Raw genomic sequence first — 57,671 nt, 5'->3', positions numbered from 1 at the left:
AAATACTTTTTCTTTTTCTGATTATCTATGAGAATACTTATATTTAAACGTTTATTGCATGTGTTTCTGACATTGAGACGACTTCATCGGCAGTTACTTCTCTACCCAAGCGATCAGATAGATAAATTCCTTCGCTAATTAATATCGTTTGAAGGGCTATTTCAGCAGTTGGCAATAATTCTACTCTGCCTTGAAGTGCAGCAATCCAATGATGCTGGGAAGAATCAAAAGCATCTGCATTTTCACCTAGCTGATGCCAGCGGTAATCAGCGGCACCTAAATCAAATGTACTGTTCATATCCATGTCACATACAGATGTATGATAGCTGAAAGGTACCTTCACTCCATTAGAATGACTTGGAAATCTAATGCCCCCTTGGTTACCAACAATACTGCTTCCTTCAAATTCGTTTAGATGAATGGCCCATGATTCAATAATATCCAGGGTTAGTCCTGCCTCGAACCTGACGAAACCTACACCAAGCTCTTCTACATCAAAACCGCTTATTTGTCTGCGTTTTTCATCCATATCCAGCTCTTGATATGTCTTTCCTGTGATTGTTTTGACTTCTGGCATGTTCATTAAGTAGAGCAGCTGAGAAATACGATACACTCCCATATCAAAGAGCGCACCTCCGGAAGCAATTTTCTTTTGGTTAAAGTCTTTAGTTCCATATCCATCAACAAAGGGACGCCCCCGCCTCCTATATCCAGTGGAGCGAGCGTGATATAATTCCCCTAATTTCCCCTCATCAATTAAGAGTTTGGCTGCTTTGGTTTCTAAAGAGTACAGAAAGCTAAGCTGTACATGTAAATGCTTTCCGCATTCTACCGCCATATCTGCCATTCTCTTACCATCTTTATAAGAACCAGCAATTGGCTTTTCACAATATACATGTTTGCCCGCTTTTAAGGCTTCAATTGTAATCTCAGCGTGAAGATTATTATGAAGACATACATCGATTGCATCAAGATCATCACGATTTAACATTTCACGAAAATTCGTGTACGTATAAGGGATATTGTATTTTTCAGCAACTAGTTTTAGCTCGCTTTCATTTAAGTCGCAAGCTGCAACTACCTCTGCCCCTTCTAATTTCGCATAATTATCCAAGTGGACTTTACCAATGATTCCTACACCAATGATTCCAATTCTAATTTTTCTCATAGAACTACAGACCCCATCTCACTGCGAGCTTTCATAGTATTCCAAGTGTTTCTAGCAGTTGCTAGCTGCCATTCTACTTGACTATACTCATTTTTACTAGAATGATGTTCAATTCCCAGATGTCCTTTATAACCAACATCTTTTAGGATTTGAAGTTTCTCTTCACAAGATGGTATAACCCATGCTGCCAGATGGGTATGGAACGCATATTTTGCACAAAGTTTATCTCCATTTTCTTTATCAACGTCCCAGTTATCAAAGTGCAAAAGAATACCAAAGGATGGGTGATCTACCGCCTCATAAACTTTCCTTATATTCTCCGGCACTCTAGATGCACCCCAATGGTTTTCAGGTCCAACCATAAATCCACAATTATAGGCAATGTCCGCATATTCTCTATAGCGCTTGACTGTATACTCAAACTGCTCTTCTGTCATGTCTAAATCTCTGCCGCCCATATCAATTCGAACAGTTTTAGCACCTAGTATTTCAGCTGCTCTTAAATTTTTAAGCCCATTTTCATACCACTTTTTCCTTGCTTCTGGATTGGGATCCCATACTTCTGCACAATCCACACACAGATTTGCTAGATACAAGTCTTTTTCATCCATTGCTTCTTTCACTTTCCTCAGATAATCATCATCAAAACTTTCCAGCATCATATTCCAAATGTCTGCATTGTTAAGATGATAGCGATACTTAACAGTTTCAAGATATCCAAATAAGTCCATCTTACCTTCATTAAACAATCCATGAAAAGAATACGAAGCAATTGAATATTTCATTTTCCAGCCTCCATTTTTTAATGATTAGTAAACTATTTTTTTCCTGTTTTTATTATATTTGTTGAACCAGAATGATAAAATTAACAAAAACAAGCTATTTGAATATTTCATCAATTATTTTTTTAAAGGAGTGGCGAACCTTTGATCGATATTAAAGGGATATATCATGATGTTGATCCGAAATGGAATATTGGAAAAAGCCGGGGCTGTGACACAATTGTTTTTGTTACAGAGGGAAAACTCCATTACTGGATTGGTGATCATAAGTTTGAGGTACAAAAGGGTGAAGTACTACATATTCCATTTTATTTAGATCGTGCATGGAAAAGCCATCCAGATAACTCACATCAAAAGTATACTGCGGTATTCTCACATACTTCGAATGAAAACGATCTCCCATTTTTAACTCCAAATAAAATCACTCGAATGAAACTACGGAATGCTGCTTATTATGAACAACGTTTTGCCTTCTTGTTTATTCAATGGTTAGGAAAAAGACCTTATTATGAGCAAATGTCACGGTATATTTTATTTGAACTTTTGACTCTAATCGCACAAGAGCTTGCCGAGAGGAAGTCATCTCCTGCAAAGGAACAAATTGCAAGGAAAATTCAAGGTTACATTCTTCAAAACTTCACCAAGAATCTTACAATTGAAGAACTTGCTGAATTAGCGGGATACTCGCCTAATTATGTTACTGTTGTGTTTAAAGAGGTAATTGGCAGCACACCTATTCAATATTTGCATCAAACACGAATTAACACTGCAGTAAATTTGCTTGAAAATACTGATATGACAATAGGGGAAATGGCAGAATATCTTGGGTATTGTGATCAAGCTTACTTTAATCGCACCTTCAAAAAGTGGATGGGGGCTGCTCCGACGAAAATAAGATTATGACATTAAGGGAAACAAGAGCGTCTTACTACAAAGTTTCAGTTCTGGTGTAAATATGAAATTACCTGAAAAAAGACTAACAAAAAATATATCTAACAAAAAGGCATCCGAATATGGCCATTCGGATGCCTTTTGTCAAAATATCTATGAAATGAATAAACTTTAGCTATGTAAGGGTCTGTTGCCTTGGAGCATATGATTAGGATTGGTATATTTCCCTCTTTTTAAATCTTTTCCAAATGAATTTATATGTTTAGAAAATTTAAAATTCTTATTGAAAACGTTTTCTCATGGATTTATAATTAGTTCGAAACGTTTCGATTAGTATAAAATATTCTATTTTTTTAAAGGGGAGAAGTATTTATGAAAAAACTTTTATCAATTTTTGCAGTGTTTACCCTTCTTTTCTCTCTAGCAGCTTGTAACAGTGCTAAAGAAACTAGCGGTGAAAAGTCTAAAGAGAAAGATAGTAAACAAGAAGAAGTGACCCTTTCTTATGCAAACTGGAATTTGGGTACTGAAGAGGAGCAAAATTTAGAAAGGCTAATGATTAAAGCGTTTGAAGAGCAATACCCACATATCAAAATTGAGATTAATGAAACAGTTACAACCAAGGATTGGAATGGGACATTAGCTACTGCAGCAAGCAGCGGCACAATGCCGGATTTATTTGCATTACCGCAAATTCCACTAGCGTTAGCTAACGATTGGTTATTAGATATTACTGAACTGGCATCAAAGGATAAGGATTTTGCAAATATTTCACAAGTAGTTCGAGATTCTGCTGCTTATAATGGTAAAACGTTCGCAGTTCCTTTTGGCCAGCTGTTTCTCGGTTATTTTGTAAACAAGGATCTTTTTAACGAAGCAAATTTAGATTATCCCGAATTTGGAACATCTGTTGAAGATTTTGTTTCTGGAGTTAAAGAAGTGACAAATCTAAGCAAAGGGATTGTAGGTATTAACAATCCAGCAGGAATCGTTGATTGGTATCCTGCCGCAGTGAATTCAGACATGGGATGGTACACATTAAAAGACGGGCAATATGCTTTAGACAGTAAAGAATATATTAATGGAGTAAATTTAGCAAAAGAATTAAGTACAAATGGTTATGCTTACGATACTTTAACAGATGAGCAAAAAGCGAATATTAAGGGTAAGGATGGAAATGAAGTGTTCCTTCAAGGTGGACTTGCGGTTAAGTCGGATGGAACATGGACAGTTCCAGACCTTATTGAAAAGGCAACATTTGATTGGGACTTTATCGGTTTTCCTGGAGGAGTAACAGCTTTAGCAATTGACTATGCAGGGATCTCTAAAACAACTAAACATCCTGAAGAAGCATTTTTATTTGCTAAATGGATGTCATATGGGAAAGCAGGCTCAATGAAACGTATGGAAATTGCTGAAAAAGAAGGAAAAACATTAAGCACACTACCAATTAACACGGACCAAGAAATTCTCGATGAATATTTTTCAAGCCTAGATGTACCTGGAATTCGCACCGCATATGAAAATTTAGATAAGGCAATTATTGAACCTGTAAAAATGGTACCTGGATATATTGATGCAAGATGGCAGGCACTTACTGGTGTTAAAGCCGGTGATAAGGCAAACGCCAATACAGGAGAATTAGTGAATAGCTTTATTAAAGGCGAACTTAAAGTTGAAGACTACGCAAAACAGCTTGATCAATTGGCAGACCAAAAAAGTGCTGAGGCACAAGAGGCATTAAAAAATAAGTAATTCAAACATTAGTTCTTGAAGAAGGAAACAAGAGTTTGAGTTAAGTAGACAAAATAATCCATGGAAGAGGAGAATAACCGTATATGATTCGTGTTGCTATTCTAAGCTTCTGGCACGTACATGCCCATGATTATGCCAATGAAGTACTAAATCACCCAGATACGGAGATTGCTGCTGTGTGGGACGAGATCCCGTTACGCGGCAGAGAGGCGGCAAATAAGCTAGGGGTTCCATTTATAGAAGATTTGGATGAACTGTTGGAGAATCCCAACATTGATGCAGTCACTGTGACAACACCAACCAATATGCATCATGAAATCATCACTAGGGCTGCTAAAGCGGGTAAGCACATATTTACCGAGAAAGTTTTAGCTCCTACATTAAAGGAAGTAAATCAAATCGTTACTGCCGTTCAGGAAACTGGAGTTAAATTAACTGTTTCTTTACCAAGACTCAATGACAGTTATACGCTGGCAATTCAAAATGTGATAGCTGAGGGTTTGCTAGGTGAACTAACACTTGTGCGTGTTCGTTTAGCGCATAATGGTGCAACTTCCGGCTGGCTGCCTGATCACTTCTACCATTTAGATCAATGCGGTGGAGGAGCGCTTATCGATCTAGGCTGTCATCCGGTATATCTCAATCGATTATTCCTCGGCATGCCGGAAAGTGTAAACGCTAACTACGGCTACATTACTGGTAAAGAAGTAGAGGACAATGCCGTATCTGTTTTCCGCTATTCGAATGGATCGATCGGGATCGCTGAGACTAGCTTTGTCAACAGTAACTCCCCTTTTACTGTGGAAGTTCATGGGACGGAGGGCACTTTAATCTATGGTACGCCCGAAGAAAAATTGCTTCTGCGGAGTACCAAAAAGAATTTGTCCGATTGGGAAGAAATCTCACTGCCACAACCAAGAGAATCTGCATTCTGTCAATGGGTAGGCCACATTCAGAATGGGACGGAGGCGAAGGAGAATATCGAATTGGCTATCGATTTGACGAAGCTGATGGAGGCCTCCAACCTGTCCGCGAATGAAAATCGTTCCATCTATATTAAAGAATTAATAACCGCTTCAATTAGGTAGATATGGAAATTAACATGAAAGCAAATTAATGTTAGGATAGGTGAAAAAAATGAGAGTTAGCCCGGAAGAATTAATTAATAATAGATTATCTCCTGAAACGGTTAAATTAGCCGTTGATTTGATTAATGTGAATGGTTACGTACTATTTGAAGAAGTGCTGCCTCGGTCACAAGTAGAAAGCTTGAATAAAAAGTTTAGTGAAATATTAGAGAATTATATGGAGAGGAATCAGTTGGATCCTAATATTGGATTTCATGATGACACAAACCATGTAGGGCTACATTTGCCATTCGTAAAACCATTCATTGATGAAGCAATTATTGCACATCCTTTCGTAACAAATATAGTGGAACAAATTTTAGGAGTCGACTGTTTGCTAACCTATTTTGCTTCTAATACTTCCGTACCAGGAGGAAAAGAACCTCAGGAAGTGCATTCTGACACGGGGGCGCGGTTCGGCGACAGATATGAGGCGAATATACCGATTACAGAGTTGGTTGTTAATTTCCCGCTCGTTGATGTGACGGAAGAGAACGGACCCATGGAAGTATGGCCGGGCGGGACGCATTTGCACCCTGACCGGTGGTACGGGCCGAATGGGCATGATAAATCCAAGTTAGCCGAACATATGCATTCCTTCAAAGCCTATATGCCTGCGGGTTCCATCATGATCAGGGACCTCCGGATGTGGCACCGGGGCACGCCGAACTCTTCCGGACAATCTAGAACGAATTTGGCGCTGATCTATACGGCCGCAGCCGTTGCGCGTCATGAAGGGAGCATTCAAATACCTCAAGAAACGTATGACCAGCTATCCGATAAAGCGAAACGCTTGCTTCGAAATGAAAAAATTGGCTTCCCTGTAAGAGAAATCGAGTAAGAATAGAAAAAACCGAGCGCTCAATTTATGTAGAGAGTGCTCGGTTTTTTCTTTAAATTAGTTTAGGCATGGGCATGTAAAAGTTTGAACAACTTCAATCCAAATCTGCGTCAAAAAGATAGGGCCCAAAATAATGTACTTATAATAAAGAAATTTTATTCTTCAAATCTTCTCTCTCGATTGTGGAATCATGGCGAATATAGTGACACACATAAGATCTGCGCCATCTGTCATCCGTACGATTTTTGTTAGAGGAATGTATCAGTAAGTTATGAAAGAAAACGATATCTCCGCTTTTCATTACAACGGGTATTTGTTTCGACAAATCTGCGCCTATAGTTTCATCTGTCCATGCTTCATGCTCACTGACATCCTTTACTCTTCCATGAGGCAGTAATCCATCCTTGTGGCTTCCGGGAATAACCCATAAACAACCATTCTCTTCATCAACATCTTCCATCGCAATCCATGCAGCTGTTAACGTATTTGGCTTGTTATCAATATAATAATAATCTTGGTGGGCCGCTTGTCCCGGGGAGCCTGGAGATTTATAGAAGTACATACTTTGAATACCTGCCGCTTCATCACCTAATAGCTGCCGTAATGTATCACGAATTATTGGCAATTTCATCATTTGTAATGAAAAACCATCGTGTAAATGTGGGTTAAATAAACGCACCGAGAAACGATCTTTGTCACTAATTTCATGCCCTTTTCGCGGATGTGCCCAATCTGGAAGTTTTTCAGCTGAACGAATGGTGTAAATATGAGAATTAAATGCTTCTATCAAATCATTGCTGCAGCCATTCCTAACAACTAAATAGCCTTCTTCCTCATATTGTTTTACTTGTTCTGGACTTAATGGCAATGTACGTTTAATAGTTACAGATTCAAACATAATAATACTTCACCCTCTTTTCAAAAATTCACTTTTTCACTAATATCACAATAGAATAAACATTGCTAATTTGATTTCAGCTTACAATATGAGAATTGCAATGAACATAGATTAAATAATTGGAATATCTCTTATTTAGCTATTTTTATATTTTCAAAAAAATGGATGGTGTTGCCCCGAGCAAAATAAAGGTAGTGATGTGTAAAAATATCATAGAAGGAAAAGATTCATTTACAAAACAAAAAAGCAGAAACAGGGAGTTCCCCATTTCTGCTTATTCCGAATTTGCTATTAAATGCGATAGACTCTAGCCTCATATGGCCGTAATGCAAACGCTGCTTCTTGCTCTTTCACATCATAGTTACTTAAGAGCATATTGTGATGTTTTACGTTAATATCTTTAACCTTAGCAGGATTGACTGAAAGGTTAGCGATGACAAGTACCTTTTCCTGATTTAATGTCCTCGTATAGGCATAAATCTGAGAATCTTCTTCTAACAGCAAATCATACGTACCATACGTAAACACTTCATGCTTCTTTTTTAATTGAATCATATTTTTGTAAAAATTCAGGATCGAATTCTCATCTGTTTTCTGCATTTCAACATTGATATTTTTATAATTTGGGTTAACTTTAATCCAAGGGCTGCCCGTTGTGAACCCAGCATTTAGATCAGTTGACCACTGCATAGGAGTACGGGAATTATCCCTTCCGGAAGCCCAAATCACTTCCATAATTTGTTCATGGGATACGCCTTCAGCTCTCTCCAAACGGTACATATTTTTTGCGGAAACATCATTATAATCATCAATCGAGTCAAATTGCACATTTGTCATGCCAATTTCTTGGCCTTGATAAATAAAAGGTGTTCCCTGCATCAAGAAATATATAGCAGCAAACGCGGTTGCACTTTCGCGCCAGTATTCCTTGTCATTTCCCCAAGTGGAAACAACACGTGCTTTGTCATGATTCTCAATGAACAATGCATTCCAGCCTTTACCTTCAAGCCCCTTCTGCCAGCGGCTTAAAACATCCTTCAGTTCAATTATATTAAGCTCTTTTTTCACTTCAGCATCCCAGAGATTAAGGTGCTCAAATTGAAAAACCATATTGAACTTTCCGTGCTTTTCTCCAACCCACTGATCAACATCCTCTGCATCGTCAACGGTTACTCCATTCGCCTCGCCTACAGTCATGATGTCATACTTAGAAAAAGTCTCTTGCTTTAACTCTTCTAAAAACGTATGAATACCCTCAACATTCATCATTTTATCAAAGCAGGAAACATACTTTAATCCTTTAGGATTTGGCATGTCCTCTAGTCCATCTTCTTTTTTGATATGGCTGATCGCATCAACACGGAATCCGTCAATTCCTTTATCAAGCCACCAATTTACCATGCTATAGAGAGATTGTCTAACCTCTTTGTTTTCCCAATTAAGGTCAGGCTGCTTTTTCGAAAAAATATGCAAAAAGTATTGGCCGGTTTCTTTATCATACTCCCAGGCAGAACCGCCAAAAATACTCTCCCAATTATTCGGCTCTTTCCCATCTTTACCGTCTCTCCAAATATACCAGTCTCGCTTTGGATTTTCCTTTCCAGAACGAGATTCGATAAACCATTGGTGCTCATCACTTGTATGATTGATTACCAAATCTAGAATCAGTTTCATGCCGCGTTGGTGCGTTTCATGTAACAACTGGTCAAAATCAGCCATAGTTCCAAATTCACTCATAATCTCTTGATAATCACTTATGTCATATCCATTATCATCATTTGGAGATTGATACATTGGACAAATCCAAATAACATCGACTCCAAGATCTTGTAAATAGTCTAACTTTGATATAATTCCCTGAATATCACCTATTCCGTCCCCATTAGAATCCATAAAACTGCGGGGATAAATTTGATAGGCAACTGCTTCTTTCCACCATACTTTTTTCATGTAAAATCCTTTCCAATCCAAACTGGATTTGGCTTACTGCATGATAATCGTTCAATGATTTGATGAGAAATGATTAACCGTTTAGTAGGCTCATTGTTATTTTCCACCATTACAATTAAGTTCTTCGATGCCTGATAGCCAAGTTCAAAGATATTGATATCTACTGAAGTTAATGGCGGCCTGGCCATTTCAGCCAGCAGCACATTATTAAAGCTAACAATAGATAAGTCATCCGGTACTTTGATTCCGAGTTCATCCAGTTTATTAAGCACACCCAAAGCCATAAAATCATCTGCTACAACCAGGGCTGTAGGCGGGTGCTCGAGAGCCATTAATTCATGAACAGCCCCTTGACCGCCTTCTCTTAAAAACTCTTGATGGATGATATAATCGCTGGTAACAGTCAGACCAGCATCTTTCAACGCTTGTTGATAGCCCGATATTCGATCAACTGTTACCATAAGCTCTGCACTTCCGCCGATAAAAGCTATTTTCTCGTGCCCATAGCCGATTAAATACTCTGTTGCTTCTTTTGCGGCACGGACATTATCATTATCAACATGGGTAATTTCCTCAATATCTTTATAAGGCTTTCCAATTAAAACAAAAGGAAAATTCTGTTCCTTTAAATAAGATATAACCTGGTCATCGATATTAGAATAAAGAAGGATCACTCCATCTACTCTTTTTCCCTGTACCATCTGTATCACAGCATCAAAAACTTCTTTATCTGACTTTCCTGTAGACATATGCAAGGCGTAATTTTTCTCTTGCGCTCCTTCGCTGATTCCCTGCAATACCGTAGGGAAGAAGGGATTTTGAAATCCAACATCCTTCGAACTCGGCATAACAAGACCTAACACGTGAGTGGACTGGCTTGCCAGATTCCGTGCATTATAATTCGGATGGTAGCCTAGCTGCTCCATCGCTTTCTTTACTTTGCGCTTGGTTTCTTCACTTATTCTTGGACTGTCAGCGATGACTCGTGAAACCGTTGACGGAGCAACGTTTGCAAGTGCCGCAACATCCTTTATAGTAACTGCCATTTCCTTTACCCCTCTCAAAGGGTGTTTTTGAATCTATTATAAAGTTGAGGAGTATTATTTACTACCTCGAACATTACCCTTTTGTTCCTCCTGCGGTTAATCCAGACACGAAGAAGCGCTGGAATGATAAGAATAGTATCGCTATTGGAACAGCAATTAATACGGCACCTGCAGCAAATGTGGTAAATTCTGCACCAAACTGCTTAGCTACAAGCTCATAAAGACCCACTGCAAGGGTGTAATTTTTTTCTGTTCTAAGCAAAATACTTGCGATAATGAAATCTGCAAATGGCGCAATGAAGGAAAAAAGTGCAACGACCGCAAGAATCGGGGTCGCAAGCGGCATGACAATTTGAAAAAAGATTCGTAAATGTCCCGCTCCATCAATTTTCGCTGATTCATCAAGTTCCTTTGGAATGGTATCTAAATACCCCTTCATTAACCATGTGTTCATCGGGATCTGTCCGCCGACATACACAAGGATTAAACCTAGATGCGTATCAATTAATTTCGTTAGTGTCGCTAAGATGTAAATAGCAATCAAAGCAGCAAAGTTTGGAATCATTTGCAGGATTAAAAATGTCATCAGCCCATTTTTACGACCCACAAATCGATAACGCGAGAATGAATAAGCTGTAAAACTTACTAGAATAACTGTTAACAGCATCGTTAGGATACTAACTTTTAATGAATTCATATACCAAAACACATAATTACTCTTATCGGTATCAAATAACTCTTTGTAGTGGGCTAATGTTGCATTTTTAGGAATGATACTAGACCCTGATAAGCTTTGACCCGGGTTAAAAGATGAACCGATAATCCATGCAAGCGGGTAAAGAATAACCACAAACATGATTAGGACAACTAAATACGTTAATGTGAGTCTTACAAGATTTTGTTTTTTCATATTACATCATATCCTCTTCTTGGAATGATTTTGTTCTTCTAAACTGCCAAATGGCAACGGTTATAACAATAATCGATAATAGCATCGTTAACGTTGCAGCCTTCGAGTATTGTGCTGAAGTCATTGTCAGGCGGTAAATCCAAGAAATTAAGATATCTGTTCCGCCGGCGTTCTGGCCGGTTATTGCTGGTCCGCCGCCATTAAATAAGTAAATGATATTAAAGTTATTAAAATTGAATGTGTACTGTGTTATTAACACAGGTGCGATTGCGTATAATACAAGCGGCAGTGTAATGTTTTTGAACTTTTGAAAATTAGATGCACCGTCAACAGTAGCGGCTTCGTAAAGATCCTGTGAAATAGACTGCAAGACACCTGTTGTCATTGCGAAAATGAACGGGAAGCCGAGCCAGGTTTGGATGAAGATCAATGCAATTCTTGTGAAAATAGGCTCTGTCATCCACGGAAGGCCTTCAATACCCAAAAATCCGAGAATATCTCTGTTTATCGCACCAAAGGATTCGTTGAACATTCCTGCGAATACAAGAATAGACACAAATGCTGGTACTGCCCATGGAAGAATAAATACAGTCCGGATGATTGCTTTTCCTTTAATGTCCTTTTGATTAACAATAATTGCTAGGAAAATTCCCAATGCGACTTGGAAGGTAGTGGCAACGAATGTCCAAACCAAGGTCCAAGATAATACGGAGAAGAAGGTTTGACGCCACATATCAACCTTAAAGATATCAACGAAGTTTTTAAAAAATACCCAATCCACAAGCTTAGCAGGCGGCGAGTGATAAAGGTCGTAATTGGTGAATGCCAATAATAAAACGAATAAAATCGGAAAAACAACAACGAAAACGAGCAATAGAAATCCAGGAGACATGATTAAGTAAGGGAAGCCATTATCGATAAGATTTCGATATTGTTCCTTTACGGTACTAATAGGTTCATGAGTATCACGTTTTGTCCCTACCTTAAAGGCATCCCTCAGGTTAAACAAATAAAACCCAATCCCAAATACTAAAACAATAAGGGCAAGAATTCCATAGACTAATAAGAAAATAGAATGGTCTGTAAATGGTATTTCTCCCAATGTAACTAATCCCCATAATCCTATGTTTAATAAATCCTTAAAAACAAAGAAAAATGCAGCCGTCATGATCAGGAAAAAAGCTCCCTTTAAGTACTGCTTGTTATATAGCTGACCTAACCCAGGGATTATGGACAGAATCAACGCCTTTTTGCGGTGACTGGTTGAATAGGACAATTCTTTTGACATCCTAAACTCCCCTTTCTAATGTCTTTTATAAGCTTCAATGCTTGATCAAGGAAAAGATTTGTTTTTCCTTCATAAAGCAGCAAAACTAATTATAATTATTCGGCAGTACCCCTTTTAAAAGAGAGGTACTGCCGCTAAAACTAGTAAACTATTATTTTGTAGAAGCAATATTTGCTTTAATTTGTTCAACTGCAGAATCAAGAGCTGCTTTTGGTTCTGTTTTACCCGTTACAACAGTTTGAAGTGATTTCGCCATTGGATCCCAAACTTGACCCATTTCTGGAATGTTTGGCATTGGAAGAGCATATTGTGATTGTTCCGCAACAGCCTTTGCTCCTTCATTTTCCTTGATTGCAGGATCGTCCACTAATGCTGTATTTGTTGGAACCTCAGCTGTTTGCTCGAATCGGTATTTTGCATTTTCATCATTGGTAATAAATTCTAAGAATTTCTGAGCCCATTCTTGATTTTTAGAATAAGCAGATACATGCCATCCCTTAACACCCATGAATGTTTTCACATGGTCGCCGTTTGGAAGAGTCGGAAGTGCTGCAACGCCGATATTAATACCAGCATCTTTGTATGGCTGGAATGACCATGGTCCGTTCATAACTGCAGCTACTTTACCTTCTGTGAAAAGTCCATCCATTGCTGATCCGCCATTTTCACCGATGATGCCATTAGGGAATAGCCCTTCTGTGTACCACTTTTGGATGTAAGCCGTTCCATCAACTGCACCTTTACTATTTAAGCCGATGTCTTCTGGATCTAGAGTTCCATTGTTGTTATTGAAAACATATCCGCCCATACCGCCGATGATGCCATAAGCGAAATAGAAGTTATCCCAAAGCGCTAAGAAACCAAACTTTCCATCTTTCGTGAAATCCTTAGAGAAAGTGTAAAGCTCGTCCATTGTCTTTGGAGCTTCTGCCATTAAATCTTTGTTGTAAACCAATACTGGTGTTTCAGATGACTTTGGAAGTCCGTAAACTTTACCATCATACGTTTGTGCATCAATTGAAGACTTCGAGAATTTATCCGTAACTTCTTTATCAAGTTTAAGTTCAGCAAGAAGTCCTTCAGTTACTACTTGGCCAATTTGATCGTGAGGTAATGTTACGATATCCGGGCCAGTTCCTGCAGGTCCGTCAAGACGAAGCTGATCGCGCATTTTTGTCGCCATTTCAACTTCTTTATACTCAATTTTAATTCCATATTCTTTTTCGAAATCTGCTGCTACCTTTTCAAGCCAGCCAGATTTATCTTTATCTTCCCAAACTACTAACTTTTCTGGTTTTGCTGTTTCTTCTTTTTTCCCAGTGTCGTTTGTGCCAGCTGTTTCTCTTTTAGGTCCGCAAGCTGATAGAACGCCTAACACTAAAATAACCATCATGAAAATCGAAAGTGCTTTTTTCATCTTGTCTCCTCCTGTAATTTGAATAGGAATGATTTCACATTGCACAAACAACAGTCAGCGCTTTCATTTGCGAAAACGTTTGCGCAACATACTCTAATTATATGCCCATTTTTTTATTTTACAACTACTTTTTTATAAACTTGTTCAAAAATTTTAGACCTCCAATAATCCCCCATGATGTAACTTCTTATTTTTTATGCTATTGACAAGCTTTTACGGGTACAATAACCTTTAAATTAAAGAAACTAGAAGGAGCTGGCGCAAATGTTTAAGGAAGCGATATATCACCGACCTAAAGATAATTATGCATACGTTTGCACAAACAATGAACTACACATCACCATCCGCACCAAAAAAAATGACCTTAGAAAGGTCACTCTTGTTCATGGAGATCCCTATGATTGGAAGGAAAACAGCTGGCAAACGACAACCACTCCTATGGAAAAAAGTGGATCAGACCAGTTATTTGATTATTGGTTTGCAAGCGTAACCCCTCCGTTCAGACGTCTCCGCTATGGATTTATTTTGGATGACGGTACAGAAACACTTTGTTTTACAGAGAAGGGTTATTATTCAGAGCCGCCATTAGATGATACTGCTTACTATTTCTGTTTTCCTTATATAAACAATGCAGATATCTTTAAGGCACCTTCCTGGGTAAAGGATACTGTCTGGTATCAGATTTTCCCTGAAAGATTTGCAAACGGGAATAAGAAATATGATCCTAAAGGTGTGCTGGCTTGGGGAAGTGAAGAACCCTCACCTACGAATTTTTTCGGAGGCGATCTAGAAGGGGTTATTCAAAATATTCCTTACTTAAAAGAACTAGGCATTACAGGGATATACTTTACTCCTATCTTCAAAGCTTATTCCAATCATAAATACGATACGATTGACTATATGGAGATTGACCCACAGTTTGGAACAAAGGAAACCTTTAAGGAACTAGTGAAGGTATGTCACCAAAATGGAATTAAAATTATGCTGGATGCGGTTTTCAACCATAGCGGGTTTTACTTCCCTCCTTTTCAAGACGTCTTGGAAAAAGGAGAGGATTCCGTATATAAGGATTGGTTTCATATCCATGAATTTCCGGTTACGACAGAACCAAAAGCGAACTATGATACGTTTGCCTTTACCCCCTTTATGCCTAAGCTGAATACTGAGAATCCAGAGGTAAAGGAATATTTGTTAGAAGTTGGACGTTATTGGGTGAGAGAGTTTGATATTGACGGCTGGAGACTTGATGTCGCAAATGAAGTGGACCACGCCTTTTGGCGAGAGTTCCGAAAAGAGGTAAAGGCTATTAAACCGGAGCTCTATATACTGGGAGAAATTTGGCATGACTCGATTCCATGGCTCCGAGGAGACCAATTCGATGCAGTCATGAATTATCCTTTTACAACGAATATTCTTAAGCTGTTCGCAAAACAAAGCATTACCACAAAAGAATTTGCTGAGAGTATGACCGGTGTGAATCATATGTACACAAGAAATATTAACGAAGTGGCGTTTAATCTAGTCGGCAGTCATGATACTCCTAGAATCTTGACAGAATGCGGGGAGAATCTAGCCAGGGTGAAGCAAGTGTTTACTTTGATGTTAACCTATATCGGAACTCCTTGTATTTATTATGGCGATGAAGTAGGAATGAGCGGCCCTCAGGACCCTGGCTGCCGGAAATGTATGGAATGGGATAAAGAGAAGCAGAATGTTGATTTATTTAACCATATTAAAAAACTGCTCCAGCTTAGAAAGGCGTATCCTTTACTCAGGAATGCCGGCGTCCTATCCTTTATTGACCCTGAACAGTATGATAATTGTCTGGCTTATACGAAATCTAATGATGATAAGACAATTTTAGTTATTCTTAATACGAGTGAGAAGCCTGTGGAATATCCACTTCCAGATCAGGTGCGAGGAAAAATAGTTAAAAACCTTTGGGAAGATGAGATAGTTGATCTGCTAAATGGTACTATTCAGCTTAAGGGTAATGGATTTGTAATTTTGGAGTATAAGTAAGGAAATGAGAGCCGGTTATCTTATTAACAGGGACGATTCGGGCTCTCACTGGAGTGATGAGTGACCGCGGACCTTTAAATAGTGCTGGCGCGGGCTCTCATTTGACCGATGAGTGACCGTGGACCTTCAAAAATAGCGGACGCGGGCTCTCATTGGAGCGATGAGTGACCGTGGACCTTCAAAAATAGCGGACGCGGGCTCTCATTTAACTGATGAGTGACCGCGGACCTTCAAAAATAGCGGACGCGGGCTCTCATCAGACCGATAAGTGAACGTGAACCTTCAAAAATTGCAGAAGCAGGCTCTCATCAGACCGATGAGTGACCGTGAATCCTCAAAAATTGCAGACGCGGGCTCTCACCAGACGGATAAGTGACCGTAAACCTTCAAAAATAGTGGAAGCGGGCTCTCAAATAAGTAATTGCAGTGGTATCGGTAAAGTTTTATTGACTATGTCGTTTTTCAACAGAAAAGGGCTGCATGAATGCAGCCCTTTTACTTTTATACTTTTAGTACAACCGTTTCATAAGGTCGTAAACTACTCTTAGTATCAGGTTCATAATTGGATATAACTAGTTGGTAATCCTGCATTTTCCTAAGCAGCTCATCATCACCAATGGCAACTTCACCAGAACTGAAATTACACAGTACAAGAAGCTGTTCATCCTTCCAATTGCGCTCATAAGCAAATATTTCGCAACTATCTTCTAACAGAAGCTTAAAATCCCCTTCAACGATAATATCCATTTCTTTACGAAGCGCAATTAATTTTTGATAGAAATAAAAAATCGATTGCGGATCCTCTAAAGCTGCCTTGACATTGATTTCATCGTATCTTGGATTTACCTTTATCCAAGGAGTGCCGGTTGTAAAGCCGCCATTCACACTTGGATCCCACTGCATCGGTGTTCGGGCATTATCCCTGCCTTTTACATAAATAGACTTCATGATTTCCTCATGGCTATAGCCTAAAGCGATTCTCTCTTTATACATATTCATCGTCTCTATATCACGATAATCTTCAAGGGCATCAAATTTCACGTTCGTCATTCCAATTTCTTCACCTTGATAAATATAGGGCGTTCCCTGCATGAAATGAAGACAGGCCGCGAGCATTTTCGCCGATTCCACTCGGTAGTTTTGATCATCCCCGAACCGTGATACAATCCGCGGCTGATCATGGTTGTTCCAATACAAGCTATTCCAGCCTTTATTATGCAAAGCAGTTTGCCACTTCGCCAGGTTTTCTTTTAAATCTGGCAAATGAAGAGGCTTTAAATTCCATTTTCCTCCTGGTGCACTATCTAAATCCATGTGCTCAAAAGTGAAAATCATGTTTACTTCTTTTCGGTCCGGATCGGTATAAGAAATCGCATCATCTGGTGAAGCCCCAGGCATTTCACCAACAGTCATCGCCGGATAGCGGGATAAAACTTCTTGATTCATTTCATGCAAAAATTCATGAATCCTTGGCCCATTCATAAAGTATGGACTGCCATCCCCAAATGCTTGTCCCTCGCCTTTTGCACCATCCGGTAAATCTGGATGTTTGGAAATAAAATTAATTACATCCATTCGAAAACCATCGATTCCTTTGTCGAGCCAAAATCTCATCATTTGATAGACTTCTTCTCTAAGCTTAGGGTTTTCCCAATTTAAATCTGGCTGTTTCTTTGAAAATAAATGAAGATAATATTCTTTTGTATTTTCATCATACTCCCATGCAGACCCGCTAAAAACGGAGCCCCAATTATTCGGTTTTTCACGCCAAATATAATAGTCTCGATAGGGATTGTCCTTCGATTTTTTTGATTCTTCAAACCATTGGTGTTCATCCGACGTATGGTTAACCACCAAATCCATAATGAGCTTCATATCTCTTTTATGTATTTCACGAAGAAGCTGGTCAAATTCATCCATCGTTCCAAACTCTTTCATGATTGCTTGATAGTTTCGGATATCATACCCATTATCATCATTAGGTGAATCGTAAACAGGGCTCAGCCAAATCACATCTACACCTAATAGCTTCAAGTAATCGAGTTTTTGGACAATCCCCTTTAGATCACCGATTCCATCTCCATTTGAATCCATAAAACTCCGAGGATAAATTTGATACACGACACTCTTCTTCCACCATTGCTCATTCATTTCCATTCTTTGATCCTCCCGCCAAACTAATAAAAAATACTATAACATAAAAAAGCTCCTTACCCCAATTGGCGGCTTAGGAGTTATCTCTCGATAATATTTGACTACACCTTACCAGCTTTTACAGCAATTAAACATATATGATTTAATCAAAACAATTACTATTTTACTTTTTTCATTAAGGAGAGAGGAAACGACTTAAAATACTAGAAAAAGAGGGAGTAAAGCCTTCCCTCTTTTCGTAATAGTTTGTCCTATTTTCTAGGATCTACATAATCAGGATAATCCGTAATAATTCCATCTACGTCCATTTCTAAAAGGAAATCCGCTGCCTCTTGGCTTCGAACTGTCCAAGATTGAATTTTCATTCCAAGTGAGTGGACTTGATCAACCAATTCTTTAGTTACGATTCCGTAGCTTGGGTTAAAGTAATCGGCATACGTTGCAAATTCCTTCAAAGCGTGTTCCGTTGTGTGGGCTCTATTGGATGTAAGGACACCAATTGGCACCTTTGGAAGCAGGCTGTTTGTAATTTTCATAGATTCAAAATTAAACGACTGAATAATAATTTTTTCATTCTGTGGTTTATCGAGGTTTCGCTCTTTTAGTTCCTCGGCAACTTGTGCTTCAATTCCAGGATAAAGCTCAGGTGCCTTTAATTCTATTAAAATACCAACTTTTCCATGATAACGGTCAAGAATTTCATCGAAGGTAGGAATTTGTTCCCCTTTGAATTCTTCCCCTTTCCAGCTGCCAGCATCGAGACTTCTAAGTTGTTCGAAGGTTAAATCCTTCACATTGCCTGTCCCATCGGTTGTTCTGTCAACAGTTGTATCATGAATAATGACCAATTCCCCATCCTTACTTCTTTGGACATCAATTTCAATGTAATCAGCTTTCATATCCACACCTTTATCAAAAGCGGCAATCGTATTCTCCGGTGCATATCCTGTTGCACCCCGATGTGCTACGTTATCCACTTTTCGTAATTCCCCAATTGTTTCGGCTGCAAAAGCCTGTTGAAAAGGACTAAATAATAAACTAAAAGTCAGGCCGGCTCCAATCACCATTGCTTTTTTCATTTTCTCCATCTCCCTTTTTATATGTTTTCTCTTACACCTATCATTGTATGGGGAAAATGTTTAGCAAATATGGAGCTGCCATTTAGACTAGGTAAATGTCATGTAAATTAACATAGTGAAATATTCACATTTAAATTTACAAAAGTTTCGTTCTTTTTATTATTGTAAAAAAAGGATGCCCAGTTTTTAGGACACCCTTTTGCTGCTTTACTCTCTATCTGGACTATTTACCATAATCCCCGCAACTTGAGTTAACCGATCGTAAAAAGCAAGTCCTGCTGGTTTATCGTAGAGACCAATTTCCTGAAAGGCTTCTTTCATACAACGAAGCCAGCACTGTGCTCTTCTTGGTGTTACTTCAAAAGGTAGATGACGCTGCTGCATCGCAGGCGGACCGAACTCCTGACTATAAAGTGCGGGACCACCTAAGAATTGCGGAAGGAACATTCTTTGCTTCCTCATAATTTCTTCCATGTCCCCTTCAAACAACGGCCGTAATTCAGGGTCTGCATATACCCGTGGATAAAAGGCTTCAACCAATTTATCAATCGTTTCCTGTCCGCCAATTTCACTATAAAGTGTTTTAAAACTATATTCCATCTTATATACACCCCTTTTACTTTCCTTGTATTATAAAGATAAAAGCGATGGTTTTTCGTGATGTAAATCACACTACCAGAAATTCTCTTACCTCACACACTTGGGGCAACTAGTTCTACTTTGATACGATCCGGGTCCTCAAAGAACACAGCATAATAATCCTTTCCACCTGCATAAGGATGCTTGTCTTTGTATAAAATTTGTATCCCCTTCTCTAGTAAAATCTGTGTCATTTCATCAATATGTTTCCTTGAATTCCCATGAAAGGCAAGATGATTAAGCCCCACTCTTGAGCGATGGTAAGGAATATCCAAGTATCTTTCTTCAGCTTGCACAAATACAAGATAGGTTTCTTGGTGATTCCAGCTTACCCCGGAATCCCACTTTTGATAGAGTTCATATCCTAATTCAGGCAGCAGCCAGCCCCAAAATTCTATACTTTTTTGAAGGTTTGACACATATATCTCTACATGATGTAACATATTATTCCTCTTTTCACGATATTTAATTGAGAACCCCATTGGTCTAAGTCCAATGGGGTTCTATTTTTACAAAGTAATTTATTAAACTTCTGATATCTTCGACTTCTTTCCTTTACCAATTTGTTTCCATGCTAATACAACTGCTAATGTCACAATCGTCCCAACGACTGCTTCTGGAATGCCGCTCGTTAAAGCAACTGTCCAAGCTACCTCAGCACCCATGTAACCTCTAACTACGGCCATGGTTAATACAAGAACAGTATTAGTCAAGGTTCCTAGAAATGCCGCAGTTCCAATAGCTAGATATTCACTCTTTCTACGGATTCCCACATACACTAACCATGCAACGACACCAATAAATAGGCGTGGAAGAATGGCTACTAATGGATCTTTGAACAGAGGAACGGTCGCATTTAGGAAAGAAGAAACACCAAAGATCACCCCAACGATTGCTCCTACAACCGGTCCCTGCATGATTCCGCCAATAATCGCTGGAATATGCATAATGGTTGCATTTCCAGCTGCAGTAGGTACCGGAATATACCCTAATCGAGTTACACCTAAAAGAATGGCCACTGCACCAAGTACCCCAGCAATCACAATATTTCGTACCGTTAATGTACCTTTCATTCTATGTCTCCCCCTTTTATTTTTTTCTAATATGGAAAGTGATAAAAAAGTAATAGTCCAGATAACAATAGCCCAACAATTAATACCAAGTAATCTCGTCCGATTGCCTTGTAAACGGAATAGGAACTCCGATCATTCCCAGGTGTATAGCAGCGAGATTCCATCGCTAGCACCAAATCCTCTGCCCTTGAAAGTGCGATATTAAATAAAGGGATAATAATGGGCAGCATATCTTTGGTTCTCTGAATAATTCTCCACCATTCCCCTGATCCGAAATCTGCCCCTCTTGAGGCTTGCGCTTTCATCATCTTCTCCATTTCAATCGCAAAGGTTGGTACAAAGCGAATGGCTATGGTAATAATTAATGAAATTTCATGGACAGGAAATTTTATTTTTTTCAAAGGACTTAATAGACTTTGAATCGCATGGGTTAATTCAGTAGTGGAGGTAGAAAGTGTAAGAACACTGCTTAATAAGATAATCTCCACAAAACGTACAGCCGAAACGATTACAAGACGTATACTCTCACTGGTAATCAAGATAAATCCATACTCAAAATATACAGTTCCTCCGGAAAATACATTACCTTGGAAGATCAGCTGCAGCACAGCTAATATAATGATAAAGGGAATAGCAGGTTTAATACCTGACAACCCATAACTTACAGGGATTTTTGAAGCCCAGAATAAATAAATAGATAATATGAGACCAAGAGCATTCCCAAGATAACTCGTATTAAGGGCAATGGCTAATACCAGTACGGTAAACACTAACAGCTTTATTCTCGGGTCCAGCCTATGAATAAATGAACCCGTGGGTACGTATTGACCAATCGTAATATTTCTTGATAGATCGAATTCACTAGCCATGATTCTTACTCCCCCCATCAGCAAGAACCTTTATGATTTCTTCCGCTGCTTCTGAAATGGTAAAAGCAGAAGTATTTACTTGGAATCCAAGATCTTTCAGCCGGTATAAAGCTTGTACCGTTTCGGGTGTCCCAATTTCATACCGCTGCAGATTTTCCTGACCAGTAAAAATATCCTCCGGCGAACCAGACAGAACATCACTGCCATTTGCCATTACATAAATTCTATCCGCTAAATAAGCAACTTCCTCCATATTGTGCGAAACAAAAATTACCGTTAAGTTTTCCAATTTATTCAGTGATTTTATTTTATCCAATAACTCATTGCGGGACCTTGGGTCAAGCCCTGCTGTTGGTTCATCCAGAACCAGTATCTTCGGCTTTAATGCCAGTATACCAGCGAGTGCAACTTTGCGCTTCTGTCCGCCGCTTAAGGCAAAGGTCTGCCGGTCCTTCATTTCCTCAAAATCTAATCCGACCATTTCCATCGCCCATTTAACCCGCTCCCTCACCTCTTTTATAGGCAAACCAAGCTTAAAGGGCCCATAGGCTATGTCATCGCCAATCAGTTTTTCGAAAATTTGGTCCTCAGGATTTTGAAAAACAAGTCCAACCTTTCTCCTTAAGGCCTTAATATCGATTCGTTTCTTCGATAAATCGACTCCATCTATGATGACTTTTCCCGAATCCGGACGAATCAGGCCATTGAAATGCTGGATAAGAGTCGACTTTCCAGATCCGGTGTGACCAATAATGGCAATACATTCCCCCTCATTGACCACCATGCTTGTCCCCTTTAAAGCCTTATGCTCCATTGGGGTTCCTTTCATATATGTATGAGTTAAGTTTTCTATTTCGATGATCGGCCTCTCGGGCATTTAGACCACCTCCCCGCTCCTTGCTTTTGAAACTCTCTTCACTTCATTAATCAATTCATCTTCGTGAATTAATTCTTTTGAAAAAACAGGAATCTTCCTATGAATCATTTCTGCCATCTGACTAACAGCTGGAATATCTAATTGCAGCTCCATTAGAACCTCTTTATGTTTAAAAACTTCACGCGGCATTCCATCCATCACAATTTTCCCGTCTTCCACTACAATAATACGGTCCGCTTCAGCCGCTTCCGACATCCGGTGGGTAACAGTGATAATCGTCATCCCCAGCTCATTCATCTCTCTCATTACCTGAAGAACTTCATTTCTGCCAAAAGTATCGAGCATACTCGTGGACTCGTCGAATACAATACAATTTGGCCGCATCGCAAGCACCCCTGCAATTGCCACCCTTTGCTTTTGCCCTCCGGATAAGTGGTGCGGGGGTCTTTTCCGAAACTCCGACATCTTCACAACCTCCAGAGCCTCATCAATTCTTTGCTTCATTTCCTGCCTCGGGACACCTATGTTCTCTAAACCAAACGCTACATCTTCTTCGACAATGGTAGCAACGATTTGATTATCAGGATGCTGAAAGACCATTCCAACACTCTTACGGATGTCCAGCTTTTTACTAGTGTCCTTCGTATTATGGCCGGAAACCCAAACATCCCCTGAACCCGGAGTCAAAAGCCCATTAAGATGCTTGGATAGAGTTGATTTCCCCGAACCATTGTGTCCGATAATCGCAACATACTCACCAGGAAAAATAGAAAAAGAAACATCTTTAAGAACATCAACAGAAGTATTCTCATTAATTTTGTATGAAAATGATACATTTTTTAAAGCAATAATGGGTTCCATCAAACCCCCCCTTACATCTATTTTATTAATATTCTGAATATTATTCAACCATAGTAATGGATTCACAAGAAATATAATAGCATGAAGTTCTAAATGGGGGTATCCCAAAGCATGGATTAATCTATTTATTTAACACAACTAGGCCAGATCACAAATACAGAGTCTGGCCATTGCAAAATTTATTAGGATAATATTCTTTTGATTAATGATTTGGTTTTTTCCGGGCTCACCTTCTTATCGATCAGCCATTGAAATCCATACATAATAGCAGCATTAGCTGTAAATAAAATTAATGCTTGGTACTCCTTCAAACGAATAAGCGAAGCAATTCCCACTCTATGGAGCCAGTTAACGAATATATAGATATGAAAAAAGTCCACTCCAAGATTAATCAACGTATAACGAAGAAATTTTCCAAATGTAAATTTCAAAATCCATATGGACCCCACAAAAAATGGTCCAATAATAAATGGGATTTCCCCCAATACATTAGGGAATAGGCGCGTGTGAACCCTCCACCATCCTTTTTTATTCGCGTAAACAGACTGAAGACCAAATAAAAGACCAATAAATGCTGCAGTAAGGGAGAATCGTTTCATGGCTTTTTTCCCGATGAAAGGAACTGTCAACCAAGGCAGCAGCATAATAACTAATATGTACTTTCTTTTATTATTCATATCATAATTTCCTTTTTTTACTATTAGGATGTACAAAAGGGGAAATATTATCCATTAGGTATATATAAAATTTCCCTTACTGAAAATATATATTGACTAGTAGATTCAAGTATATTAATATATTAATTTGTCAGTAAAACGTGGTTCGAGAACCTCCCACGTAAAAAAACTAAGGAGAGAACTGAATATGAAAATAAAAACACTAGTTGTCAACGCGATTCTGGCAGCTTTATACATTGCTGTTTCCGGTTTAATCGCACCGTTTGGTTTCACAAATATCCAATTCCGTGTTTCCGAAATGTTTAATCATCTTATTGTATTCAATAAGAAGTATTTATTTGGAATTATCGTTGGAGTATTTTTAGCAAACCTTTTCTTTTCACCGATGGTTGCCTATGACCTCGTTTTTGGTGTCGGTCAATCATTAATTGCCTTAACCATTACAATTATATCTGCACGTTTCATAAAAGGAATCTGGGCTCGTATGATTGTAAATACCGTTGTCTTCACCTTCACGATGTTCATAATTGCTTGGGAATTAAACCTTGCATTTGAACTGCCATTCTTATTTACTTGGTTAACAGTGGCAATTGGAGAATTCGTTGTGATGGCAGTAGGTATGCCGATTATTTATTTTATTAACAAACGTGTAAATTTCGAAGCAAGAGTATAGATAAATAGAAAGAAGCGATGCTGTTTGGCAGTAAACCATTTTGCATCGCTTCTTTTTTATCTTTATACTGTATCGGTCTTCTTCCAAACCTGCTCATAAACCTTTTTTAAAGGAATACCATGAAGCTGTGCCAGGCTCTTACATTCCTCATATTCCGGTGACCGCTGCACGACTTCGCCATTTAGAATTCCTTCTTTTACGGTTACAGTTCCCCACTCGGTTTCTACCTTTTTAAATACTCTCTCTAACCGGTGAACGGTTAACGGGTAATATCGAAGACCTAGAGTTGTTGTTTCCTTAAAAAGGATTTCCTTCATTTTGTTTACACAGTCTAGTGAACAGAGGAGTTGAAGCAAAATTCCTGGTCTGTTTTTCTTCATATAAATCGGGGTATAAAATACATCATTTGCCCCCGCTTCGAATAGCAGATCCATTACATAGCCAAGCCATTCTCCAGGAATATTGTCTAAGTTAACTTCCATTTTAATCATTTGATGATCGAGGTGTTCATGATTAGGAGGGTGAGAATTCACTTGGCATCCTCCTTCCTTCTATTCGCCAATGATGACTCGAACGACATTAGGTCGGTCTTTAAACGTTTTTGTCCCGGCACCATAACCGATTGAGCTGACCTTCATGGAAGGAATCGAGCTAAACTCCTCAGCAAGGACCGCGATAATTGCTGCACCTGTTGGTGTGGTAAGTTCAAATCTTACCTCTGAGTGTTCAATCGGAATCCCTTTTAAAATCTCTAATGTTGCAGGTGCAGGTACTGGATAGATTCCATGGTCGATATGAATTCTCCCTGTTCCCACCGGAATTGGGGATGATTTAATATGGGAGATTCCTAATTGATCGATTAAGATAGCAGCCCCGATAATATCGATAATTGAATCAACTGCACCCACTTCATGGAAATGAACATTATCTAAAGTCACACCGTGAATATGCCCTTCCGCTTCACCAATCTTTTTAAAGATCTTCAAGGCAGTATCTTTCACTTGTTGAGAAAAGTCAGCCTCTTCAATTAACCTGACAATATCTTTATAGGAGCGGTGGTCATGGTGGTGATGACTATGGCTATGGGAATGTCCATGCTCATGTGTATGGCTATGCGTATGGCCGTGCTCATGATCGTGGTCATGGCTATGTGCGTGGCCGTGCTCATGATCGTGGTCATGGCTATGTGTGTGGCCATGCTCATGATCGTGGTCATGGCTATGTGCGTGGCCGTGCTCATGATCGTGGTCATGGCTATGCGTGTGTACATGCTCATGATCATGGTCATGGCTATGCGCGTGTACATGCTCATGATCGTGGTCATGGCTATGCGTGTGTACATGCTCATGATCGTGGTAATGACTATCCATGTGTACATGCTCATGATCGTGGTCATGGCTATGCGTGTGTACATGCTCATGATCGTGGTCATGGCTATGGTCATGAGCATGATTTTTTAGCTCCACATCAAACTTTGTACTTGTAATCCCATTCTTAATGACCTTTTTCCATTTCAATTCGTATTCATCTTGGATATTTAACTTTTTTAATTCTTCTACTAATTTGACCGGGTCAGCACCTGCATCGATGAGAGCTCCAATCACCATATCCCCGCTGACTCCTGAAAAACAATCAAAATAAAGTGTCTTCATTTCTTTCCCCTTTTTGTGCAAGTTGATGAATTAATACGGCGTTATACCCTCCGCCAAAGCCATTATCAATATTGACTACACTAATTCCAGAAGCGCATGAATTCAGCATCGTCAACAAAGCCGATAACCCATTAAAGTTAGCACCATAGCCGACACTCGTCGGGACAGCAATCACAGGATGAGAAACCAGTCCGCCCACCACACTCGGCAGTGCGCCTTCCATCCCAGCTACCACTACAGACACAGTCGCCTTTTGAATTTCTTCTGCATGACTAAGCAAACGATGAATCCCAGCTACGCCAACATCGTAAATACGATGGACATTACTTCCTAGTATTTCAGCTGTAACAGCAGCTTCTTCTGCTACCCTTAAATCGGAGGTTCCTGCAGCAACGACTGCTATGTATCCATGAGTGTTATCTTTCGTTTTTTGCTCCTTCCAAAACAGGATCTGAGCGATTTCATTATATGTAAATTCAGGACAAGCCTGTTTGACAATTGATGCTTTTTCATCCGAAATCCTCGTTACCATCACCTGATTATTCCTTGCTCTTAGTGCTTGAATAATAGAAATAATCTGTTCAGCGGTTTTTCCTTCGCCGTAGACTACTTCCGGGAATCCCTGTCGTTTCTTCCGATGATGGTCAACCTTTGCAAAACCCAAATTCTCAAATGTCGCTAATTGATCTTTTGCTTCAGCAATACTGAGGGTACCTTTTTGAACTTGTTCTAAAATCTCTTCAAGCATTCGATTCCCCCCCCTTAGTTATTCATAGTGTTCAAAAAATGGGCAACATGAGGACCATTTTTACTTTTTCCACCACTGCTTTGGGCTTCATGAACCCCTCATGAGGATCATAATTACTTTTCCGCCACTGCTTTGGGCTTCATGAACCCCTCATGAGGATCATTATTACTTTTCCGCCACTTTTTTGGGCTTCATGAATCCTTCATGAGGACCATTTTTACTTTTTCACCACTATTTCGGGCTTCATGAACCCCTTTTGAGTACCATTTTTACTTTTCCGCCACTATTTTGGGCTTCATGAAACCCTTAATAGCCTCTATTAAAAATACTTCACCATATCCTTAGCAAGCTTTTCATAGTTTTCATAGATCGCTTTATATCGGATACTGTTCTCCTTATTCGGGACAACACCGCTGCCCATAGGAATATTCTTTTTGATTTCCTCAAACGATTCCACTTTACCGATACCGACTAAAGCGGTCCAGGCTGCACCCCATGCGGCACTGTGGTGGCTTTCGGAAACATAAATTTCTGCTTCAAAGATGTCAGCCATCATTTGCAGCCATAGCGGCGACCTGGCTAATCCGCCGTTAACAAAGATTTTTTTCGGCTCGCCTGCTAATCTTTCGAGCGCTTTTCCAATTTGATAGAGGTTAAAAGTGATCCCTTCTAAAACAGCACGAATAAAATGTTCCTTCTTATGCGTGATGGAAACGCCATAGAAATTACCTTTTGCCTGCTGATTCCAGATTGGCGCTCTCTCCCCATTTAAGTAAGGCAGGAACAGAATACCCTCTGCACCAGGAGCAACTTTTTCTGCATCCCCTAAGAATTCGGCAAAATCCCTCTGGTCATTTAAAAGATCCTTTAACCATTGTAAGACAATGCCGCCATTATTGGTGGGCCCGCCGACAATCGATGAATCTGCAGTAAAGGAGTAACAAAATGTTTCTTGGTTCTCATCAATTTTTACGCCTTGATTAATCTGCCTGATAGCACCGCTTGTGCCAACAGAAACGGCCACTTCTCCAGGTAGTATGGCACCAATACCTATGTTTGCCAGCTGACCATCTGCTGCACCCATTACAAATGGCATTTCTGGATTAATACCCATTTCATCAGCAATTTCACTGTTGAGTCCTGCTAACACTTTTGTTGGAGGAACGATTTCAGAAAGCTGTTCCTTCCGAATACCTGTTAACTCAAGCAGTTCCACTTCCCATTCAAGAGTCTGCGGATTGAATAGGCCTGTTGCTGACGCCATTGAATAATCGATTACACGTTCATTGAACCAGACTTGAATTAAATACTCTTTAATGGACATAAAGAAAGCCGCTTCATGGTAAGGCTGATAGTTTGTTTCCTTCATCCACAGTAATTTTAAAAACGGAGTCATCGGATGGATTGGTGTTCCTGTTTTGGCATAAACAGTGCTGCCAATCGTTTTCTTTATAGCCTCTGCCTGCTCTATACTTCTGCCATCTGCCCAGATAATCGCAGGAGACAAAGGTTTTCCGTCTTCAGAAACACAAAGGAGGGAGTGCATAGCAGCTGAAAATCCTAAAGAGATTACTTCATCCTTTTTGACTCCTGCTTTTTCAATCGCTTCCCGAATGGCAAGGACAGCTGACCGTTCAATTTCAACTGGATCCTGTTCAGACCAGCCTTGATGAGGATATTGAAAGGAGTTCATTTTTTCAACTGCTGCAGCTAATTTTCCGTTTAAATGAAATACACAAGCTTTGACACTAGTGGTTCCGATATCAAGCCCTATTACATACTCTCTTGGCATACTCATCTTCCTTTTCAAATAACAATATGTATGTTGTCAATTATAATTGTCTATTATTGCTATTTCTATTACGTTAATAGAAAAGGCTTTGGATTATTCCCAAAGCCTCCATTAAAATTCTTACCTTTCTAACCTAAATTAGATAGAACCTTATTCATACTGCCGCTTTTATATCCAAGTAAATCTAAGGTGATATATTTATAGCCGTAGTCTTGGAGTTCTTTGACGATGGAATCGTGGTGTTCGAGGACGACCTTCATGTCATCCGGCTCTACTTCGATTCTCGCAATTTCTTGATGGGTTCTCACCCGCACTTGACGAATTTTTAAGCTCTTTAGGAATGCTTCAGCTTTTTCAACCTTGGTCAGTTTTTCTTTTGTGATGTACTCACCGTAAGCAATCCTTGAAGATAGACAGGCAAATGATGGTTTATCCCAGGTTGGCAAATCAAACTGCTGTGAAAGCTCCCTAATTTCCTGTTTGAATAGGTTTGCCTCTAAGAGAGGTCCGCGTATTCCCTTTTCTTTAGCTGCCTGCATGCCTGGTCGATGTTCGTTCATGTCATCTGCAATTACCCCATAAATAACATTATTAAAGCCCTTTTCTTCCATTACCGGAATCAAATGATCAAATAAGCTGCTTTTACAAAAATAGCATCGATTCTTATTATTCTCTGCATAGCCGGGAATCGCTAATTCAGAGGTTTCAATCACTTGGTGTTTGACTCCCATTTTTCCAGCTAAATCTCTTGCCTCTAGAAGCTCACTGGAGGGATAGGTTTCCGAATCGGCTGTTACAGCAAGAACCTGATCTCTGCCTAATGTCTCTATCGCTGCTTTTAATAAAAATGTACTATCTACACCGCCTGAGAATGCTACTACGACTGATTCCATTTCTCGGAGAATCGACTGTAATTTCTTATATTTCTCTGTTAACATGGTCTACTCTCCTTTCCCCCAAACATTTTTAAAAGCCGCCCACTATACAAGATATTGAGAGCCTTAAGGCTATATGTGTAAATTAAATCGTCATGGCTCCAAAGCCGCCGTCTACTCGAATTAGAGCTCCTGTTACGAAGCTGGAAGCTTGATCTGATGCAAGAAAAACAGTCGCACCTTGAAGTTCTTCCGCCTCCCCAAAGCGTTGCATAGGGGTATGACCCATGATGGATTCAATTCTACCCTTGTCCAAAATTTTTCTATTTTGCTCTGCTGGGAAGAATCCCGGAATAATGGCATTAACACGAATCCCGTTTGTAGCAAATTCACGAGCTAAGAATTGAGTAACACTGTTAAGTCCTGCTTTTGAAACGGAATACGTAAATACTCTTGATAAAGGAGTAGTAGAAGAAACAGATGAAATATTGATAATGCTTCCCTTTCTCTCCTGTTCAATCATTCGTTTCGCAAAGATTTGGCAGGTCATGACAATCCCTTTTAGGTTAATATCCATAATTTTATCATACTCGTCCATATCTAACTCAAAAAACGGTGTTGGGCTGTTTGTGCCTGGTGCATTCAATAGAATATCCCAGCCGCCGGACCATTGTTCAATTTCATTTGCTACTTGAATCAAGGAATCCTTTGAACTTACATCTGCTTGGAATGCCTTTGCTTCTCCGCCGTTTTCAGTTATTTCTTTCACAACGGCTTCCGCTGTTTCCAAATTACGGCCAACAATCGCTACTTTCGCACCGTGATCAGCCAGTCCTTTTGCCATTGCTGAACCTAATACTCCGTTACCTCCGATAGCCACCGCTGTTTTCCCTGTTAAATCAAATAAGTTGTTCATATTTCAACTCTCCCCTAGTTTTAAAATAAGTTTCCATTTTCGTCAAACGGCAATTCATATAGCTCTGAAATCAATTCCATATTTGGATGCTGCTTCACATATTCTACTAACGCTTCAGACACTTCAATTTCACTTAACTCTAAAGTATTTTTTATGCGCACCATTTTAACTTTAGTAAAATCTAAAATATTACTTGTTTTTACTGCTGCTTGAATCGCTTCCCGATCATTGGGCAAAGTAGTAGCAATCTTCGTTGGAGCCACAACCGTTGAAGTTAAACCATTAGCATAGGTAACATCAAGGTCCATTCTGTCAACTAAACGCTGGGTGGTAAAATCTGCGGTACCCACACCATTGGCATTCCCTTCTGTTTGGGGGGTTAATCCAAGCACAACCATTTTGTTAACATCAGGTCCGCCGTGTGCATATGGAGTAGGATATCGACCGGTAATATTCGGGTCCATACCATCACCTGAGATGTTCTTACCAATTTGATTAATCACCAGGACTTCTAATTGTTCAAAGAAAAGCTTCGGTAATAATTCCTTCGCCTTCGCCTGCAGGTCTTTCTCTCTCGCAATGATATCTTCAGTAGAAAGGACATCTACTATGGCAATTTTATCAAATGCGTTCTCAATGGTTGCCACTCCAAAAAGAAATGGCTTTTTCTCCATGATCATTTTAGCCATAGCCGGCACGTTTTCTGCCATATACTTGAAGCCCAGCTGGTGACAGGCCTCAGCCCCTCTTTGCTTACCTAACCCAATACTGATCATTTTCATAATTCCGCTTTCAACCGGACCCCTAAAGGCTGTATGAGGTTTTATACGGTTGATGACAACGATGCCATCAGCTTCTGAAGCATATTTATCTACATAAACAGGTAATCCGTTCGGCAGCTCTCCAATTTTAATTACTTCCATCGAAGAACGAATTTCACAACCCGCACTTTCTTCTGTTACTCCAAGATGCGCCAGGACTTCCTTCTGACCTTCCGCGGTTGCACCGCCATGACTTCCCATACTCGGAACAATAAATGGTTTTGCTCCGAGTTCTTTTAAGAATTTAACTGTCACCGCCGTTAATTCAACAAGACGGTCAAGGCCGCGGCTGCCGACTGCGACCGCAATTTCCATTCCCGGTTTAATTTTAGACTTTATGTAATCTTGCTCTAGCTTTTCCATTAATACTGGCTCTAAGTTTTCAATTTTTTGATTATCAAACTTCACCGAAACCTTTGCCATTTTTGGTACTGGAATATCTCTCAATAAGTCCTGAAGTATACCCATAAATAGTCTCACTCCTTTTCATAAACTAAGTGTTCCACAAGGAATTATATTCCATGTATGGGAGGAAGTACAATTCTTCATGCAAGCCCCATTGTAATCCCTTTCAAATCTCCATATAAAAAAAATTATTCTATTTAAATAATTTAATTTGTTTACCAAACAAACTAATTACCTGTATAATATCATTAAGCAAAATAAAAATCAATCAATTTGCAGTACAGTTTTTCCTGCTTTCGATTATTTTTATAAAGAGAAAAATGACAAGGAAGTGCATGATATGGTCACCGGAGATGCATCATTTATCAAAAAGATAAATCGATCATTAATCATCAGTAAAATCATTGAACATGGTATGATCTCTCGAGCGGACTTAGCAAAGATTACAGGTCTTAATAAAGCAACCATTTCGGTGCAGGCCGCAGAATTATTAGCAGAAGAATTAATTGTAGAAACGCAGGCCGAGCATAAGAACCTAGGCAGAAGACCAATTATGCTTTCGATTAACAAACAGGCAGGATTCGCGTTAGGGATTGATCTGGATAAGGATAATATTACCTTTACCTTATCAGATATAAACGGTACTCCTCTCGACACCCAGACAATCGTGATGGAAACCTCTGATTATCAATTGATTGTGAAATTATTAAGAGAGCAGATTACTAACTATAAAGAGAAATGCTCACATGCACGATACGGCTTAATTGGAGTGGTTATCGGAATACATGGAATCGTTAATAATGATGAAACCATCTATTTTGTACCTTACCATCAATGGCATCATAAAGATCTAAAAATGGACCTCGAAAATGAAACCGGTATCAAAATTTTTGTGGAAAATAACGCAAACCTATGTTCATTCGCTGAGATTGTTTACAAACATTATCAAAGTGAAAACTTATTGTCACTAAGTTTGTATTCAGGAATTGGACTTGGAATTATGGTAAACGGTAAATTACTTAAAGGCTGCGATGGCTATGCAGGAGAGATTGGCCATATGATTATCGTTCCAGACGGTCTTCCTTGCACATGCGGAAATCTAGGCTGCTGGGAACAATACGCTTCGGAATCTAGTTTTATAAAAAAACTGTCTGAAAGTCATAATCAAAGAGATGTATCTTCTGAAGATATTCATCATTGGCTTCAAGCGAAAGATCCAATCACCAGTAAACAAATGGAAGAATATATAAAGCTTTTAACAATTGGGCTGAATAACATTATCAACCTATATAATCCTGAAATATTAGTGATTAATAGTGAGCTGCTGCAATTGTATCCCGATGCCTTAACTGAAATAAAAAAGCATCTATCTTCTACCGTTGGACATTATCGTAAGCTCTTAATATCTGACTTTGGAAAAGAGGCTTGCATTTTAGGCGCCTGTGCCCTTGCCATTAAGAACTTTCTTGATGTTTCTGAACTAAGTTTAGAATTTGATATAGCCAAACGTTTTGCTGAAAGCTTAAGCTAAATAACTGGTAAGCTCTGTATATCAGGGCTTTTTCTTTGGAAAAACTAGACGGGCCCTGAAAAGGCTAGAAAAACGGCGAAAAAGTAAGAAAAATAGGGATGACGCACGTTTCACTGACATTGTTTTCGTTTTCATCTTCAATGTTGCCGTTTTCAGCAAGATTGTTAAAAATAACCTAATCCCCCATAATAAAGGTATTAAATCACTAGGGGGAAATGAAAATGAAAAAATTATGGCAAGCAATTGTTGAAACAGTAGAATGGATTAACTACCTTCCACAAAATGATCAAAAACAAAGAGAAACCAATTCACAAAAATAAACAGTGAATTGGTTTTTTTATACAAAAAACCCCGGCATTCACCAGGGTTCTAAATTCTTTTATTAAGCTGCAAACCGCTATCAAGTTAGGCAACTTTATTTTTTGATTTCTTCGCATTAATACTTTCTTGTATTTCTGCCATTTTCTTATCATCAAGTTCATAGCGAGACATCGTTAGACCAGAAATGATCAAGGCAACAGCTGGAATAGCAAATGCCAAAATAATCGTTACAAGTTTTAATTCTGGTGTTAATGTATCCGTTACGGTTGGGAATGCATCTTTAAACCCGATTAACGCTACGGCAAAACCAACAATCGCTGGTGCTAGAGATGTGATTAATTTATCAATGAAAGAGAACAATGTTCCGATCATACCTGGTACATATCTTCCTGATTTATCTGTCTCATAGTCAGATACATCCGCAATCATTGGATTAACAAGTGTTGATGGAACGCCGCCAAAGCCCAAAGCCATTGTGTATAAAACAAGGAACAAAATGGTTGTGAAACCAAGGTTTGACATTGAGATGCTTGATGCATCCATTAGAGTAAACATGGCAATTAATGAAACGAAAGCACCTAATGCAATCCAAGTTGAGAAAAGGAATGCTTTTTTCATACCTGTTTTTCTTGCTTTTGCCACTGCCCAGAATGTAATCAATAAGGTTGGAACAATGGTAATCATCGATACAGTACCACTCAACGCATAATCGCCGATTAAGATCCCGAATATCATAACCATTACTACGGAATGGCGCAAAAGTGAGAATGCTAATTTGTCAACGGTTACAGCAAAAATTAGTTTTTGTAACGCTTTATTACCTTTTAGAAGCGGCCAGAAGTCGCGGAATTTCGTTTTAACTGTATCTTCTGCCAATCCAAAATACTCTTTTTTGTCTTTGCTGGAAATTCCAATTACAGCTAATACGGTAAAGACACCTGCAAGAATAATTGCTAGAGTGTTTAGTTCAGTAAATAGGCCCATATTAAAGTCGCCATGTTTTTTAATTAAATATGATGCTACATAAACTTGTCCGCCAGTGAAAAGTAGTGTGTTGTATATCCCATCAAATATTGCGAATAAAGGACGCTGTTTAGGATCATTTGTTAAAACTGTTTGTGCTGCCTTTGTAACTGATGTTTGACATGTATATCCAATAATATGAATGGCATAGATTAAGATAAAGAATAATAGTCTGAATGATTCCGGTATTAAGTGTGTAACATTATATAATACTAGGATAGTAGCCGCTAAGATGATATTTCCAATTACCATGTACGGTCGGAACTTTCCGAACTTGCCTTCAGTTTTATCTACCATGAAACCAATAATTGGGTCAGTAACTCCATCCCAAATTCTCATACTCATTAAGATGGTACTTACTACGACTACAGCAATACCTGCAATTCCAGCTGCATAGTAGGAAACAAAAGCTAAAATAAACATGTACAGATTCGTTGCAGTGTTGTTTAAAGCAAAGAAACCTATTTCCCAAAGTTTTGCTTTATTGTATTGCTGCTGATTATTAACTGCTGATGTCATGCGCAGTTCCTCCCCCAAGCGGTTTAACCGCTTTCATTAATATTAATAGTTAATTAAGTCCTTTGTGGAAATATTACCCTTTAATTTGTTTAATGAACTAACTAATTTCTACTCTTTCATAATAAATGAATCCGCTTTCATATGCAATGCTTTTTAGAATTTATTTTTCTGGTGGATTTAGGAAGTCGAAATCATCCTAGAATGGATATTTCCCTTCAGATAGAAAGCCTTCAGCAAATAAAAAATTATAAGTTCCAAATACCAACATCAGAGCACACAACATTAATAGAATCACTTATTCTTAACCCTTTTTCACTCGCCACTCCCCTCAATGAAATCCCTTTCATTTCAAAAGAAAAATAAAAAAATTCTATTAAACTATTATCCAGTTATTTAATTAGTTTAGTGAACTAATTAATAAGTTAAGAATATCACCTCTCTTACCTATAGTCAACTGGATTTTAAATTTTCTAAAGATTTTGTTGAAGTAATACCTTTTCACGGAATACATTTTACCGAATTTTTCCTTACTACTAGATTTCCCCATACAAAAGAGGCAGCTCATCTACTGCTGCCCCTTTTGTATTTTTTATTTTTCTACTATATTAAAACCAGTCAGCATACCCTAGTTTTCTCAAGTGATTAGCAGAAACCTCAAGACACTCCAATGGATCGCGGCCATACGTATCATCCTGTTCTACCAAGAAATACTGTGCACCGCTCTCAAGTCCAGCATCTATAATTGCTTTCAGATCTAGGTTTCCTTCACCAAGTTCAGCAAATTGAATTGTATTTGTGAATTTGTCAAAGAATTTACCCATATCCTTCTGGAAGTCAATATCACTTAAATCCATTTGTCCAATTCGATAATCCTTCAAGTGTAAAAGTGAAATACGGCCGGCATAGCCTTTAACAAATTCAACAGGATTTACGCCTGCTCGTTGAATCCAGTGAACATCTAATTCAAATCCAAGCTTTGTTGTGTTGTTTTTAATAATATCCAATAAATATTCACCATCAAATTTTTGGAATTCTAAGTGATGTGTATGGTAATACAATTCAATTCCATTCTCAGCTAATCTATGAGCCATTTCCTCAGCTTTAGCGATAAATTCCATAATCGAATCTTTATTGCCCATAGCCATTAACGGCATCATGCCAATTCGTAAATAATTACAATCAAGTGTTTTGCAATCGTTTACGATTTTTTCAAAGTCATTTGTCAATGTCTCACCAGGCATTCCAGGAAGCATTGGTTCAACCGCTGCAGATAGAGCTGCAATCTTGATATCAAAATCTTCACTTGCTCTTTTTAATTCAGCAACATTTTCACTTGTCATTGGAATTTGCGATACTTCCACAGCACCATAGCCAAGTTCTCTTACTTTTCTCATCGTTTCATATACACCGATTTCTTCCACTTTGCCTTTAAGCATCATCATTTGAACGCCGATTTTTCCCTTTTTCATTGAAATACCTCCATTTTCACTGCTTGTTTCTTCTCTGAAGAAATATGAATTGCATCAATAATTGCAATTGACGCAAGTGCGTCTTTTGCATGAATATAATCTTGAGTATTTTCGATGATTGCAGAATAGAATTGATTGATGGTTTTTGCATGACTTGCACCGTAATAATGCTTTGATCCTGGAAGCTTCGCATCCTCCATCAATTCTTCTTTTTCCCCTGCTTCATTCGCGCTTGTAAGAATGCTATCTTTGATGATGAACCTTGCATTTTCAAAAAGAACCTCAAGTTCAACACTAGAATTGTCTGCATTTGCATTGGTGGCAAAGAATAACCCCTTAGCACCATTTTTAAACTGGATACGAGCAGAAGCTGTATCTTCCACTTCAATGTTATAATCCAATAATTGATCCACAGAACCCCTAATGGATTCAATTTCACCGCCAACCAGCTGCATGAGGTCTATCGTATGCAGCGCCTGATTGATCATCACTCCACCGCCGGCATATTTCCACTGCCCGCGCCACGGCTGGACATCATAGTATTGTTTTGGCCGAAACCACGCTACGAGCCCCTTTACCCCTTTAATAGGACCAAATTCACCAGAGCTAATGATTTCTTGAAGTTTTTCAAATGATTCATTATTGCGATTTTGCAGGCAGACACCGATTTTAACGTCCTTGTTTTCTTCCTCTACTTTAACCAGAGCACGTCCTTCTTCACTGTTCAAGCCCAGTGGTTTTTCAAGGAAAACATGAACACCTTTTTCCACACAAGCCTTGGTAACAGGGTAGTGCAGATAATGGGGCAGACAGATATGAACACAATCTAAGTCTTCGTTTTCAAGCATTTCTTCATAGCTACTGTAAAAGTTTGCTTCAGGTACTGAATTCGATAATGTTTCGTCAGTATCACAGACAGCCACTAACTCAGCATTTGGGTTCGCTTTTATTGCTGGAATATGAATATGTGAAATTGTCCCCAGCCCTATAACTGCAACTTTCAGCATTTGCTTCTCCCCTTTTTTGAAAGAAACTCAAAGCTGCATTAGCGATGAGTTCCTTCAATGGTTGATTACTTTCTAACCGGATATTTACCTTCTTCAGCAATACGTTTATTTAATTCCTCTAGGAATAAATCTTCATCAAAAGGTACTTCGATTTCCTTGCCTAACCAGCTTGAAAGGTGCATAGCATTTGCAAGTCTAACACCATTAATACCGTCGCTGCCAGGAGCTAATAATGGAGTACCTTCCACAATCGCAGAAGCAAAGTCGTCTAATACTGCAATATGCTGCTCGCCCCAAACATTACCAAAATCAAGTACTTCCTCAGTGAAAATATCACCTGCACCGCCGCCCATAAACAGCTTCATAACATCTGACATATCCATGGAATCGCTCATTTCTCTCTCAGATTGTTTCAGTCGCTTGATGGTCACTTTTTTACTATCGTCTACAACGATTTTCCCTTTATCACCATGGATTTCTAGACGGTCTGTTCCCATTACATCGTGTGTCTTCGTTACAAATACACCAGTAGCACCATTTCCATAATCAAATACTGCCGTTACATCGTCTTCAACCACAATATCTCTTTGGTAACCATAGTTTACTTTTGCATAAACTTTTTTCGGCATGCCGCAAATCCATTGAAGCAAGTCAATTTGGTGTGGCGCTTGGTTTACAAGGACACCGCCGCCTTCTCCGCCCCACGTTGCTCTCCATTCACTTTGATTGTAGTACCCCTGTGGTCTCCACCAAGTAGTAATAATCCAGTTAGTACTGCGAATGCTTCCGATCTCACCATTATCAATAATTTCTTTTACTTTTTTATAAAGTGGATTTGTACGCTGGTTAAAGAAGATCGCAAACTTAACTTCAGGCTTTGAAGCTGCAAAGTCATTTAACTCTTGAACTTGTTTTGTATAAACACCAGCTGGCTTTTCCACTAATGCATGAATGTTTCGTTTTAATGCTTCAATTCCCATTTCTGGATGCAGGTAATGCGGAACAGTTGTAACAACCGCATCAACGTCACCGCTTTCCATCATTTCAATATAATTATCGTAGAAAGGAACCCCAGGATACTTCTCCTCTGCTACTTGTTTTTTAGCAGGATCAGTATCACAGATTGCACCAATCACCATGTTTTTCACTTTGCCTTCTGCGATAAAATTAGCGTACATACCGCCTTCTGCACCTAATCCAATAATCCCTAATCTTACGTCTGCCATAATTAAATTCCCTCGCTTTCAATTTTGTTAAGAATTTCTAATAGTGCTTCATATTGAAGCTTGTAGCCGCCGGCACCATCCAGCCCTTTGTTGTCCTTAATGACCTCACTTGCATCCTCAAGCTCTAAATCCTTCAAAGAATCAAAGAGAACAAGATGTGGCTCAAGTGTTAAAAAGCCTTTGTACCCGCTCTTAATAAACTGAGCTAATAGTTCAGGAATTTTACCCTCGCCCGTTCCACAGACAACGTTTTGACTGTCAGATGTTACAGCATCCTTTATGTGTATATAAACAATCTCATCTCTTAAGAGATCGTAACACTCCCCAGTATCCTCACCGCACTGTACGAAATTAGCGAAGTCAAAAATCCCTTTAAAATAAGGAGAACCCACTTCTGTTAAAATTTCATGACAGCGTCTTGCGATATCACCAAAGATATCTTTCTCATTTTCATGCAGCAATACCACATTGTACTTTTCTGCAATAGCTGCAAGTTCTTTTAGCTTACGAACAACCTCTTCACGATATTGATCTGCATCCTCACCCTTAGGAATATAGAAGCTGAAGATACGCATATATTTGCAATCGAGCAAGTTGCTGATTTGGCAAAGCGTGTCCAACATAGCCTTTTGCTTACTAAAGCCCTCTTCATCATTGATGAATACTTTTCCAATAGGAGAGCCAATGGAAGAAACAGCAATACCCGCTTTTTGCAATCTAGGCTTTACAGTTTCCTTGATTTCATCGACGGTAAAATCACCAATATTTTTCCCATCAATGCCGCGCAGTGATATATATTTCATCCCCAAATTTGAGACAACCTTAAGCTGTGTATTAAAATCAGATGAAATTTCATCTGAAAATCCTGAAATCAATAAGTCTTGATTCATTTCTTCTTTTCCTCCCTATTCCCAGGATTATGACGATTCAGTTTCGTTTTACGATACTGTGAAGGAGTGCTGCCGACCTTTTCTTTAAAGAAACGGCTAAAATGAGCAACACTTTCAAATCCTGTTGAGCGAGCCACCTCTGTTAGTGTTTGATTGGGCTCCATTTCTAACAAATATTTTACCTGATTAAGACGGCAGGCCATCACATATTCCATTACCGTAAAGCCAGTAACTTCCTTAAAAATATGTGAAGCATAATACTTACTCAAACTTAACTCTTCTGCAATTCTGTCTAAACTGACTTTTTCAGCAAAATGATCATTAATCCAAGAAGCTATAGTCTCGGCATGTAGTTCCTTTTCTGACCTTTTGCTCGTCACTTGAGACAAATCTTTTTGACTCATTTTATAAATTCCCAGCAATAGTTGAATCAACTCAAGTTTTACTTCGGCTTCTAAGAGCTCATTTTTAGTGCCAGTCCTCTGCACCTCTTCATCAATATGAGTAAGTGAGCTGGCAATTTCTTTTATCCTGCCATCCACAAATTGGCCAAATTCATCGTAACCAGTTCGAAGCAGGCAATTATTAAGTTTTTTAAATGGATCTAACAAATTGGGAATTCCAAGCCCATTTATTGATTCCTGCAGCCATATAGGTGAAAAATGGAGCATACTTCTTGTATACGTACTATCAGTTCCTGGATTCGCTTTATGCAAAGTCATACCATCCAATAGGATGATGTCACCAGGCTGCAGCTCGTAAATCCGATTGTTAATAAGGTACTTACAATCACCTGAGTGAAAAAAATAAATCTCATATTCTTGATGTGAGTGAAAATTAAAGTTGTAAAAGTCAACACCTTGAATTCGGTAAAAGCCGTAGATCCACTCATCCATTATTTTTTTTCTCAATGAAGAGTCTGTTAACTTTCCCATATCTTTCACACCCTTAGAAGTAAGCGTTAACACTTAATTTGTTAACTGAACATATTTATATTATATTGCAGACTTAGGTGAAAAACATTCTCTAAAAATGCTCAATAACATTTATTATTTGACTCGTATTGCTTTCTATTCATGAATTACAGACAAACAAAAAGGAGACAATTACAGCATTTAAGCCATAATTGCCTCCTTTTGCAGGTGTTTTTTTGTTGTACCATTATAAAGGACTATTATTCCATCCAGTTTGTATGGAATACGCCTTCTTTATCAACACGCTGATACGTATGTGCTCCGAAATAATCACGTTGTGCCTGCAGCAGATTTGCTGGCAGTGTTTCAGTACGATAGCTGTCATAGTAAGCAATAGCACTTGCAAACGATGGAACTGGAATTCCACGCTCAATGGCAACAGCAAGAACTTGACGAAGCGGCTGCTGATAGTTTTCAACGATTTCTTTAAAGTAAGGATCTAATAATAGGTTTCTTAGTTCTGGGTCACGGTCATAAGCATCTTTAATTTTCTGTAAGAATTGTGCACGAATGATACATCCGCCGCGGAAAATCATCGCGATATCACCATATCGAAGGTTCCAATCGTATTCTTCAGATGCAGCACGCATCTGTGCAAAACCTTGTGCATAAGACACAATTTTACTCATATACAATGCTTTACGAACAGCTTCAATTAATTCTTCTTTATTGCCTTCAAACGGTTTAACTTCAGGTCCGCCAAGAACCTGGCTTGCTTTAACTCGCTCATCCTTCATAGCTGAAATAAAGCGGGCAAATACAGATTCAGTGATAATTGGAAGTGGAACACCTAAGTCCAAAGCATTTTGACTTGTCCATTTACCAGTTCCCTTTTGACCAGCAGTATCGAGGATTAAGTCAACCATTGGTTTACCAGTTTCTTCATCGACTTTTGTAAAGATATCAGCTGTAATCTCGATTAGATAGCTGTCTAATTCACCTTTGTTCCATTCTGCAAAGACCTCGTGAAGCTCTTTTGCATCTAAACCAAGAACATTTTTCAGAATAAAATAAGCTTCACAAATTAACTGCATATCACCATATTCGATTCCGTTATGAACCATTTTCACATAGTGGCCTGCACCATTTGGTCCAATATACGTGCAGCAAGGGTCGCCTTCAACCTTAGCTGAAATTGCTTCTAAAATTGGCTGAACCAGTTCATATGCTTCTTTTTTACCGCCAGGCATGATAGAAGGACCTTTTAGCGCGCCTTCTTCTCCACCAGAAACTCCTGTTCCGATGAAATGGAATCCTGCTGTTTCTAGTTCTTTATTTCGTCTAATTGTGTCTTGGAAGAATGTATTTCCTCCATCAATCAGGATATCTCCTTCTTCAAGGAATGGCTTTAACGAATCAATTGTTGCATCTGTTGCCGTACCTGCTTTAACCATTAATAAAATTTTGCGGGGCTTTTCTAAAGAATTAACGAACTCTTCAACGGTACGTGCACCAACAAAGTTCTTTCCTTCTGCCTCATTCTTTAGAAACTCTTCTGTTTTGTCATAAGAACGGTTAAAAACAGCAACAGAATTACCGCGGCTTTCAATGTTTAATGCTAGGTTTTTACCCATTACAGCCAAACCAACGACACCAATTTGTTGTTTAGACATTATTTTATCCCTCTTTCTATATTTTCCTATTTTTGTGCTCCAACTTTATCTTGCTCAAATAAGAATATTTAACACAGATACTATGTACTAAGGGGTGAGCCTTATAAAGGGCGCCCCTTAATCTTAACTTAATTTCTTAGCGCTGTAAAAAATACTTCTCTGCGTTATGATAGCCGATATTTCTAACCATTCCCTCGAGGTACTCCATATCATTAGGAGCAAGCCCTCTTTCTACCCATTCCCCTAGGATGTTGCAGAGGATACGACGGAAATATTCATGCCGCGCATATGAAAGGAAGCTGCGTGAATCTGTCAGCATACCAATAAAATGACTTAACAAACCAACGTTCGCAAGATCCTTCATTTGTCTTTCCATTCCATCGATATGATCGTTGAACCACCAGCCAGAACCAAACTGAATTTTGCCTGGAACGCCTTCTTCATAGAAGTTACCCATCATACCACTTAGAACAGGATTATCCTTAGAATTTAGGTTAAACAATACAGTTCTTGGTAAGGCATTTTGCTGCTCTAGTGTATCAAGGAATCGCGATACACCCTCAGCAAAATTTGATTCCCCAACAGAATCAAAGCCTGTATCTGGACCAATAAGCTCTTTCATTTTTGTATTGTTATTTCTTAATGCACCCATATGAAGCTGCATCACCCACTGTTTACCAGCGTACATTTTTCCAAGCTCAGTTAAAAGGAACCAGCGGTAAGCAATTAATTCTTCATTAGAAAGCTGTTCACCTTTTAATCCTTTTTTAAATATAACTTCAATTTCTTCCTTCGTTGTTTCTACATATTCCATTTTTTGAATATCGTGATCGGACGCACGACCGCCATTTTCATGGAAGAAATCAACTCGCTCTTGAAGTGCATTCAAGAAACCATCAAGTGAGTCTACTTTAATACCAGACACTTTTTCTAATTTTTCGATCCAGCTGACAAATGTAGGACGCTCGATGAATAATGCTCCATCTGGACGGAAGGTCGGTGCAATGATAGGCTCAAACGTTTCGTCATTTTTTAATAAACGATGGTATTCCAATGTTGAAGTTGGATCATCTGTAGTTCCAATAAATTTTACATTTGATTTTGCAATAAATGCTCTTGCTGTATAATCGGAAGCTTTTAACTTTTCATTACATTCATCATAAATTTCACGTGCAGTTTGTGGACTTAGTAATTTCTCAATTCCAAAGAACATTTTCAACTCCATGTGAGTCCAGTGATAAAGAGGGTTTCCAATGAGATTTGGCACTGTTTGGGCCCAGGCAGCAAATTTTTCCCAATCGGATGCATCGCCTGTAATATATTTTTCGCCAATACCATTCATGCGCATGGTTCGCCACTTATAATGGTCTCCCCCAAGCCATAATTGAGTAATACTGTCATAAGACTTATTTTCCCAAACCTCCTGCGGGTCAAGGTGACAGTGGAAATCAAATATTGGTAATCCTTTTGCGGCATTTTCAAATAATTTTATGGATGTGTCCGTATCTAACAAGAAGTCATTTTCTAAAAAGTTTTTCATCCGATACCCTCCAATAACTACTATTTTCTGTAAACCCTTACAAATTTATTAAATCATTTCATGATAGAATTTTTAATTTGTTTAGTAAACAAATTAATTACATTACTAACTTAACATGTTTAATTTGTTAAGTCAATTGACATTTTAAAAAAACAAAGAGACCTACATGACATAACCTGTTATACTATTGTTATAGTAAAAAAGTTGTTTGAATTGGAGGAAACAAATGATTACCGGCGACGCTTCCTATATAAAAAAAATCAATCGCTCGATTATTCTTAGAGAGATTGTCAAAGAAGGTTTAATTTCAAGGGCAGATTTATCAAAGGTAACCGCTCTTACTCGTGCGACCATCTCAGCGCAGGTTGCCGATTTAATAGAAGAAGGTCTTATTATAGAAACACAACTTGAGCATTTTACAGTGGGAAGAAAGCCTATTATGCTTTCATTAAACAGTGAAGCTGGATATGCTCTTGGGATTGACTTGGATTATGATCATGTCTCTTTTACCATTTCTGATCTTACAGGCACCCCTATCAACACCAAAAGGGTCGAAACAAATACGACAGATTACCGAGAGATATTGAATCTTTTAATTCAACATATAAACATGTATAAAACTGAATACGCTTACAGTCAATACGGAATTATTGGAATTGTCATTGCGATTCACGGTCTAGTTGGGAAGGATGAAGTCATCCACTATATTCCACGCTTACGCTGGAATAATATTACCCTTAAGAATGATATTGAGAGCGAAATCGACATCAATGTTTATATAGAAAACAATGCAAATTTAAGCGCTTTTGCTGAGCGGGTGTATGTGCATCATGAAACAGAAAATTTATTAGCTGCAACGCTTTATTCTGGCATTGGTTTAGGCATGATGATGAATAACGAGTTCTTTCGAGGACATGATGGATTTGCTGGTGAGATTGGCCATATGATTGTGGTTCCAAATGGAATCCCATGTACTTGCGGGAATAAAGGCTGCTGGGAAAGATATGCGTCCGAAACGGCAATATTCCGACATTTAAAAGAAACTAGACACATGAATTCAGTAACGTATGACGATATCCAAAAATGGCTTAATGAAGGTGACGAAGAGGTTCATCAATTGATGGAAGAATTTATTTACTACCTCTCTATTGGGTTAAATAATATGATCAATATGTACAATCCCGATGTACTTGTGCTTGATAGCGAGCTTTTGCGTATGTACCCTGATTCTCTTGAAAAAATTAGCGGAAATTTAAATTCTTCTATCAGCCATTACCGTGCACTTCAAATTTCTTCTATTGGAAGAAACTCTGCTCTGTTAGGAGCATGTGCTCTAGCAATTAAACATTTCTTAGAAGTTCCGATGTTAAACTTTAAATATGATTTTCAATCTAATAAACCTGCAAGCGCTAACATATAAACTAGGAAAAATCCACTTTCTGTATCTGAAAGTGGATTTTTTGGGTTCAAAAGCAAAAAATATGGCTGTTATGAAAAGTCATATCAGCCTTATCTTATAATTATTTAGCATTTCTTTTTGCAGCTAAGTCAATTGCAAGTTGTTCTGTACGTTTTTTGTTTAAAGGGTAAAGAAACACAATCATTAGGAACACAACAACCAGTGCAATTGCTGGTACTAGAGTACCAAGAGTATGAATTCCTTTCAACGTTTCAGCAGTTTGTGCTTCAGCTCCTGCAACGTAACCAACGGATGCAATCGCTGCACCGCCGACACCGCCAGCAACAGCTTGTCCGATTTTACGAGCCATTGAATAAATGGAGTAAACGGTACCATCTTCACGCAGACCAGTTAAATACTCATGATAATCGATTACGTCTGTAACGAATGCCCAAATAACAAGGTTGAAAACACCATAACCAAACATAGCAACAGTTAAGATTCCGATAAATTGTGTTGCTGTTAAGTTTGGAAGGAGATATAACACACCATACACAAGAGCGGCAAGTAATAAACCTGCTGAAGCTACTTCTTTTTTACCAAACTTAGAAACTAATGGTCTAACCATTGGCATAGCAATAAATACTGCTAATGATTGAAGAAGTCCAACCATACTTAAAGATTGTGCACTTGTAAAATAATCTTTAAAAAGATATACGTTTACTGTTCCAATTAACATAAAACAAATCATGAACACTAAAGAAGAAATAAGGAACCAAATTAATGGTTTGTTTTTACCAAGACCTTTTACAGTTTTGCCAAAATTAGCTTTTGGTTTATTTGTTTCATCCATTACGATACGTTCAACAGATAATTTATAGCATGCAATATAACAAGCGAGTGCTAGAACACCAAAAATGATTGCACCTAATAGGAATCGATTAGCATCTGCTTTATTGTCAACAAACAAAATCATTGGTCCAACAACATTTATGATTAATCCAGCTAAGTTTGCCCCTAATGTTCTCCAGCTGGATAATGCTGTACGTTCAACAGGATCAGCTGTGATAACGGAAGCCATAGAACCATAAGGGATATTTACTGTCGAATATAAAGTTCCCCAAATAATATAAGTTACGTAAGCATATGCTAGATAAAATCCATCAGACATTCCTGGAATATGAACAAACATTAACACACCAGTAATTACAAGCGGGAAGGACATTCTTAAGATCCACGGTCTGAACTTTCCATTCTTCCCTGCTTTTCTTGTATCGATGAAGCGGCCCCAAGTTATGTCAGCAAATGCATCCCATAAACGCGCTATTAAGAATAAGAAACCAACAGCAGCCGGATTAAGATGATAAATATCCGTGTAATAAACCATAAGAAATGCTGCAACTAGGATAAAGAAGAAATCGTTTCCAAAATCACCAAATAAATAACCCAATTTATCTTTCATCCCAAAGGGACGTACTTCATCTCTACCGCCATTTTGCGGCGCATCAACTTTTTGTTGTAATGCTCGTGCCATTTTGAACCCTCCTAATAAATCGTACCCAAAAAAAATGTAAACCCTTTAAATAATTGCTAAGAAGTATTGAAGCTATTTTATGAATCCCTTTACAAATTTAATCAATAAATAATTTAGGCGTCTCGAGAGTCTTTAATCATCTCTATTAATTTGTTTAATGAACTAACAAATTAACTGTACACATAGGATATCACCGTCGACAAAATTCGTCAACAATATTTGAAAGCGCATATCAATTTTTTTTGTAATTCAATTTATTTAACAGACTTTATATAATCAAGGTGCTATGTCTATTGGTTCAAACCATATTAATATTGTGATAGGATTAATATAGCAATGAAGATATTTCCAGATACATTTATTCTTTGAGAGGAGTGTAAATTCAATGCTTCAACGTCCCTTAGAAAGCGAATATCCTAATTATTATCAGCCTTATATTCAGTTGGTTCCAAATGGTGAGATTGTGCAGCTATTGAGAGAAAATCTCTTAGCAGTAGTGAACTTTTTTCACGGCCTTTCAGAAGAGGAGGCTAACCATCGTTATGCTTCGGGCAAATGGAGCGTGAAAGAGGTCCTCGGACATATCATTGATACGGAAAGAATCATGACCTATCGACTGCTTCGTGTTGGACGCGGAGATCAAACCGCATTAGCCGGCTTTAATGAAACAGATTATGTAGAAGCAGCCCAAATCCATAATCTTTCAATGGAAGCAATCCTTGAAGACTTTAAAGCAACAAGAAACGCAGCCATCACCCTTATTCAAAACATCCCTGCCGAAGCATGGACAAATATAGGGAACGCCAATGGTATGGAAATCACCACTAGAGCCATCGCCTACATCATTGCCGGCCACGAAATTCATCATCGAAAAATTGTGGAAGAGAGATATTTGAAAAGGTAGTTTGACACAGGAAAAGACGTATTCATTGTGATATACGTCTTTTCTTTTATGCGGAATTTTATTTGTTGGTTGGAGGTCGGGTTTACTTTAGGCACCCAGCTGAGCTGATTAATAGACGGAAAAATTCCGCTTAATTAAAAATTATGATTAAAAAAGGCGTAAATAGACGGAGAGATTCCGCCTATTGGCTCGAGTAAGGTCGAAAAAAGACCATTTTGCTTTGCATAAGCGGAAATCCTACCCTTATTTCCCCCGAATCGGGCACGATTTAACATTTAACCGGAAAATCTCCGTTTATTTTTTTTTGCCTAGACAAATGAAGCCATTATCCCATTTTAGTTCGTGTCGATGCAGGCTGGTATTTTCTCATAGGTCCATTATCGAGGACTTCTTGAAGATAGAGATTTCCATTTGGACTTGTTTTTCTCATCAGGTCCATGAGGTATGTAATATCGTCAAGTGCTCTATGTGTTTGGTGATTGGTAATTTGATGCGCTTGTAAGAGTGTCAGTAGTTTGCCATTGGGGAAACCATAGTTTTTCCATTTAACTCCCCGCATGGTACAGTACCATTTTAAATCATTTACTTCTGGGTACATATGATAAAGAAAGCTTCTATCAAAGGAAGCATTGTGAGCGAAGACAGAGTCAGCACGGTGAAAATATGTTTTAATTTTTCCATCCAGGAAGCTCTTCCCTGCCACTAATTCATAGGGAATTCCGTGAATTTGATAGGCACGGTCATAGTTCCTTCTGGCAGTGCTGGAAAGCGGCTCTCTTAAAAAGGAATCTTCTTCAATGATTTCTTGTACTTCCCCTGTGTCTGAACGATAAGAAAATAATTTCAACGCTAGTTCTATTACTTCATCTGTAGTCGGACCTAATCCGGTCGTTTCAACGTCCACTACTAACCCAAACTTTTCAATTTTGCGCATAATGTTCATTCCTTTGATCAATTATTACTATCATTATAACATCATATATAAAAAAGAAGACTTGCCATTTGGCAAGTCTGGAGATTTTTGCGAAAAACGTGTTGGTTTCAAGGCTTCTGACACATTGGTAACATTTGGGTGACTAAGGTAATAAATAATACCGCGATACCAGCCTTCGCAGTATAACCTATTTCACCTGTATACCATGTATGAACGCTTTTATGATAATTTCAAGGCTTTCATTTAAATTTACCGCCATTTTAAAACCGCCCCGCTGCTCTAATGAAGAAAAGCCATGTAAGATGCTTCGAAATCCTCTCACTGCATGTATGGCGGTATCCCCTTCCAACCGATAGGCTTGTAAAACCCGGACTGTAAGGTCAACGATTCTATAACCGGCACGTTGAACATCATCATCTTCCATGTCTGGTGCCATCAGGGTTGCCTCATAAATACCAGGGTGTTTCCGTGTAAAGTCAACATATGCATGACTAATAGAAAGCACAGCCTCATCTCCTGAGACTCCAATAGCAGATTGGGCTAAAACCTCATATAATTGCTCATGCCCATAAATCGCCATTTCCTTTCTTAGCCCGCCTAACCCATCAAAGTGGTTATATAGCGAAGGAGGACGGATTCCTAATTTTTTTGCCAGGTTTGCTAAAGTAACTTCCTGCATCCCATATTGATCTGCTAACTCGGCGGCCGCTTTCAGAATCTCTGTTAATTCAAGCCCTACCTTTGGTCTTGGTGACATTTGATTTACCCCTTTATTTCAATTTCTGCTCCAGACGATTAATTGCCTGTTCCATTCCCCTAGTCGGATCTTCCAGCATTTCACCGTGTCCAACTGCAAGCAGGCTGGGCTGATAATTTACTAACCTCTTTGCACTCTGTAGAGATGTTTCTTTACTCCACGTACCAAAGCCAGGAAAGGGAAACCATGGCACGATATCACCTGCCACAGCAATTCCTCCTCTAGTTTGGAATGCATCCCCTGCAATTAATGCCTTCGAGCGGGTATCAATGAAAGACATCGAACCTGGTGTATGCCCAGACGTTTCTATTGCTGCTAATGAACCGATTAGGTCTCCTTCTTTCAATAGGATGTTCGCTCTGGTCTTCAACTTTTTTGGCACGCCGCCCTTAATCGGAGTTTGGTGCTCATGTTCTTCAAGTGATGTATCTCCATTCATTATTTTGTTATCCCTCACCGAAATATACACCGGCACAGCCGGCAGTTCTTCTTTTATCTTATCAAGTGCTCCCACATGGTCCTCATGTGCATGAGTCAAAACAATTCTTGTGATGGGCTTACCAATATCTTTTGAAGCCTTCAATATTCCCTTCATACTGTATGGAAGTGCTGCGTCAATTAACGTCAATCCATCTTCTTCCTCCACCAAATAACAGTTAACCGGAAAAAACCTTGCCATAAATGTTACCTGATATAAATATCCTTTTTTGAGCATTCTCACAACAATCAGCTCCTGTTTAACTAATATTGTTAGTTTTATTTTAACTAATGATATTATTTTTATCAAGTAAAAAAATCACTTTTGGTTCATTTATTTTTATGTCATATTTCCAATCAAAGAACTAAAACCAATTTCTCAGACTTTGCTCTGGATACACATGCCAGTATGACATTATGTTTGTTCTTTTGTTCCTCGCTTAAAAATGAATCAAAATGTGCAATCTCTCCCTCTTCCACTTTAAGCTCACATGTTCCGCAGCACCCAACCTTGCAAGAGTAAGGAATCTTAATCCCTTCCTCTAGCAGTGCCTCTAAAAGGGTCTTTTCCATCGAGACATGGACACTTTTGCCATTTGTTAATTCTGCTAAAAATGGTTTCTTCTCTTTTGGAAGCGGCGGGGTAAACCTTTCATGATGGATACTTGAACGAGGATACCCGTACTGCATGGCAGCATCAGTAAAGTCTGAGATAAACAATTCAGGACCACAGAAATAAACATGTGTCCCAATCCTATGTTCAAGCAGCGATGATACTCCTAATCTTTCAGAATCAATCTCTTCTGAAAAATAAAAATGACTTTGATCACGATATTTTTCTTTAATAAGTCCGTAAAATGCACACATTTCCTTGGATTTCGCTGCAAAGTGAAGCTCAAATGAGCCTAAAGCATCCTTTAACTCTGCCATCATCGATAAAAAAGGGGTAATCCCGATACCCGCAGCATAAAATACGTGATGCTTTGCTTTGAAACTTAAAGGAAAATGATTTTTTGGATAGCTAATTTTTAGTTTGTACCCTGCTTTGACGTGCTGATGCCAATAGCTTGAACCTCCAGCGGAACAATCATTTAATCGGATGGCAATCTCATAGCAGTTACCTTGGTCCTGATAATTGGTTAGAGAATAATTTCTTTCAAGTCCATTTATATAAGTAGTGATATGAGAGCCGCTGCTAAAGCCAGGAAGAGCCTCACCGTCTTCCCGTGCTAATGTGAATTTTTTGACTAGGGGAGTTTCTTGATTAACTGAAATAACAATAACTTCTATCCTATTAGCGTCTTGCCACATACCCCAAATAAGCCCCCCTTAAGGTAGAATAATGATCTGAAACTTCAAGTAATAGTTTGCAGTGCCTGCAGGGAATTTCGGCAGCAGTTTCAACTATCTCAGTTAACCCATGACAGCGGCAGCAAAATATATTAATTGAACGTTCGCCATAACCAACATACTTCGCTTCTTCAGCAGAGAACCCAATACCTTCAGCAAAAAGTTTTATCGATTTCAGATTTGCCCAGGGTGCCGCAACATAAAGGTAACTTCCCATCTTCTGCTCACCCAGCCACATAGCTAAATCTTGCTCACCTTCCAAAACCAGTTCATAGTTGAGCTTTTGTTCCATCGCTATGGCAATCACTGGCCGCAAGAGCTGCATGCCTATCTGATCTCCATAAAATAAATATTTTCGCTTACCCGGAACCAGTGTCAGTTCATCTTCCATAACTACTCCATCCTATCTTCCAAATACTTAATAACCTGTTCTTTAAAAAGTGAGAGCCCCTTATAGTCCACAATATGCGGCGGCAGCTCTTCAAGGATATGGTAAAATTGCTTGGCCCATGCTAGATTAGAAGCCAGTTTTTCTAGAGACAGCAAATGTGTGTGAATAGTAAACAATACTCCATCTGTTCTTGGCAGTCTAAAAAGTTTCTGAACCTCAACCCGCAAATGAACCAGCTGACCGGCGTTCTCCTTCGTGACAGTTCTCCTATCTTTCCCCCATATATCAAACGTTTCGAGTGAAGTGTCTAAGCGGCCCCCAGCCATCAATGACCAGTTTTTCCTCCACCATGGCATACCTGCTTCTAAATTCAACAAAAACTGTAGAATTCTTGAATCCAAACCTTCCTCTTTAAATCCAGGAATCGGCTTATGAATTTCCTTAAAGCTCATACCTAAATCAAATGCCAAAGACCAATTAGCAGGAAAGCATAATTGACCAGCGTCTAGGAACAAATCTCCATCTCGCTTCTTCATATAAATCAAATCCTCTTGTACATGCCGGCCGATAAAATCAAGCGGCTCACAAGGGATACTTGTTTCATCTCCAAAACGAAAGGTATGTTTTTCTTGTAAAAGCTTATTTTGAAAAGTCCAATTTCCCTTATTTTTTTCAAGATGAAACCAATTAGGATATAGGTTAAGTAAATGATCTATTACCAGTTCAACAATTTCCCACTGCCCCTTCAAGCTATGCGGCAGAGATTGATAACACCGTTTTGGATATTGTGTAATTAATTCTCGCTTCAACTCTATCTCATCAAGATACCTTGAAGTAATTTCAATAGAATTTGGCTGTTCTAGAGGAATTGAATTATTTGAATACCGGTAAACATCCTCTTGGAACGGATAAGGAAAATTCTCCAATTCGCTCTTCTGGTGCATAAAATCACCCTTTACAGAAAATTCTTTATTTTTATTGTAATAAAACAAATAGTTTAAAGTGAATACCTATTTTAAAAAGGTGTTAACATTTTGTTCAAATCTTTTTTACAGATATGTGAAGTGGTGAGCAATTTACCCTCAATTCAAGATTAATTTGCTATATTAGCAGTGTAGTAAATATTTAAAAGGTATTTAACAAGGAGATGCTTCAAGATGGTTATGAACTAAGCTGTTCAAGATTCTGTCAAAACATTTTTAACAAAGTGTGAACTTATCACTACGGCCATGTTGTTAACTTCAACTATCACTTATAGTGTAACTATCAAATACAAATTCATTTTTGAAAGGCGGAATTTATTATGTTTAATAACTTTTTAAGAGAGAACAAAATTTCAGCAGCTATATTAACAATTATTCGTTTATACCTTGGTTATTCTTGGTTCACAGCAGGTTTTCATAAAATTACAGGCGGATTCGATGCTTCTGGCTTCCTAAAAGGAGCAATTGCTAAACCAGTGACAGGTCCAGATGGCAACATGGTTTATGGCTGGTATGTTAATTTCTTAGAAAGCTTTGCTTTACCAAACATCGATGTCTTCAACTTTATCGTTCCTTGGGGAGAAACATTAATTGGTTTAGGTCTTATGCTTGGATGTTTGACAACAGCGGCTATGTTCTTTGGTCTAGTGATGAACTTCTCTTTCTTCTTAGCAGGAACAGTATCTCATAACCCAACTGACATATTCTTAGGTTTCATCATCTTAACAGCTGGTTACAATGCTGGCCGTATCGGTCTTGACCGCTGGGTGGTTCCATTCATGCGCAAAACTGTTCTCAAAGGAAAAGTAACAGCAAAGCAACATGCATAACAAAAACAGTAAGCCTCAATCATTTCTGATTGAGGCTCACTTTTTAATAACTATTATCTTCTTCTGCGTTTTCATAACCTGTACGATCTTGATACCAGTTTGTTACTTGGGTGAGTATTGCAAAAACAAGAAAGAAATTCATGGCCCATACATTAATAAACGGTGCTAAGCCTCCGAACTCGATTCCATGATAACCCTTTAGTTTCATTACAATCAAGCTTTCAATAAAAATTAGAACAAAACCCAAAACACCCGCAACAGCCATTCTAATCATTTCCGTTCCCTCCATATCTACCCATTAGGATTACCCTGTTTCTATTTCTTCAAAGATATAAATTTGACAATTATGTGAACAGTTATACTCCTATTATAGTGCAAATTTTATGGAAACAACAACATAAAACATTGTGTTTTTTGAAGTAATTTACATTGATTTCAAGCACCTGGGGAAAGGCTATGAAAAGCAGTAAAATAAAGTAAAATGAGGTCTACCGAAGTGAGAGAACATATCCTAATGGTATTGAAACAGATTGAAAAAGAATTTGATATTAAAATCCTTTATGCCTGTGAATCTGGCAGCAGAGTCTGGGGCTTTCCCTCAAAGGATAGTGACTTTGATATCCGGTTTATTTATCTTCATAAAAAGGAATGGTATCTTTCCATCGATCAAGAACGGGATGTGCTCGAGGTTCCAAAGCATGATAAGCTTTCCATTCAAGTGCACGAACTACTTGATTTAAATGGCTGGGAGCTGACCAAAGCGTTACGATTATTTCGTAAATCCAATCCACCTCTTCTGGAATGGCTTCATTCAGATATCGTTTATTACCAAACGTCCTCTGCCATCAATGGGATGAAAGAATTGGAAGGCCACGTTTTTTCTCCTGTTTCAGGTATCCATCATTATTTAAAAATGGCCAAAGGCAATTACCGTGATTATGTAAATCGGGAGGAAGTTAAGATTAAAAGATATTTCAACATTTTTCGTCCGCTTTTGGCTGCTCTGTGGATTGAAAAGCACGGTGCATTTCCCCCTGTTAAATTCACAAAGCTCCTTTGTGATATCCTTCCAACTGGGGAGATTCGAGAGATTCTTGACGACATAATAAAACGAAAGATGGCTGGGGATATTCTTGACCCTGCCCCTAGAAGAAAAGAGATAATTAATCCATTCTTAGAAACAGAGATTCAGCGTTTAGAACAATATGTACAGGAAATAAGTGTTGAGCACCCCAATCCTACTGACCTTTTAAATCAGTTATTTCGAGAGACACTGAATGAGGTTTGGGGATAGAAAAAGAGCCACTTCGTTTGTCCAGCCAGTAGGATTTATCCTTCATACGGGGTCTTAAGGTCAAATCGGTTGCGCCGGCAATAGGATTTGTCCTTCATCCGGGGGCTTAAGGACAAATCGGTTGCCCAGCCTGTAGGATTTGTCCTTCATCCGGGGGCTTAAGGACAAATCGGTTGCCCAGCCAGGAGGATTTGTCCTTCATCCAGGGGCTTAAGGACAAATCGTTAGCACCGGCAGTAGGATTTGTCCTTCATCCGGGGGCTTAAGGACAAATCGTTAGCACCGGCAATAGGATTTGTCCTTCATCCGGGGGCTTAAGGACAAATCGTTTGCCCAGCCAGGAGGATTTGTCTTTCATCCAGGGGCTTAAGGACAAATCGTTTGCCCAGCCAGGAGGATTTGTCCTTCATCCAGGGGCTTAAGGACAAATCGTTAGCACCGGCAGTAGGATTTGTCCTTCATCCGGGGGCTTAAGGACAAATCGGTTGCCCAGCCTGTAGGATTTGTCCTTCATCCGGGGGCTTAAGGACAAATCACTAGCGCCGGCAGTAGGATTTGTCCTTCAGCCGGGGTCTTAAGGACAAATCGTTAGCACCGGCAATAGGATTTGTCCTTCGTCCAGGAGTCTTAAGGACAAATCGTAAGCGCAAGCAGAAGGATTTGTCCTTGTTAAAGATATTAAAGGCTGTCGAGATTCTCTCGACAGCCTGAAAGAGCCACTGGCTCTTTTTTTACTTTATCCTCACTCTCTCCTTCCCCTCAATCCAAGTTGGGAAAAAGCTAAGTTCTAAGTTAATCGGACTAGTAACATTTTCCAAATCAGGGATCAATACCCGCAGTTCAACTTCGCCTTCATGATTCACCATTTCTGTTTGTGTAGGTCTCATCTCTTTTCCATTTCCATCTGTGATTGCCCCAAAAGGAAAGGCAGTGAACTCCTCTTTGGTTTGAAGTTTAAATAGCAGATAGTTTTCTTCAACCTTGAACTCATACAATTGGTTCCCCGACGGTTGCTTCACAAATTCTTCCTTTTCTGTATCCACTACAACAAAGGTGTCACTCTTATCAATCGCCTGAATCTTATTTACTTCCAAATACAATTTTTCTGGATTCTTAAAGTAATTGCTTTGTAAATAGAGGATTGCTTCGTTTTCAGAAATTCTACTTGCAAACACGCCATTATTTATTTTATTCCATACATCCCCATTTTCATCTACCAGCCTGATATCATCAAAATTAAGGAGTTTTTTAGAGTTCGCTGGGTCCATTCTTACATGAACAGCCACTCTTAAAGGATATATGTCTGCTTCTACAAAGGTCACTTTTTGTCCTTCAATACTCAGCGTTTTATTTATTTCATATGTCTTTTTTGCTTTTATATCTTTATTTAAAGTAAAAGAAAAATGATAGTCAGCATTTTGTTGATCACTCTTCACCTTTAGTTTCAATTCAAAGTCCTTCTGTTGAAGCGGGGTGTCAAAGAAGTATTCAAGCGAACCATTATAAAAGGTTTCCCCTTCTTGTGAAGAATGGTGGGTGCCTATTGATGCAGAACTCCAGTTCAGTTTCTGACCATTTTGATCAAATAACCCTGCTTCTTCAAGGATAACTTCCTTTTGCTTCTTATCCGATTCCACGGAATAAAAAAGAACCAATCCATTCTCATCCGCAATAGCTCCATCTATAGTAATTTCAAGTCCGTTTTTTTCTTGTGAAACGCCAATTTCCTGATAATAGTCATTTTCAATGGCCAGCATACGTCCCTTGTCACCGCGAATTAATTCGATTACCTTTTCCATGCCCGGGATGACAGCAACATAGGATGCAAATGCTGGGGAAAGCTTAATGGATGTGAAAAAACCTAAGAAAAGAATAGCCGCTGCCATAAAGCTAAAAAGCATTCTTCTTTTTTGAGGTTTCCCGGCCTTTTCTCCTTTTGCTTTTTGAAAGCCAGATAATATGGCATCATCTAATAAATCTAGCGGAACATTGATATCATCAAAGGAATGCTTGTATTCTGTTAATTTATCTTCTTCCCTTTTATACATTTACTTTCCCGCCCTTCTCTTCTAACTTTTCGCGAAGTGACTTTAGTGCTTTATTCAGCCAAGTTTTTACTGTTCCTTCTGGTCGCTGCATACAATTGGCAATGTCCTTAATTTTCAAATCATGAAAGTATTTCAATGTTAATATTTCTCGTGACCGATCATCTAAAGCGACCATTGCGTCTTCTAACTCCATTGATAAATAATCATCACTTCTGCCCTGGAAATTCAAAATCTCATTGCCCATTACTACACGTTTCTTCTTTTTTAACTGGTCATTACAATAATTTATCATGATGCGAATAAGCCATGTTTTAAAATAAGAGACTTCACGAACACTGTGAATATTCTTATATGCTCGGTAAGTTACTTCTTGAATGGCCTCAAGTACTTCTCCTTCATTTTTCAAATAAGAGTATCCGGTTTTATATAAATCTATCTTGTACATTTGTAT

At 38.7% G+C, this 57,671-nt stretch carries 51 protein-coding genes, 1 pseudogene and 1 riboswitch (1 of these 53 cut by a window edge); of the genes and pseudogenes, 11 read left to right on the top strand and 41 right to left on the bottom strand.

Annotated elements, in window-relative coordinates; translation table 11 throughout:
- Positions 1-43 precede the first annotated feature (43 nt).
- The gene (locus tag SFC47_RS16760; protein WP_411255448.1) at positions 44-1,168 is read right to left on the bottom strand and encodes a Gfo/Idh/MocA family protein; all 1,125 of its coding nucleotides are present in this window, start codon (positions 1,166-1,168) and stop codon (positions 44-46) included.
- Positions 1,165-1,953 (bottom strand): sugar phosphate isomerase/epimerase family protein, encoded by a 789-nt coding sequence (locus SFC47_RS16755; RefSeq protein ID WP_411255447.1) that lies wholly within the window; start codon positions 1,951-1,953, stop codon positions 1,165-1,167. Before SFC47_RS16755 ends, SFC47_RS16760 begins: the two co-directional genes overlap by 4 nt.
- A 141-nt stretch (positions 1,954-2,094) precedes the next feature.
- Here SFC47_RS16755 and SFC47_RS16750 point away from each other — a divergent pair, with 141 nt between their 5' ends.
- From SFC47_RS16750 to SFC47_RS16735, 4 genes are all read left to right on the top strand, one after another.
- The gene (locus tag SFC47_RS16750) at positions 2,095-2,853 is read left to right on the top strand and encodes an AraC family transcriptional regulator (protein WP_411255446.1); all 759 of its coding nucleotides are present in this window, start codon (positions 2,095-2,097) and stop codon (positions 2,851-2,853) included.
- A 360-nt stretch (positions 2,854-3,213) separates the two neighbouring features.
- Positions 3,214-4,596 (top strand): ABC transporter substrate-binding protein, encoded by a 1,383-nt coding sequence (locus SFC47_RS16745; RefSeq protein WP_411255445.1) that lies wholly within the window; start codon positions 3,214-3,216, stop codon positions 4,594-4,596.
- Between the two features lie 83 nt (positions 4,597-4,679).
- Positions 4,680-5,684: a Gfo/Idh/MocA family protein gene (locus tag SFC47_RS16740; protein WP_411255444.1), complete on the top strand. Its 1,005-nt coding sequence runs from the start codon at positions 4,680-4,682 to the stop codon at positions 5,682-5,684.
- Between the two features lie 49 nt (positions 5,685-5,733).
- On the top strand, positions 5,734-6,564 hold the full coding sequence (locus tag SFC47_RS16735) for a phytanoyl-CoA dioxygenase family protein (protein ID WP_411255443.1): 831 nt from the start codon (positions 5,734-5,736) through the stop codon (positions 6,562-6,564).
- A 139-nt stretch (positions 6,565-6,703) separates the two neighbouring features.
- Here the strand turns inward: SFC47_RS16735 and SFC47_RS16730 are convergent, their stop codons facing one another.
- From SFC47_RS16730 to SFC47_RS16705, 6 genes are all read right to left on the bottom strand, one after another.
- Positions 6,704-7,462, bottom strand: coding sequence for a phytanoyl-CoA dioxygenase family protein (locus tag SFC47_RS16730; RefSeq protein WP_411255442.1), 759 nt, complete (start codon positions 7,460-7,462; stop codon positions 6,704-6,706).
- Positions 7,463-7,753: 291 nt separating this feature from the next.
- Positions 7,754-9,412 (bottom strand): glycoside hydrolase family 13 protein, encoded by a 1,659-nt coding sequence (locus SFC47_RS16725; RefSeq protein WP_411255441.1) that lies wholly within the window; start codon positions 9,410-9,412, stop codon positions 7,754-7,756.
- The gene (locus SFC47_RS16720; protein ID WP_411255440.1) at positions 9,409-10,458 is read right to left on the bottom strand and encodes a LacI family DNA-binding transcriptional regulator; all 1,050 of its coding nucleotides are present in this window, start codon (positions 10,456-10,458) and stop codon (positions 9,409-9,411) included. The genes SFC47_RS16725 and SFC47_RS16720 overlap by 4 nt, the downstream gene beginning before the upstream one ends.
- Positions 10,459-10,531: 73 nt before the next feature.
- The gene (locus SFC47_RS16715) at positions 10,532-11,368 is read right to left on the bottom strand and encodes a sugar ABC transporter permease (protein ID WP_411255439.1); all 837 of its coding nucleotides are present in this window, start codon (positions 11,366-11,368) and stop codon (positions 10,532-10,534) included.
- A 1-nt stretch (position 11,369) separates the two neighbouring features.
- A complete protein-coding gene (locus SFC47_RS16710) occupies positions 11,370-12,656 on the bottom strand; it encodes a sugar ABC transporter permease (RefSeq protein WP_411255438.1) in 1,287 nt (428 codons plus the stop codon).
- A gap of 151 nt (positions 12,657-12,807) precedes the next feature.
- Positions 12,808-14,073, bottom strand: a complete 1,266-nt coding sequence (locus SFC47_RS16705) for an extracellular solute-binding protein (RefSeq protein ID WP_411255437.1) — start codon at positions 14,071-14,073, stop codon at positions 12,808-12,810.
- Between the two features lie 264 nt (positions 14,074-14,337).
- On the opposite strand from SFC47_RS16705, the gene SFC47_RS16700 reads away from it, so the two are divergent.
- On the top strand, positions 14,338-16,095 hold the full coding sequence (locus SFC47_RS16700; protein WP_411255436.1) for an alpha-glycosidase: 1,758 nt from the start codon (positions 14,338-14,340) through the stop codon (positions 16,093-16,095).
- 501 nt (positions 16,096-16,596) lie between these two features.
- Here the strand turns inward: SFC47_RS16700 and SFC47_RS16695 are convergent.
- The 9 genes from SFC47_RS16695 to SFC47_RS16655 form a co-directional block, all read right to left on the bottom strand.
- Positions 16,597-18,246 (bottom strand): glycoside hydrolase family 13 protein, encoded by a 1,650-nt coding sequence (locus tag SFC47_RS16695; RefSeq protein WP_411255492.1) that lies wholly within the window; start codon positions 18,244-18,246, stop codon positions 16,597-16,599.
- 254 nt (positions 18,247-18,500) lie between these two features.
- A complete protein-coding gene (locus tag SFC47_RS16690) occupies positions 18,501-19,328 on the bottom strand; it encodes a glycerophosphodiester phosphodiesterase (RefSeq protein WP_411255435.1) in 828 nt (275 codons plus the stop codon).
- Between the two features lie 207 nt (positions 19,329-19,535).
- On the bottom strand, positions 19,536-19,928 hold the full coding sequence (locus SFC47_RS16685; protein ID WP_411255434.1) for a globin domain-containing protein: 393 nt from the start codon (positions 19,926-19,928) through the stop codon (positions 19,536-19,538).
- 92 nt (positions 19,929-20,020) lie between these two features.
- Entirely contained in the window at positions 20,021-20,410 is a 390-nt protein-coding gene (locus tag SFC47_RS16680) for a VOC family protein (protein ID WP_411255433.1), read from the bottom strand.
- An 81-nt stretch (positions 20,411-20,491) separates the two neighbouring features.
- On the bottom strand, positions 20,492-21,040 hold the full coding sequence (locus SFC47_RS16675) for an ECF transporter S component (RefSeq protein WP_411255432.1): 549 nt from the start codon (positions 21,038-21,040) through the stop codon (positions 20,492-20,494).
- Between the two features lie 26 nt (positions 21,041-21,066).
- Positions 21,067-21,909 carry an energy-coupling factor transporter transmembrane component T family protein gene (locus tag SFC47_RS16670; RefSeq protein WP_411255431.1) on the bottom strand — a complete coding sequence of 281 codons (843 nt, stop codon included), beginning with the start codon at positions 21,907-21,909 and terminating at the stop codon, positions 21,067-21,069.
- Positions 21,902-22,786 carry an energy-coupling factor transporter ATPase gene (locus SFC47_RS16665; RefSeq protein ID WP_411255430.1) on the bottom strand — a complete coding sequence of 295 codons (885 nt, stop codon included), beginning with the start codon at positions 22,784-22,786 and terminating at the stop codon, positions 21,902-21,904. Before SFC47_RS16665 ends, SFC47_RS16670 begins: the two co-directional genes overlap by 8 nt.
- Positions 22,787-23,647 carry an energy-coupling factor transporter ATPase gene (locus tag SFC47_RS16660; protein ID WP_411255429.1) on the bottom strand — a complete coding sequence of 287 codons (861 nt, stop codon included), beginning with the start codon at positions 23,645-23,647 and terminating at the stop codon, positions 22,787-22,789.
- Positions 23,648-23,829: 182 nt separating this feature from the next.
- On the bottom strand, positions 23,830-24,324 hold the full coding sequence (locus SFC47_RS16655; protein WP_411255428.1) for a hypothetical protein: 495 nt from the start codon (positions 24,322-24,324) through the stop codon (positions 23,830-23,832).
- Between the two features lie 134 nt (positions 24,325-24,458).
- Positions 24,459-24,503, top strand: a riboswitch (PreQ1 riboswitch).
- A gap of 8 nt (positions 24,504-24,511) precedes the next feature.
- On the opposite strand from SFC47_RS16655, the gene SFC47_RS16650 reads away from it, so the two are divergent.
- Positions 24,512-24,997: a QueT transporter family protein gene (locus SFC47_RS16650; protein ID WP_411255427.1), complete on the top strand. Its 486-nt coding sequence runs from the start codon at positions 24,512-24,514 to the stop codon at positions 24,995-24,997.
- 62 nt (positions 24,998-25,059) lie between these two features.
- Here the strand turns inward: SFC47_RS16650 and larC are convergent.
- The 6 genes and pseudogenes from larC to SFC47_RS16620 form a co-directional block, all read right to left on the bottom strand.
- Positions 25,060-26,604, bottom strand: a pseudogene (gene larC / locus SFC47_RS16645) (nickel pincer cofactor biosynthesis protein LarC).
- A 25-nt stretch (positions 26,605-26,629) separates the two neighbouring features.
- Entirely contained in the window at positions 26,630-27,397 is a 768-nt protein-coding gene (larB, locus tag SFC47_RS16640) for a nickel pincer cofactor biosynthesis protein LarB (RefSeq protein WP_411255426.1), read from the bottom strand.
- A gap of 319 nt (positions 27,398-27,716) precedes the next feature.
- The gene (locus SFC47_RS16635) at positions 27,717-29,189 is read right to left on the bottom strand and encodes a gluconokinase (RefSeq protein ID WP_411255425.1); all 1,473 of its coding nucleotides are present in this window, start codon (positions 29,187-29,189) and stop codon (positions 27,717-27,719) included.
- Between the two features lie 128 nt (positions 29,190-29,317).
- Positions 29,318-30,127, bottom strand: coding sequence for an ATP-dependent sacrificial sulfur transferase LarE (gene larE / locus SFC47_RS16630; RefSeq protein WP_411255424.1), 810 nt, complete (start codon positions 30,125-30,127; stop codon positions 29,318-29,320).
- An 82-nt stretch (positions 30,128-30,209) separates the two neighbouring features.
- Positions 30,210-30,980: an SDR family oxidoreductase gene (locus SFC47_RS16625; RefSeq protein ID WP_411255423.1), complete on the bottom strand. Its 771-nt coding sequence runs from the start codon at positions 30,978-30,980 to the stop codon at positions 30,210-30,212.
- Positions 30,981-31,000: 20 nt separating this feature from the next.
- A complete protein-coding gene (locus SFC47_RS16620; protein WP_411255422.1) occupies positions 31,001-32,269 on the bottom strand; it encodes a nickel pincer cofactor-dependent isomerase, group 22 in 1,269 nt (422 codons plus the stop codon).
- Between the two features lie 148 nt (positions 32,270-32,417).
- On the opposite strand from SFC47_RS16620, the gene SFC47_RS16615 reads away from it, so the two are divergent.
- Positions 32,418-33,737, top strand: a complete 1,320-nt coding sequence (locus tag SFC47_RS16615) for an ROK family transcriptional regulator (protein ID WP_411255421.1) — start codon at positions 32,418-32,420, stop codon at positions 33,735-33,737.
- A gap of 405 nt (positions 33,738-34,142) precedes the next feature.
- Here SFC47_RS16615 and SFC47_RS16610 read toward each other — a convergent pair whose 3' ends face one another.
- The 8 genes from SFC47_RS16610 to uxaC all read right to left on the bottom strand — a co-directional run bounded on the left by SFC47_RS16610 (position 34,143) and on the right by uxaC (position 44,319).
- Complete coding sequence (locus tag SFC47_RS16610) at positions 34,143-35,600, bottom strand: MFS transporter (protein ID WP_411255420.1); 1,458 nt, start codon at positions 35,598-35,600, stop codon at positions 34,143-34,145.
- 605 nt (positions 35,601-36,205) lie between these two features.
- A complete protein-coding gene (locus SFC47_RS16605; RefSeq protein ID WP_411255419.1) occupies positions 36,206-37,069 on the bottom strand; it encodes a sugar phosphate isomerase/epimerase family protein in 864 nt (287 codons plus the stop codon).
- Positions 37,066-38,076 (bottom strand): Gfo/Idh/MocA family protein, encoded by a 1,011-nt coding sequence (locus tag SFC47_RS16600; RefSeq protein ID WP_411255418.1) that lies wholly within the window; start codon positions 38,074-38,076, stop codon positions 37,066-37,068. The genes SFC47_RS16605 and SFC47_RS16600 overlap by 4 nt, the downstream gene beginning before the upstream one ends.
- A gap of 65 nt (positions 38,077-38,141) precedes the next feature.
- Positions 38,142-39,302, bottom strand: coding sequence for a Gfo/Idh/MocA family protein (locus SFC47_RS16595; protein ID WP_411255417.1), 1,161 nt, complete (start codon positions 39,300-39,302; stop codon positions 38,142-38,144).
- A gap of 2 nt (positions 39,303-39,304) precedes the next feature.
- Positions 39,305-40,192, bottom strand: a complete 888-nt coding sequence (locus SFC47_RS16590; RefSeq protein ID WP_411255416.1) for a sugar phosphate isomerase/epimerase family protein — start codon at positions 40,190-40,192, stop codon at positions 39,305-39,307.
- Positions 40,189-41,127, bottom strand: coding sequence for an AraC family transcriptional regulator (locus SFC47_RS16585; RefSeq protein WP_411255415.1), 939 nt, complete (start codon positions 41,125-41,127; stop codon positions 40,189-40,191). Before SFC47_RS16585 ends, SFC47_RS16590 begins: the two co-directional genes overlap by 4 nt.
- Positions 41,128-41,366: 239 nt before the next feature.
- Entirely contained in the window at positions 41,367-42,779 is a 1,413-nt protein-coding gene (gndA, locus tag SFC47_RS16580) for an NADP-dependent phosphogluconate dehydrogenase (protein ID WP_411255414.1), read from the bottom strand.
- Positions 42,780-42,915: 136 nt separating this feature from the next.
- On the bottom strand, positions 42,916-44,319 hold the full coding sequence (gene uxaC / locus SFC47_RS16575) for a glucuronate isomerase (RefSeq protein ID WP_411255413.1): 1,404 nt from the start codon (positions 44,317-44,319) through the stop codon (positions 42,916-42,918).
- A gap of 226 nt (positions 44,320-44,545) precedes the next feature.
- Between uxaC and SFC47_RS16570 the strand changes: the two genes are divergently transcribed.
- Positions 44,546-45,739: an ROK family transcriptional regulator gene (locus SFC47_RS16570; RefSeq protein WP_411255412.1), complete on the top strand. Its 1,194-nt coding sequence runs from the start codon at positions 44,546-44,548 to the stop codon at positions 45,737-45,739.
- A gap of 100 nt (positions 45,740-45,839) precedes the next feature.
- On the opposite strand, the gene SFC47_RS16565 is transcribed toward SFC47_RS16570, so the two are convergent.
- Positions 45,840-47,252 carry an MFS transporter gene (locus tag SFC47_RS16565; RefSeq protein ID WP_411255411.1) on the bottom strand — a complete coding sequence of 471 codons (1,413 nt, stop codon included), beginning with the start codon at positions 47,250-47,252 and terminating at the stop codon, positions 45,840-45,842.
- A 385-nt stretch (positions 47,253-47,637) separates the two neighbouring features.
- On the opposite strand from SFC47_RS16565, the gene SFC47_RS16560 reads away from it, so the two are divergent.
- Positions 47,638-48,156 carry a DinB family protein gene (locus tag SFC47_RS16560; RefSeq protein ID WP_411255410.1) on the top strand — a complete coding sequence of 173 codons (519 nt, stop codon included), beginning with the start codon at positions 47,638-47,640 and terminating at the stop codon, positions 48,154-48,156.
- A gap of 325 nt (positions 48,157-48,481) precedes the next feature.
- Here the strand turns inward: SFC47_RS16560 and SFC47_RS16555 are convergent, their stop codons facing one another.
- The 6 genes from SFC47_RS16555 to SFC47_RS16530 all read right to left on the bottom strand — a co-directional run bounded on the left by SFC47_RS16555 (position 48,482) and on the right by SFC47_RS16530 (position 53,009).
- Complete coding sequence (locus tag SFC47_RS16555) at positions 48,482-49,090, bottom strand: exonuclease domain-containing protein (RefSeq protein ID WP_411255409.1); 609 nt, start codon at positions 49,088-49,090, stop codon at positions 48,482-48,484.
- 187 nt (positions 49,091-49,277) lie between these two features.
- Entirely contained in the window at positions 49,278-49,847 is a 570-nt protein-coding gene (locus tag SFC47_RS16550; RefSeq protein ID WP_411255408.1) for a TetR/AcrR family transcriptional regulator, read from the bottom strand.
- Positions 49,848-49,860: 13 nt separating this feature from the next.
- Positions 49,861-50,568, bottom strand: coding sequence for an MBL fold metallo-hydrolase (locus SFC47_RS16545; protein WP_411255407.1), 708 nt, complete (start codon positions 50,566-50,568; stop codon positions 49,861-49,863).
- A 113-nt stretch (positions 50,569-50,681) separates the two neighbouring features.
- Positions 50,682-51,635 (bottom strand): PDR/VanB family oxidoreductase, encoded by a 954-nt coding sequence (locus tag SFC47_RS16540; protein ID WP_411255406.1) that lies wholly within the window; start codon positions 51,633-51,635, stop codon positions 50,682-50,684.
- Entirely contained in the window at positions 51,619-52,065 is a 447-nt protein-coding gene (locus tag SFC47_RS16535; protein WP_411255405.1) for a dimethylamine monooxygenase subunit DmmA family protein, read from the bottom strand. The genes SFC47_RS16540 and SFC47_RS16535 overlap by 17 nt, the downstream gene beginning before the upstream one ends.
- A gap of 2 nt (positions 52,066-52,067) precedes the next feature.
- Entirely contained in the window at positions 52,068-53,009 is a 942-nt protein-coding gene (locus SFC47_RS16530) for a heme-dependent oxidative N-demethylase family protein (RefSeq protein ID WP_411255404.1), read from the bottom strand.
- Positions 53,010-53,368: 359 nt separating this feature from the next.
- Here SFC47_RS16530 and SFC47_RS16525 point away from each other — a divergent pair, with 359 nt between their 5' ends.
- Positions 53,369-53,878 (top strand): DoxX family membrane protein, encoded by a 510-nt coding sequence (locus tag SFC47_RS16525; protein WP_411255403.1) that lies wholly within the window; start codon positions 53,369-53,371, stop codon positions 53,876-53,878.
- Between the two features lie 43 nt (positions 53,879-53,921).
- Here SFC47_RS16525 and SFC47_RS16520 read toward each other — a convergent pair whose 3' ends face one another.
- On the bottom strand, positions 53,922-54,152 hold the full coding sequence (locus SFC47_RS16520; protein ID WP_411255402.1) for a hypothetical protein: 231 nt from the start codon (positions 54,150-54,152) through the stop codon (positions 53,922-53,924).
- A 222-nt stretch (positions 54,153-54,374) separates the two neighbouring features.
- Between SFC47_RS16520 and SFC47_RS16515 the strand changes: the two genes are divergently transcribed.
- The gene (locus tag SFC47_RS16515) at positions 54,375-55,172 is read left to right on the top strand and encodes a nucleotidyltransferase domain-containing protein (protein ID WP_411255401.1); all 798 of its coding nucleotides are present in this window, start codon (positions 54,375-54,377) and stop codon (positions 55,170-55,172) included.
- A 731-nt stretch (positions 55,173-55,903) separates the two neighbouring features.
- Here SFC47_RS16515 and SFC47_RS16510 read toward each other — a convergent pair.
- Entirely contained in the window at positions 55,904-57,220 is a 1,317-nt protein-coding gene (locus SFC47_RS16510; RefSeq protein ID WP_411255400.1) for a DUF4179 domain-containing protein, read from the bottom strand.
- Positions 57,213-57,671, bottom strand: the 3' portion of a protein-coding gene (locus tag SFC47_RS16505) for a sigma-70 family RNA polymerase sigma factor (RefSeq protein ID WP_411255399.1). It continues 63 nt past the right edge of the window; the window shows 459 of its 522 coding nt (coding positions 64-522); the start codon falls outside the window, past its right edge; it ends in the stop codon at positions 57,213-57,215. The genes SFC47_RS16510 and SFC47_RS16505 overlap by 8 nt, the downstream gene beginning before the upstream one ends.

This window comes from Neobacillus niacini (assembly GCF_046591715.1).
In the GTDB taxonomy this organism is placed as follows: Bacteria; Bacillota; Bacilli; order Bacillales; family Cytobacillaceae; genus Neobacillus; species Neobacillus niacini_L.
This window is presented reverse-complemented; position numbering and strand designations above follow the sequence as displayed.

Excerpts from the sequence above, each read along its gene's own strand:
- larE (WP_411255424.1), bottom strand. The coding sequence starts at position 30,127 with ATGTTAACAGAGAAATATAAGAAATTACAGTCGATTCTCCGAGAAATG.
- SFC47_RS16625 (WP_411255423.1), bottom strand. The coding sequence starts at position 30,980 with ATGAACAACTTATTTGATTTAACAGGGAAAACAGCGGTGGCTATCGGA.
- SFC47_RS16680 (WP_411255433.1), bottom strand. The coding sequence starts at position 20,410 with ATGTTACATCATGTAGAGATATATGTGTCAAACCTTCAAAAAAGTATA.
- SFC47_RS16565 (WP_411255411.1), bottom strand. The coding sequence starts at position 47,252 with ATGGCACGAGCATTACAACAAAAAGTTGATGCGCCGCAAAATGGCGGT.
- SFC47_RS16730 (WP_411255442.1), bottom strand. The coding sequence starts at position 7,462 with ATGTTTGAATCTGTAACTATTAAACGTACATTGCCATTAAGTCCAGAA.
- SFC47_RS16735 (WP_411255443.1), top strand. The coding sequence starts at position 5,734 with ATGAGAGTTAGCCCGGAAGAATTAATTAATAATAGATTATCTCCTGAA.
- uxaC (WP_411255413.1), bottom strand. The coding sequence starts at position 44,319 with ATGAAAAACTTTTTAGAAAATGACTTCTTGTTAGATACGGACACATCC.
- SFC47_RS16530 (WP_411255404.1), bottom strand. The coding sequence starts at position 53,009 with ATGCACCAGAAGAGCGAATTGGAGAATTTTCCTTATCCGTTCCAAGAG.
- SFC47_RS16650 (WP_411255427.1), top strand. The coding sequence starts at position 24,512 with ATGAAAATAAAAACACTAGTTGTCAACGCGATTCTGGCAGCTTTATAC.
- SFC47_RS16605 (WP_411255419.1), bottom strand. The coding sequence starts at position 37,069 with ATGAAAAAGGGAAAAATCGGCGTTCAAATGATGATGCTTAAAGGCAAA.
- gndA (WP_411255414.1), bottom strand. The coding sequence starts at position 42,779 with ATGTCTAAACAACAAATTGGTGTCGTTGGTTTGGCTGTAATGGGTAAA.
- SFC47_RS16660 (WP_411255429.1), bottom strand. The coding sequence starts at position 23,647 with ATGGAACCCATTATTGCTTTAAAAAATGTATCATTTTCATACAAAATT.
- SFC47_RS16665 (WP_411255430.1), bottom strand. The coding sequence starts at position 22,786 with ATGCCCGAGAGGCCGATCATCGAAATAGAAAACTTAACTCATACATAT.
- SFC47_RS16755 (WP_411255447.1), bottom strand. The coding sequence starts at position 1,953 with ATGAAATATTCAATTGCTTCGTATTCTTTTCATGGATTGTTTAATGAA.
- SFC47_RS16725 (WP_411255441.1), bottom strand. The coding sequence starts at position 9,412 with ATGAAAAAAGTATGGTGGAAAGAAGCAGTTGCCTATCAAATTTATCCC.
- SFC47_RS16655 (WP_411255428.1), bottom strand. The coding sequence starts at position 24,324 with ATGAATAATAAAAGAAAGTACATATTAGTTATTATGCTGCTGCCTTGG.
- SFC47_RS16525 (WP_411255403.1), top strand. The coding sequence starts at position 53,369 with ATGTTTAATAACTTTTTAAGAGAGAACAAAATTTCAGCAGCTATATTA.
- SFC47_RS16585 (WP_411255415.1), bottom strand. The coding sequence starts at position 41,127 with ATGGGAAAGTTAACAGACTCTTCATTGAGAAAAAAAATAATGGATGAG.
- SFC47_RS16715 (WP_411255439.1), bottom strand. The coding sequence starts at position 11,368 with ATGAAAAAACAAAATCTTGTAAGACTCACATTAACGTATTTAGTTGTC.
- SFC47_RS16705 (WP_411255437.1), bottom strand. The coding sequence starts at position 14,073 with ATGAAAAAAGCACTTTCGATTTTCATGATGGTTATTTTAGTGTTAGGC.
- SFC47_RS16535 (WP_411255405.1), bottom strand. The coding sequence starts at position 52,065 with ATGGAAGATGAACTGACACTGGTTCCGGGTAAGCGAAAATATTTATTT.
- larB (WP_411255426.1), bottom strand. The coding sequence starts at position 27,397 with ATGCTTGAAGAGATTTTAGAACAAGTTCAAAAAGGTACCCTCAGTATT.
- SFC47_RS16540 (WP_411255406.1), bottom strand. The coding sequence starts at position 51,635 with ATGTGGCAAGACGCTAATAGGATAGAAGTTATTGTTATTTCAGTTAAT.
- SFC47_RS16620 (WP_411255422.1), bottom strand. The coding sequence starts at position 32,269 with ATGGGTATACTTCAGGACTTATTGAGAGATATTCCAGTACCAAAAATG.
- SFC47_RS16550 (WP_411255408.1), bottom strand. The coding sequence starts at position 49,847 with ATGTCACCAAGACCAAAGGTAGGGCTTGAATTAACAGAGATTCTGAAA.
- SFC47_RS16690 (WP_411255435.1), bottom strand. The coding sequence starts at position 19,328 with ATGAAAAAAGCAATGGTGATTGGAGCCGGCCTGACTTTTAGTTTATTA.
- SFC47_RS16590 (WP_411255416.1), bottom strand. The coding sequence starts at position 40,192 with ATGAATCAAGACTTATTGATTTCAGGATTTTCAGATGAAATTTCATCT.
- SFC47_RS16635 (WP_411255425.1), bottom strand. The coding sequence starts at position 29,189 with ATGCCAAGAGAGTATGTAATAGGGCTTGATATCGGAACCACTAGTGTC.
- SFC47_RS16570 (WP_411255412.1), top strand. The coding sequence starts at position 44,546 with ATGATTACCGGCGACGCTTCCTATATAAAAAAAATCAATCGCTCGATT.
- SFC47_RS16710 (WP_411255438.1), bottom strand. The coding sequence starts at position 12,656 with ATGTCAAAAGAATTGTCCTATTCAACCAGTCACCGCAAAAAGGCGTTG.
- SFC47_RS16720 (WP_411255440.1), bottom strand. The coding sequence starts at position 10,458 with ATGGCAGTTACTATAAAGGATGTTGCGGCACTTGCAAACGTTGCTCCG.
- SFC47_RS16510 (WP_411255400.1), bottom strand. The coding sequence starts at position 57,220 with ATGTATAAAAGGGAAGAAGATAAATTAACAGAATACAAGCATTCCTTT.
- SFC47_RS16685 (WP_411255434.1), bottom strand. The coding sequence starts at position 19,928 with ATGGAATATAGTTTTAAAACACTTTATAGTGAAATTGGCGGACAGGAA.
- SFC47_RS16610 (WP_411255420.1), bottom strand. The coding sequence starts at position 35,600 with ATGACATCAGCAGTTAATAATCAGCAGCAATACAATAAAGCAAAACTT.
- SFC47_RS16675 (WP_411255432.1), bottom strand. The coding sequence starts at position 21,040 with ATGAAAGGTACATTAACGGTACGAAATATTGTGATTGCTGGGGTACTT.
- SFC47_RS16760 (WP_411255448.1), bottom strand. The coding sequence starts at position 1,168 with ATGAGAAAAATTAGAATTGGAATCATTGGTGTAGGAATCATTGGTAAA.
- SFC47_RS16600 (WP_411255418.1), bottom strand. The coding sequence starts at position 38,076 with ATGCTGAAAGTTGCAGTTATAGGGCTGGGGACAATTTCACATATTCAT.
- SFC47_RS16700 (WP_411255436.1), top strand. The coding sequence starts at position 14,338 with ATGTTTAAGGAAGCGATATATCACCGACCTAAAGATAATTATGCATAC.
- SFC47_RS16745 (WP_411255445.1), top strand. The coding sequence starts at position 3,214 with ATGAAAAAACTTTTATCAATTTTTGCAGTGTTTACCCTTCTTTTCTCT.
- SFC47_RS16740 (WP_411255444.1), top strand. The coding sequence starts at position 4,680 with ATGATTCGTGTTGCTATTCTAAGCTTCTGGCACGTACATGCCCATGAT.
- SFC47_RS16695 (WP_411255492.1), bottom strand. The coding sequence starts at position 18,246 with ATGAATGAGCAATGGTGGAAGAAGAGTGTCGTGTATCAAATTTATCCT.
- SFC47_RS16520 (WP_411255402.1), bottom strand. The coding sequence starts at position 54,152 with ATGATTAGAATGGCTGTTGCGGGTGTTTTGGGTTTTGTTCTAATTTTT.
- SFC47_RS16670 (WP_411255431.1), bottom strand. The coding sequence starts at position 21,909 with ATGGCTAGTGAATTCGATCTATCAAGAAATATTACGATTGGTCAATAC.
- SFC47_RS16595 (WP_411255417.1), bottom strand. The coding sequence starts at position 39,302 with ATGGCAGACGTAAGATTAGGGATTATTGGATTAGGTGCAGAAGGCGGT.
- SFC47_RS16560 (WP_411255410.1), top strand. The coding sequence starts at position 47,638 with ATGCTTCAACGTCCCTTAGAAAGCGAATATCCTAATTATTATCAGCCT.
- SFC47_RS16555 (WP_411255409.1), bottom strand. The coding sequence starts at position 49,090 with ATGCGCAAAATTGAAAAGTTTGGGTTAGTAGTGGACGTTGAAACGACC.